We start from the raw sequence: 57,671 nt of genomic DNA on the forward strand, positions 1-57,671 counted from the left end.
CAGTGGGCGCGCCAACCACCACCTGGCACAGCGGCCACGACCCGGTCGGCTCGCTCCAGGTGAGAGAAGTCCGGGTAGTCCGTGACCGGGCGCAGCGCACCACGCTGGGGGTCGACGACGAGAGCCGTACCGGTGGTCTCGTCCCAGGTCTCCACAGCCACTGTGCGCCCGATCGCCAACTCCGTGCCGTTGAAGATGGCGAGCCAGCCCGTCAGGTTGAAGTAGCGCATAGGAAACATCGTCTCCCACACTCAACGTCGCCGTCTGGCCGGCCGCTCGTAGAAGGCACCTCGGCGACACCCGCTTTAGGAGTTCGATCGCGAGGCTTACATGGAGTCCTGGCGCTCCTACTGGTCCAGCGTTCGCGGTCGCTCAAGGCTGCCTGCGTACGCCGCCGTTGATGTCAGCTGGTGATGTCAGGTTGGTGGCTATACGGGCTCGCGCCGGGTATGCGCGGAGAGGGGCCGGACAGCTGGGACACTCACAGCGCCTTCAGCTACTTCGGGTCTGCCCAAAGCGGCCGTGATCGGAAAGCAATGAGACGGCCACCGAAGCCGGATTCGCTAGCATTCCGGGTATCGAGGGGGAGTCATGGCAGTGGGACACAGGGGATCACGGCGCATTGTCGTCGACAGCACGATCTACCGTTGGCGCCTGCGACGCAGGCCCACTTACAGCCAGGCTCTGTGCTGGTCTCCGTGCACCTACGCCGTGGAGCATGCGGGTCACCCCGGGACTACCCTCGTAGTCACCACGAATCAGCCCCACGCGAGCAACTGGTTCGGGCGGGAAGCCGAACCTGTACGGCCGGCCGACGTTGCCAGAGCGATCCAACTTGGACTCGGTCAAGGCTGGACCCCCACAGCCCCGGGCTCCCCGTTCCACCTTGACTTGTCCGCTGGCTACACGTCCTCCCTATGACAAGGTCAACGAGACCTGAGCTTGGGAATCACGGATCGCCTGAGAGCGATTGAGGCTCTGACCTGGGGAAACGGCCCCATCTAGAGTGAGCTGAGTAGTGTCTGAGTGGCTCGTGGTGACCGCTGTTGACCGGTCATTCTGGTGCCAATCTGGTGCGCTACGGCTCGTCCTCGACGGGCCTGGGAGGGGGCGGTCGTGGACGTCGTGTAACTGATGGAGTGGTTGGCCGAGCGAGGATGCTCGGTGATCTTCAAGGCTGATGGTGAGAGCGCGGACAGGGGCACCGTTGGATGGTGATCGTCTCCGGCGGCACTCTGGGGGCGGAGGGGTTCTTCAGGACTGACCTGTCGTCCGCCGAGGCGTGCGTTGAGGCCACACTCGAGCACTTGGCGAGCCGGCAGATTTCACCCTTCACCTGAGCTTGGGAAGGCGGAGCGCTGCTTTGTAAGAAGCTGTTATCTTTCCGATCAGGGGGACATCGGTTCGAGGATCAGCTGGCTGGACTGCCGTGCAGCCTGCTGAGGTCGTCAGAGCCGATGCGGCGTAGTTCAGGGTGGGCGACGTCGTCGTTGCCGATGACGATGCCTGCTCGCGTGGCCGGGTCGGTCTCGGCCAGGTACTGCCGACATGCTGCGTGGTAGCGGTTTTCGAAGGCATCCTCAGCCTGTTCAAGTCCACCGAAGAGCGCGGCGTCCCGCGTAGTGCCGCGCCGGCGGGCGACGAGGAAGCTGGTGTCAGCGAATACGACCTCGTCCCACAGGTGGGCCAGTTCGCTGCGCTGGAGGAAGCTGCCGTCCACAATCAGCACAGCGTCGGTCGGCGCGGTGACTGGGGGTTCGTCGATCTGCTGGTCGCTGGCCAGGTCAATGATGCGACCGCGGTAGCGGCGGTCGCCGCCCGGGCCCAGCGGTGCGAGTACCGTCCGTGCGAACGCGGGAAAGTCGTAGGCGTCCTGGTAGTAGCCGACTGCTGAGTCGCGGCCCTGCCGGTGGCGGTGGGCGCGCGGGTGGTGGAACCCGTCCATGGACAGGTGAATCGCGGGTCGGCCGCGACCGGCGACCGCAGATGCCAGCGCACGAGCCAGGGTCGTCTTCCCTGCGGCGGTGATACCGTCCACCGCGACCCGCAGCGGATGCCCGGGGTCCCGGGCCGCAAGGTGGTCAGCGATCCGGCCAATGACCTGGTCGCGGGTGGGCTGGCCCGAGTGACTGTCAGGCTGGGTCGCACTGGTCTTGATCAGTTCTGCCACCCTGCGGATCCTACAATCTGCTGGCGTCAGTAAGCGCCTGTATCTCTATCGATCAAGAGTGCGACTGTGATCGAAATGTCGGGCCGGGTGATCTTCGCTGGCGGGCGCACGAAGGCAGGGCCTCCGGTGCAGTACGAGGGTTGCTGACGCCCAAGTACCCGCCCAGGAGGCCCTGTTGTCGCAGTTCTACGCTGTGTCGCCGGCCGAGTTCAACTCGAGGCCGTCGGTGTGCGACTGTCTCGCGCATCGGTTCGGGAATGCGGCCGATCATCCGGACCGGGTTCGGGCGTACGGCACGGACATGGCGGACGCCGAGTGGGGCGAGGTCCGGGACGCGTTGCCAGTCCCGGCCTGGCTGGAGGGCCGGGGCGGGCAGCCCGAGGCGTACTCTCTGACCTTGCCGCGGAGACGGTCGTGGAGTTCGGCGATGAGCCCGCGCTCGCGCCAGCGGCGCAGAAAGGCGTAGACCCGGTCCCAGGGCGGGAAGTCGGCCGGCATCGCCCGCCACTTGATGCCGTTGTCGACGACGTAGAACGGAATCATCGACTCTCAGTCGGTGAAGGGGGCGGCGACTGTTGCGGCTGCGTCACGCGGCTACGACGGCGGAATGAAGATCAACGGTCGGAAGCGGCACGTCGTCACCGATTGCCTCGGCCTGCTCCTGGTGGTGATGGTGACCGCGGCCAGTGTCACCGACCGGGACGCGGCCCGACTGCTCCTGCCCCGCCTGCGGACACGGTTCACGAAGATCAGCCTGGTGTGGGCCGACGGCGGATACACCGGCGAGCTCGTCTCCTGGGCGAAGAGGAAACTCCAGCTCGCGTTGCAGATCGTCAAGCGCACCGACGACATGGAGGGGTTCGTGGTGTTGCCAAGACGGTGGATGGTGGAGCGCACTCTGGAATGGCTGCTCAACTCCCGTCGGCTCGCCCGGGACTACGAGAGCCGCTGCGACACCGCCGAAGCGATGGTCCACTGGTCGATGATCAGGCTGATGACGCGGCAGCTGGCCCGTCCGCGAGCCTGAACTTCCCCGACTGCGTGCGCTGCAGCCAGCCCCGCTCCGCCAGCCGACGGGCCCGCGAGCGCACCACCCCTCGATCTTCGAAGGCGTCAGCTCGATCCCCATCGCCTGCGCGATCTCCTTGCAGGCCATGGGTTCATGGCCTGCACTCCTCGCCTCGGCAAGCACCGCCAGGATCCGCTGATGCTCCACCGCCAGCGCACGAACGTCGAAACCCGCCCGCCACCGCGGCACGATCGATCCCGGCCGGGCCGCCACCACTGGCTTCGCCGACCTCCCTTCCGCCGCCACGGCCGGGTCGGACACCCCCGGCTCAGCGACGGAGACCACAAGCGCAGCCAACTCCGAGCCTTCCGCTGGATATTGCCCGGCCAGCACCCCACTGACCCGCCGCTGCGAGATCACCAGTTCCTGCCAGTCGGTCTCCGCCTCATGCAGCTCGGCAAGCAGACGGTCGGTCTGCTCGCGCAATACCTCCACCCGCTGCCGGGCGGCACGCTCCTCGTCCTCCAACAGCCCCATCACCGACGGCATCGACAGCACCCTTCCAAGCCGGGACAACACGACACGCCATCCCTGCCACAGGATCCCGGACACCATGCCTGACCAGCGGAAACCTACCGATCACGTACGGAAAGACAACAGCTTCTAAGGGCGGCGCCAATCACAGGACGTTCTTGGCTGGTCAGCAGCCGTACAACAGCGCCCAGCCTGTCAGTGGGTCTCTGCACCGCCTCGCACCCCGATTGACCGTGACTGACCGCTCGATCTGGCACGGATCTGGCACGCGCGGCGCCACGCAGGGACGCGCGATACGGCCGACCGCCGCCTGGTTGCCCCCTCGATTCGAACTACGGGCGGGACGGTCGCTGCGGTCTCCAGGGCACGTCAACCGGTCGTCTGGGGCCGGTGGTGGTCGGCCGGGGATGCGCTGGCTGCTGTACTTCGCTGCCGTACAGCACAACCTCACTGTGCCGGGTCCTCCCACGGGTCGTAGCGCTTGAAAGTCGTCTGTTCCGGCAGCCCGAGCCGTTTCGCCGCCCGGCGTCGCTCCCGGACTTCTGCAGTCGACCGCGGCCGGTAGCCGGGACCGCCACAACCGCAGGAGTGGAAGGTGAGGCCAGCACGCAGCGTGACCCCAAGCGCTTCCCAAGCCCCCTTGTCTCTACGGCGAGGGATGGCAAGGTCGAACCCAGCATTGATCATCGGGGCTCGGCAGCGTGGGCACGGATGCGCTCGCTGCGGTAGCGGGTTCTGTTTGAACGACGACCGGCACGCCAGACACACGAAATGCGGCTTGTAGGGGATCGCGTATCGGCACATGCTGACAAGGTAGAGAAGGTGCCGCGACAGAACCACCGCTTTAGAAGTCATCTCATTTGGTGAGTCTGCGGTAGCAGATGAGGGTGCAGGCGATGCTTGTGAAGGCGAGGAAGTGGTCAGCTTTGCGCTCGTAGCGTCGGTGGAGACGGCGGCAGCCGGCGAGCCAGGCCATGGTGCGTTCGACGGTCCAGCGGTGGCGGCCCAGTCGCTGTGAGGACTCGACTCCTTTCCTCGCGATGCGGTGCTGGATGCCGCGCTGGCGTAACCATCGTCGCAGTTGGGGGTAGTCGTAGCCCTTGTCGGCGTGGAGCTTTGCGGGCTTGCGGCGCCGCGGTCCGCGGCGGGAGCGGATCGGCGGTATCCCTTGCACGAGAGGGATCAGAGCCTGGCTGTCATGCAGGTTCGCCGCCGAGATTGCGACGGACAGGGGCAGACCGGTCCGCTCGGTGATCAAGTGGATCTTCGACCCGAACTTGCCCCGGTCAACAGGATTCGGACCTGTCAGATCCCCCTTTTCAGGGCCCGCATGTTCACCGAGTCGATCGCGCAGCGCGACCAGTCCAACTCGCCGCGGGCGCCGAGTTCGTCGAGGACCAGGCGGTGGAGCTTGGCCCACACCCTGGCCTTCGTCCACTCGGCGAAACGCCGATGAGCCGTCGCCCCCGACGGCCCGAACGAAGCAGTGGGCAACTGCTGCCACGTGCAGCCTGACGTGGCCACGAACACGATCGCGGCCAGCACCTCACGATCACCATGCCGACGCCGACCACCACCCTGAGGCCGCGACGGCGCCTCCGGCACCACCCGCTGAAACAACACCCACAACTCATCCGGCACCAGCCGCTCAACGATCCCCACCATGACCGACAGCCTACCGACACCACCAAATGAGATGACTTCTTAGGAGCGTGGTGAGGCGAGTTGGGGTCTGACCTGCGGAATGCCGACTTCGGCGTCTGCTGGCCTCGGCCACCGCCAGCAGCCGCAGTTCCCCGTGAGTCCCCGCCCGATCTGGCGCGGTTGTGGCACGGGGAACCTCTGCTTTCGTAGCTCTAACGAGAACGGTCGGCGGTGGCGCCCCGCCGGCACGGCCTTGGGGCCCGTCGATGTCGGTCAGCCCGCCCCATACTTCGACCGGTGGGCTGCTGAGGTTCGGCGTGGACCAGCGCGTTCGTGCCGGTTGGTGTCACGCGCTGATGTCAGGAATCGGGCTGCCCTTGACGTGCGTCCGTATCCCCGTTTGTAGTCCTTCGAGCTCTTACGGGCCTGCCGAGGACCTGAAGCACCGCGCCGAGCACGACGAGAATCAGGGCTACGGTGGCGAGGTCCGCGGCCACTTCATAGGACCATCCGACCAACCTTGGTACTCCGTTCAAGGCCAGGCCGCCGCCCATCGCGATGGCACCCCAACCAGCCTTCCGGGGATGCCGGTACTGCGCTGCTCTCCAACCGCTCAAGGTCAACGTTCCCCCGGCTGCAATCAAGCATCCGCAGGCCAACATGATCCACGCTGTCATGGCACCCCTCCGCCGGGAGGTTACCGCGCGGTCGGCGGAGTCTTGATGCCCCCACCCTGACCGCCTCCTCAACCCACCACTTACCCCAGCTCCCATCCCGTCCGCCTTCGGCCCACACACCGTGGAGCGGGCGTGGTTCAGGGCGTCAAGGTGGAGCGCGCCACTGTACGAACGACCTTGACGCCCTGGGCCGCGACTGCTCGGCTCTGCCTGGGTCGAAGGTGGTCGGGATGGGAGCCCACGACGCTCACCACGCTCCGGCCGGCACTAGGGTCCGTCTTCATAGGTCATTCGAGTGGTGGATCATGGTGTGGTGCTACGCCGACATGAACTCACAGACCAGGAATGGGAGTTACTGGCTCCCCTCATACCCCGGGCCGTGACCGGAAGACCTCGGGTTGACGACCGTCGGGTCATCAACGGCATGGTCTACAAGATCCGCACCGGCATCACCTGGCGTGACCTGCCCGAACGCTACGGCCCGTGGAAAACGGTCTACACCCGCTTCCGCCGATACGCCCTGGAGGGCGTCTTCACCCACGCTCTTCAGCAAGTCCAGGCCCAGGCCGATGCGGCCGGTGACATCGATTGGCTGGTCCAGATCGACTCCACTGTCGTCCGCGCACACCAGCACGCCGCCGCCACCGGCCGAAAAGGGGGCACCATCGGCAGGACGAACCGGACGATCACGCCCTCGGTCGATCCCGAGGAGGCCTGACCACCAAAATCCACCTTGCCTGCGACGGCCGCGGCAGACCCCTGGCCATCTTCCTCACGCCTGGCCAACGCCACGACGGCATCTGTGCGCAACCCCTGCTGGAACGCATCCGAGTTCCCCGCGCCGGCCTGGGCCGTCCACGCTGCAGACCTGACCACGTCATCGCCGACAAGGCATACAGCTCTCGCGGATTCCGCGCCTACCTGCGACGACGCGGCATCGGCCACATCATCCCGGAGAAAACCGACCAGAAACGGCACCGGCACAACAGGGGCCGCCGCGGCGGCCGGCCGCCCGGCTTCGACCGTGACATCTACCGCCGACGCAACACCGTCGAGCGCTGCTTCAACACCCTCAAACACTCCCGCGGGATTGCGACCAGGTACGACAAGACCGCCGCCTCCTACGAAGCAGCGGTCAGCCTGGCGTCGTTCCTGCTCTGGGCAAGATCCGTTTGAAGACGGACCCTAATGGCGACGCCACACCTTCAACCCAATGCGAGATTCCGTCCCGTTCGAACCGCAAATGATCTCCGTTTGGATCGCCAACGACCCAGGAGCCGTTCGCGCGCTCCAAAGGCCCGAGTCGATCAGTCATCTGTTGGTCCCCTGCAAACTGTCACACGCACGTCGCCATCAGCAGGCCGGTCACGAAGATCCCCCTCGAAGTGGTCCGCCGGTCGACGTGCGAGGGACTCCCCGGTGGCCTCCATCGTCCACGGTGCCCTGACTGCCAATGTCGCCGCCGTCGACAGGGCCGACAGGTGAGCCGAACGAGTCGGTCACACAGCCACTGAGGGCAGCCACCGCACGCCCGGCGACACAGATCGTTGTTGACCAACGATGATCCTCCGTTCCGGGGTCGGTGGCGCGGGCTGAGCCCGGTGATCTGGGTCATTGCAACAGCCCGATGTCTGGCCACTGTATGAACCCCGCGAGGGCCCAGAAGTTCGAGAGCTGCCCTGGCCCGCAATCATGGAGTCCATCGAGCAAGTGACGACCCAGACTGCTCGACATCCGCTTTAGGAGCGAGGTTGGTGATCACAGGCGCAACCTGCGGACTCCCTGTCTCGGCCTGAGTCGGCCGAACGCACTCTGGGGACCCCGGTTCCCCGTGAGTCCCCGTCCGTTCTGGCACGAGAGTGGCACAACAGAGTGCGGCGCCAGGGATGCCTTACATGGCCCAGAACCCGATCGGCCTATTCGGCTGTGCTGCTGATTGCCCACCGTGCGAGCGTGGGCTGGGGGCCTCTGTGAAGGAGGGCGGCTGATTCGCCTGGACGGTGCACTCAGCGCCATCACCTGCTGTGGGACGTCGGCTGATGCCCCTCCAGGCAGCTCACGTACCCAGCGCGCAGGAGGAGAGCCATGAACCGGCGTGTCGTCTACACGCGTGGCGGGTCGCCCGCCGACGTCCTGACCGTCATCGAGGAACCGGAGCCGGCAGCGCCCGAGCGAGGCCAGGTCCTCATCCGCACCACGGCCTTCCCGGTACACCCTGGTGATCTCCACCCCATCGAGACCTACCCGGGGGAGGTTGTGGAACCGGTGACGCCGGGCATTGAGGCCACCGGCGTGGTGGAGGCGATCGGCCCGGGCACGCGCGTGGCGCCCGGTGTCGAGGTCGGCGGCCGGGCGACGGTCTTCCCCCAGCCGGGGTCCTGGTGCCAGTGGTTCGTTGCGGATGCCGAGGCGGTCGTCGCCGTTCCAGAAGGGTTGCCGGACGAGGTCGCTGCACAGATGCTGGCGAACCCGCTCACCGCGGTGATGCTGCGCCGTGAGGCACAGGAGCATGTTGCTTTCGGCTACGACGGCTTTCTGGTGCAGACTGCCGCGGGTTCGTCGGTCGGGCGGCTGGTCACAGGCGTAGCCCGGTTCCACAACTTCGCGCTCATCAACGTCGTCCGCAGCGAGCGCGGCGCCGCCGAGCTGCGCAAGCGGTTCCCGGATGTGCCGGTGGTGGCGACGGAACATTCGGGCTGGGCCGACGAGGTCCGCAAGGCGACCGGAGGCCGTCCGGTGAGTGTGGCCCTCGACCCGATCGGGGGGAAGACGGCGGGGAGCCTTGTGGACCTCCTGGCGCCGGGCGGCAAGCTGGTCAGCTACGGAATGATCGCCGAGGAGCCGATCTCGGTGCATGCGTCAACGCTGGTGAGTAAGTCCCTGACGCTGCGGGGCAAGAACATCATCAGCGGGTGGCCTTCGGAGGCATCCCCCGAGAAGCGGGCATCCGACATCGCCACCGCAAAGCAGATCGCGCTGGCGCTCACGGACCAGTTCGACGTGGCCGCCACGTACGGCCTCGGCGAGCTGGCGGACGCCGTGGCGCACGCGGTACAGCCTGGCAAGGTCGGCACCATCCTCGTCCGCCCCTGGTAGCGGCAGCGGAGACCGGTGGAGTCTCCATGAATGAGTCAAGGGGACGGACGCCGACCATCAGTGAGGACGGCGCCCGCGCTGGCCACAGACTTTGCGGTCCTACGTCATCCTTATCAGGTCAGTCGCGGGCCACCGTAGATGCTGGCTACACCCCTCTACAGAGGGAGCGAACTGCCGCCGATGTATGGCTCGATCCGTTGAGGTCCGGGGCTGTTGATGTCAGCTACCGATGTCACTTCGTTAGAGCTGGCCACGCCACCAGGGTGTGTCGAGCGAGTCAGCACGGATGACCTCGGCCCTGTTGAGGATCTTGATGTCGAGGTCTCGTACCAGCCTGCGGAGTTCCCTGGCCGACTTCGTCGGCAACGCGTGCAGCACTTCTTCCAAGTGGTCCCGGAAGAAGGTCGGGGCACAACCGCACTCGGGAATACCGCAACGAGTCGCCGTGAATGGGTTCGCAATATTTCTCAAGGGGCCATGTGCCAGCGCTGCCCAGTGCCAGAAAGCCTCAGCAGTCGCCTCTGTCCAGTACCTCGTGCGATCGAGTCTGCGGATCTGTGCCTGGCACCCGCCAGGCAGGCGGTCGATGTTGGGGTAGCGAGGCCGACGTCTGAAAGTACGTACGGGAACATCGTTCCACACGTCAGAGGGGCGCCTACGCGGCATTGCCCTTTCGGTGGTGAGTCATGGCGGCAACCTACCCGGTTCCCTGTCAGGCATCCAGTGCATGCGCCGCTTAGCGGGACTAACGAGATCCCGTCGCCTTTGAGATTGACAGGCTTCGTGACCTAGTGAAGAGCAGGATGAACGCCGCACTTGCGCGCTCCTCAACCCACCACTCACCCCAGCTCCCATCCCGTCCGCCTTCAGCCCACACACCGTGGAGCGGGCGTGGTTCAGGGCGTCAAGGTGGAGCGCACCACTGTACGAACGACCTTGACGCCCTGGGCCGCGACTGCTCGGCTCTGCCTGGGGCGAAGGTGGTCGGGATGGAAGCCCACGACGCTCACCACGATCCGGCCGGCACTCGCGAACGGCGCCCCTCCCATCCCGGAGTCTGAGCGCCCCCGCCGGAGGCATGACTTGTGCCTTCCGTTTCCCTTCGTCCAGGCTTTCTCGCTCTAGTTGCGCGACCGGCGTAGCCGGGGCCCAGAGCGGGGCGGAGACAGGAGCGCAGGGCCCCGGCGGTGAGCCGGGGAGCGCGCGACGAGCGGAGCGAGGAGCCTTGAACCCGTAGAGAAAGTTTCTACTCACGCCCAGCGCGACGCCCTGTCGGGTCTCGGTTGATGTTTGACGGTTCGGCGTCAGGTGATGCTTGACGTCTGACCTAGACATCGTGGCTTACTGGCTGCCATGACGGACCGTTTCCCTGAGATCACCTCCGTGGAGGAGTTCATCCGGCTGCGGCAGAGTGAGAACCCGGCGGAGTACAACCGCTCGGCGTGGGCAACGCTGCCGCTGCCCGTCTGGTGGGACTTGGTGCGCAACCATCCCGACATGCGTTTTTGGGCTGCGCATAACAGGACGGTGCCGCCGGAGATCCTGGCCGAGCTGATCAAGGATTCGGACTGGCGGGTCCGGGACCGGGTGGCGAGCAAGCGCAACTGCCCGTCTGGGTTGTTGGAACGGTTGGTCGACGATCCGCATGACTCTGTGCGGAGGCTCGTTGCAGGCCATCCACGCTCGCCGCGCTCGGCAGTTGCGCGTTTGGTTGACGACCCGTGGCCGGTCGTTGCGCAGGAAGCCCGTGTTCGGCTGGCCGAGTGGCCGTCCGCGGGGGCGTCCGAGCCTTCCTGACTCGACGATCACACGATCTTCCGGCGGTTGTGTTCGCCGGACTTGCGGACCACCATTTCCTTCCTGGTAACGCGCGGGACGGTGGTGATCAGTTCCTGGCCGTGGAAGACCCGGATCGTTTCCTCGTCCAGATGGGCGGTGACGACCTGGTGGGCATAGCCGCGGCCGAGCTGGATGCGCTGTCCGGCGACCATGAAGCCGCCGACGCTGCTGACCGTCCGCTCAGCGATCTGCTTGGCGGGCGGAGGCAGCTGGGGTGGCGGCCCGGCCGGACGAGCGCCTTGCAGACGTCCGCAGGCTGAGGGCGGCAGGGGGCTGGGCAGGGTGGCCTTAATAGCGGCCTGGAAGCTGGTGCCGCGACCAATCACCTACGAGTGGTGATGCTCGTCGTGATCACAGTGCTGCTCGCGACCACAGTGCTCGTCGTGATCACAGTGCTCAGCGCGTTTGATGGTGGTGGGGTCGGTGGCGGTGTGGGTGGCGGTGTCGCCGCCGCCGGTCGCGGTGGCGGTGTTGGTGACCTGGCGGCGTGCGTCGCAGTCGCGGGAGACCTTGGCCTTGAGGGTGATGGGCGGGTAGCTGCTTCCGGCGGCCAGGACGTCACTACGTGTGCAGGTCAGAGTGGACAGGGACAGGGTGCAATTCCATCCCGTGCCGGCGATGCTGCGGGCGGTGAGTCCTGCCGGGAGAGTGTCGTTGACGGTGACCGTGCTGCCATCAGTTGGTCCGGTCCCGTTGTTGTCGACCGTGATGGTGTAGGTGCCCTGCTGGCCCTGGGTGAAGTTCCCGGTGTGGGTTTTGGTGATGGCCAGGGTGGGTGTGAGCAGCGTGTAGGAGATGGTCACCTGGCCGTTGTTGTTCGGTGTCCCGATCGTCGAGGCCGTGTAGGTCGTCCCGGTGCCTGACGGGGTGGCGAAGCTGCTGCCTCCCCCACCTCCACCACCAGCTGCGGCCGCGAAGAACGGGGGTGCGGTGGTGCCGCTGGCGCCGCCTCCGCCGGCGAAGTACCCGCCCCCGCCGCCCCCACCGGCACCGATAAAAGTGGTACAGCCGCCGTCGTTGCTGCCCCCGGTACCACCGGTTCCGACCGTGGCACCGGAGAACCCGCCTCCCGTCCCGCCGTTCGTTGCTGTACAGCCTGTCACGCTGCCGGCGGCCCCGCTGGCACCCCCAGTACTGGTGCTGGTGCTGCCACCGCCCCCGCCCTGTCCCGGCGAACCGTCTCCAGCGGATCCTCCCGGGGAGCCGCTGGAGGCATCCGGCGTCCCGCCGTTGCCGCCTGACCCTCCCAGGCCCCCGTCGCCGGAGGCGCCTGTGCTGCCTCCGCCACCGGCGACCACGAGCAAGGATGTGCCCGTGCTGACGCTGGACGCCCCACCGCCACCGGCCCCCCCGTTGCCACCGTTCACGGAGTTCCCGCCCGGCGCGCCGCCGTTGTACCCACCGGCACCACCGGTACTGCCGTTGCAGCCTTGGCCGCCGGTGCCTCCGACGTTGATGGTGTAGGTCGTGGGTGCGGTGGTTTGCGGGAGGGTGGTAACGACACGTGCCCCGGTCCCAGCCGTCAGCGGTGTGCAAGGAGCGCTGGCGCCGCCAGCGCCGTCGGCGGTGATGGTGACCACCGCATTTGCTGGGACGGTGAGGGTCTGCGGGGTCCCGGTGAAGCCGAAGGTGGACGAGGGGTCAGTCCCTGGTGCCCGTACCGGGATGGTGGCCGGCTTGGCCCTCACCTGTGCGGTCGCGGGGGTCAGTGCGGTGCCGGACAATGCCACGCACAGTCCTGCCACCACCCCTGCCCGTCGCCACTGCTGACGAGTGCCGACGCCTGTGCGGGCTTGGCCTCGTCTCCTCCCCGCTCCGGCGGGGGGTTGTTTTGGGGCGTGATGTCTGATCAACGGTGTCTCCTGACGTCCGGGCTTGAGGAGAGGCCCGCCGTACGGCAGCGCGGCGGGGCACAGCCAGTTTGTTCACCAATGTATGTGTATATGTGCACTAGATGATCAAATGGGAGATTTGGCGCCCGCTACGTGTCGGCGAGGCGCCGCCCGGCCCGGTACTGGGCCCGGGAGCCTGAAATCCGCGGCTTTGCGTAATCGGAAAGTCTCCGCTGGACGACTGCCAAGTCCGCCGCTATCCCGGCTGGCATCGCCACGTGACGCTGTCCATGGCCGCCCATGCGTGCCTGACTGTCCTGCGGGCCCGCGAACTCGATACGGAGAAAGCAGAAACGGATCCTCCCAGCTCATCCACCTCAGCCTCGCCGAGATCAGACGCCTGATCACTCGCCTCACCCACCGGCAGCCCCCGCCTGTCGACCGCATCCTGCACTGGTCGACTTGGCGACGCCGACGACAACACCAAGCCCGCGTCAGTCGCCACAAACGACGAGGACACAGCCCATAACACCTGCCCACCAGTCAGAACAAACGCCGTTGCGGTACTAGCGTTTCGGGCGCTGCCTCAGCCTCTGACGGTGACGGGCTCGGCGCCCTCGGCAGCAGCCGGCACCACCGCGACCGTACGGCGCGGGCGCCGTCGGGACCAGCGGGTCGACTCGGAGAATTGAGTTGACCCGCCGAGCATGGAGCTGGCCTGCGGGTCCGCCAGTCACTGGCACCACAACCGGCCGTCCGTTTGCTCGCCGTGAACTCGCAGCGCCCCAGGCTCTGCACACCGAAACGACTCAGTAGGGCGCTGGAGCGGGAGTCCTGGATCCGCAGCTGCCGTGCGTGCGCCTCTGCCGGAGTCGACCTCATGGCCTGGAGGTCCGTTTCGGCCACGGGCCGGTCCGCATGTGCCAGCACTGGCAAGCCGAGCTTCCGGCGACTACCGCCTGTCACGGGTGGTCGTTGTCGCAGGTCAGTCAGTTGGCTTGGACAGGGAGTCGGCGACACGAGGACCTCGAGAGCATAATCGCGTGTTCGATTTCTGTTCGAGTATGGTGGAGATCTAGCCAGGGTGGTTAGGACGTAATTGGGGGTATGTGACCGGAGGTCCCGATGGGTGGTGGTGTGCATCTGCATGTCGCCAGCGGCTACTCCGCCCGCTACGGCGCTTCCCACCCGCACGACCTGGTCGCCCGTGCCGCCGAGCGCGGCATCACCACGCTCGCGCTGACCGATCGCGACACCGTCACGGGCATCGTCCGCTTCGCGAAAGCCGCCATGGCGGCGGGCGTACGGCCGGTTTTCGGCGTCGACGTCGCGGTCGCGCCGCGCAGCCCGGCCGGCAGCGCCGCCAGGGTGCGGACACCGGTGCGCGGTGGCGCGCATGTGGCCGAGGCGCCGCTGAGAGTCACGCTCCTCGCCCAGGACCCGTCCGGGTGGGGTTATCTGTGCCGGATCGTGTCGGCCGTCCACGCGAACGCCGCCGGCGGCCCGCCGGTCGTGTCCTGGCCAGTACTCCAGCAGCACGCAGACCGGGGCCTCACGATCCTGCTCGGGCCCGCGGCGGAGCCGATCCGGGCGTTGTCGGCCGGGCGGCCGGACATTGCCGAGCAACTCCTGGTGCCGTGGCGGGAGCTTGCGGGGGCGAGCCTGCGTCTGGAGGTCCTTCACTGGGGGCTGGAAGGCCTCGGACCTGGCTCGTTGCGGCTCGCCGCCCACACCCTCGGGCTGGCCGACCGGCTTTCCATCCCCACGGTGCTGACGAACGCGGTGCGCTACGCGGACCCCGCTCAGCACCGGATCGCGGACGTCCTGGACGCAGCCCGGCTGCTGCGCCCGATCAACCGCCGGCGATTGGACTGTGGTGAGCGGTGGTTGAACGGCCCGGCCGAGCTGGCGGCTGCGGCGGAGCAGATCTGTGAGGCCGCCGGTGCCGGCCCGGGCCGCGCGGCGAAGTTGCTCGCCGAGACCGCACGGACCGCTGAACAGTGTGTGATCGATCCGGTCGCCGATCTCGGGCTCGGTACCCCGCATTTTCCCGAGCCGACCGTGGTCGGCGCTGAGCCCGGTGCGGGTGGGCCGATGCGGCTGCTGAGGCAGCGGTGCGAGGCCGGGATGGTTGCCCGCGGTCTGGACCGTGACCGGCGGGCGGTCGAGCAGCTCGACTATGAGCTCGGCATCATCGGCCGGCTCGGTTTCGAGGCCTACTTCCTCGCGGTTGCTCAAGTGGTTGCCGACGTACGTGATATGGGGATCCGGGTCGCCGCCCGCGGTTCCGGCGCCGGTTCCATGGTCAATCACTCCTTGTTCGTGGCTACAGCGAACCCTTTGGAGCACCGGTTGTTGTTCGAGCGGTTCCTGTCGGAGCGTCGGGCCTCGTTGCCGGATATCGACGTCGATGTGGAGTCCGCTCGTCGTCTGGAGGTGTACGACCGGATCTTCGAGCGGTTCGGCTCGGAGCGGGTCGCGGTGACGGGGATGCCGGAGACCTGGCGGGCGCGTCACGCGCTTCGTGACACCGGTCTTGCCCTTGGTCTGCCGCCGCGGACGGTCGACCGGATCGCGAAGTCCTTCCCGCACATCCGGGCCTGCGACATCCGCGGAGCGCTCAAGGAGCTCCCCGAGCTGCGGCAGCTCGCCGCCGAGGCTGATTCGTACGGTCCGTTGTGGGAGCTCGCCGAAGGGCTCGACGCGCTGCCGCGTGGGATCGCGATGCACCCGTGCGGTGTGATCCTGTCGAACGCGACCTTGCTGGACCGGCTGCCGGTGCAGCCGACGCCGGGCGGGCAGTACCCGATGGTCCAGGCCGACAAGGAGGACGTCGAGGACCTCGGCCTGCTCAAGCTCGATGTTCTCGGGGTGCGGATGCAGTCGGCGATGGCGCACGCCGTCACCGAGATTCGCCGCACGACCGGGCGGCAGATCGACCTCGACAACCCTGACCACGTGCCGCTGGACGACCAGTTCGCCTTCGCTTTGATCCAGGACTCGGACACCGTGGGGATGTTCCAGCTCGAGTCGCCCGGTCAGCAGGACCTGGTCGGTAGGCTCCAGCCCCGCGACCCGCAGGACGTCATCGCCGACATCTCCCTGTTCCGGCCGGGCCCAGTGCAGGGCGGGATGCCCGCGCTCTACGTCGCCGCCCGGCACGGCGCCGCCCCCGTCTATCCGCACCCCGATCTCGAACCCGTGCTGAGCGATACGTACGGGGTGACGATCTGGCACGAGCAGATCATCGACATCCTGGCCGTGATGACCGGTTGCGACCGTGCCCTGGCCGAGGTCGCCCGCCGCGCTCTCGCCGACGAGAAGCGCCTACCCAAGCTCGAAGTGTGGTTCCGGGAGGAGGCCGGCGCCCGCGGCTACAGTACGAAGGTCCTAGACGAGGTGTGGGAGATCGTCGCCTCGTTCGGCGCATACGGCTTCTGCCGCGCCCACGCCGTCGCCTTCGCCGTCCCCGCCCTCCAGTCGGCCTGGCTCAAAGCCCACCATCCGGCCGCGCTGTATGCGGGGCTGCTGGAGCACGACCCCGGCATGTGGCCGCTGCGTGTGATCGTCGCCGACGCCCGCCGCCACAACGTGCCCGTGCTGCCCGTCGACGTGAACAAATCCGCGCCCGCCCACCAGGTCGAGCAGACCGACACAGGCTTCGGCGTACGGCTCTCGCTGTCCTCTGTGAAGGGCATCAGCGAGGAGCAGGTTGCCCGGATTGCTGCCGGTCAGCCCTACAACTCCCTGCAGGACTTCTGGCAGCGGGCCCACCCGGCGCTGCCGATCACCGAACGCCTGATCCAGATCGGCGCGCTCAACCAGCTCAAGGGCGACCAGACGCGGCGCGATCTGCTGCTCCAGGCCGCCGAGCTCCACCGGCACACTCGTACCCGTCCCAGTGCCGGACAGCTCCCGATCGATGACGCCCTCATCACCGCCGGGCCGTCCGGGCTGCGGGAGATGAGCAGCCGCGAGACTCTCGACGCCGAACTCAGCGTGCTGAAGATCGACGTCTCCCAGCACCTCATGGAGCACCACCACCGGTTGCTGCGGGAGATCGGTGCCACCGATGCCAAGCACCTCAAGGCGATGCACCCCGGGCAGCAGGTCCTGGTCGCCGGGGTTCGCGCTTCCACTCAGACGCCGCCCATCCCGTCCGGCAAGCGCGTCATCTTCGTCACCCTCGAAGACGGCTTCGGACTGGTCGACATCGCGTTTTTCGAGGACTCCCACGAGGCGTGCGCGCACACCATCTTCCACAACGGACTGCTGCTTGTCCGCGGCACCGTCGAGGCCCGAGGCCCTCGCCGGACGGTTGTCGGGCACATGGTCTGGGACCTCGAAGAGCTCGCCGCGGCCCGACGTGATCACGGACCCGAGGCCGTCCTCGACATCCTCGGCCGCCGCGAACCCGCCCCCACTCCCGCACAGCCGGCCGACACACCGGCCCGGACGCTCACGAACGGGACTGCCGGGGCCAAGCTCCACCCGTACGCCGACCTCCAGCCCGCCGGCACCCGCTCCGCCGATCTCACTCGGCTCGGCCACACCAGCCCCGGCAGCGCCGGATGACCACCAGCCCGCGCACCGTGATGCGCATCTACTTCCACCTCCCACAGCCGGACGAGGAGCTGTACGAGAGACTCCTGGCCCTCCTGGAAGGCATCACCCCGCGGGTCCAGGCCCACCATGCGGACTGGTCCGCAGACGTTGATCTCACCGGCGCCCTGCGGTACTGGGAGCGCGATGCCGAAGGGCTCGCTGCGGTGGTTCGGCTGCGCGCGCTCGCGCTGTATGGGGTCCAGTCGAGCGCGGGTATCGGGTCGTCGAGGATGGTCGCGGCTATGGCGGCCGCTCTGTCCCCGCCCGGCTCTGTCACCGTCGTCGGCAACTCCCCGTACGACATCGCCGCGTTCCTGCGACCCCAGCGCGCGGCAGCCCTCCCGGGAGTTGGGCCCTCGACGGCGAGATCCCTGTCCCGGTACGGGATCTACAGCATCGGCGACATCGCGGACACCCCGCTCACCACCCTCCAACGGCTCCTCGGTACCGCCGCCGGCCGACAGGCCCACGACCGTTCCCACGGCCGAGACGACCGCCTCGTCGTCCCACAGGCAGTACCTCGTTCTGCCTCCGCCGAGCACCGCTTCGACGTCGACGAGCTCAACCCCGATCAGCACCACCGGGCAGTCCTGGGCCTCGTAGACGAACTCGGCGCCCGGATGAGGACCGAGAACAGCGTCTGCTGCGCCGTCACGCTGGCCGTCCGCTATGCCGACCGCACACACACCACCCGCACCCGAACCCTGACCGAGCCCACCGCCCACTCCCGCGCGCTCGCGGACATCGGCATCGCCCTCCTCGCATCCCTCGGCCTGCAACGGGCCCGCGTCCGGGCCATCTCCGTACGAGCCGAGCGACTACAGCCCGCCGAGACCGCCACCCAGCAGCTCACCCTCGATCCCACCGACGAACGGACACGCGACCTCGAAGCCGCCATCGACCGCGCTCGATCCCGGTTCGGATACCGCGCAGCTGGACCCGCTAGCACCCACGGACGGGCCAACTGACGCCGTGTCCCCTTCGGCAGAGTCATCTTTATCTCGCGAGCCGGAACCGTACTCACGCAGCCCGGGGACTCCACCAGAGTAATTGTCAAGACCTGTGGATGGCCGCTCGACGGTTGTCCCGATGCCGGAGGACGTGACCACCGCGACCTGACAGGCTGTGACTCAATTTGGCTGCTGCAGCGGTTGCCCTGCGGTGATGGAAATTGGATCGTCTGCGGCTCGTGGTCAGCCATAGGGTGCGGCGATGGACTGGAACGCCTGGCATGACACAAGTACGACGTAGAGGACTCCTGGATGGCACGGAGGCTGCGGACCGTTCAATCGCAGACGCGGGCTGCCCTGGACGATGCCCCGGCCGGCCCGCTGAAGGTGATCAGCCTGTGCGCCGGGGACGGTCGCGACCTCCTCCACGTCCTGTCCGATCATCCGCGCCGCCACGAGGTGCGGGTGCGGCTTGTCGAGTTGGACGCCCGTAACACCGCCGCGGCTTTGGAGACGGCCCGCCTGGCAAAGCTGGACCAGGTCGAGGTGGTGACGGGCGACGCCTCCCTCATCGACCAGTACCGGGGCATGAGCCCCGCGGACCTCGTTCTGGTCTGCGGTGTCTTCGGAAACATCACCGACAGCGACATCGAGCACACCATCGGCGCATGCCAGGCCCGTCGTTGCCATCCCCCGGCGGGTGCAACAGGCGGCACTCGGGGTGAGCGGGGCTTCTTCCGCTCACCCCTTTCGTTGCTCACCTCGCCGATCGCTTAATCAGTCCAACTGCATACACACCTGGGGCTTGATGCCGGACTTCGCGACCCAGCCCGTGGTGCCAGGCTTCAGGCCGGAATTGGAGCGGTCTTGCAGGCTCACCCGATATCAGGTCCCCCTTACCCTGTCGGCGCTGATCGAGTCCGCCGGGTAGAGCACCCCCAGTGTCGTGTGGTTCGTGCTCGGGCCGCTTCGCAGCCGCAGGGCCCCCTTCGGTTGGTAGCCACACGAGTTGAAGTCCCAGGCCACGACGACCGTTGAGGCCGCGACCGGCAGGGCATGGGCCGCAGGCATCAGTGTGCACAGTGGCGCGGATGCGGCCAGGGCGTACGAGAGCAGTTTTCGCATGCTCGGCTCAACCGGCCGTCGCCACGGTCTTGTCACGGGCCGCCCAAGCTGATCACCCGCACGTGCGATCGTCGCGATTCCACGGATGATTCGATCCCTCGACGAGGGCAACGGAAAGCGCGCGTAGCCAGTGCCTTTGACTTCGGTCTGCCGGGGGGCGTTGGCGTAGGTTGCCGGCCAGACCCTCCTGACACCGGTCTCTGCTGTTCGTCGTCGTGAACCTCCGAGAAGTGCCAGCCTCCGTTGTTCGTCCGACCTGCTGACGAAGCGCTGTTCGTCGTCGCGCACGGAGCCATACGGTTGGGCCCGCGTGGACTGACTGTCTCGATTCCGTGCTTCCTCACATCCCGGGTGTGTGATCCATGCGACCATCTGGCCACGTTGACTCCGGGGGGGGCATGGTGTCGATTCAGGTTCAGACCCGTCGCAAGCGGCTTCTGCTTGCGAGTACCGCGGGGATTGTGGCCGTGGGCGGGATGTCCGGGGACCTGATTTTCGGTGTCCTGAAGGACAAGTGGGCGCTGGGCAGCTTCGTGGGCGTTGCTGCTGTAGTGGGCGGCCTGTCGGCGTTCATGTACCGCCACTCAGCGGACGATTTGGCCGTGTCGGCCAGGGCGGGGCTGGAACTGCGTCATCAACTCCCACAGGAGCCCGTGCTGGTGGGGCGGGACATCCTGAGCAGCAGTCTCGTCGAGCGACTCCGGGACGTGCCGACCCCCACCAGCGGCGCGCTGCCGGGGGCCCCGGCAGCCGGGCAGGCCACCGTGATCGTTGTGCACGGAGCGGCTGGCACGGGGAAGACGGCTCTCGCTCTGCACGCGGCGCACCGTGTCAAGGAGCATTACCCGGACGGGCAGCTCTACGTCGACCTGCGGGGTGACGCCGACATACCGCGCGAAAGCGGTGAGGTCCTGGGGGAGTTCCTCCGGAGCCTGGGGGCGGCCCAGGGCGATGTCCCTCGCGGGGCGGACGACCGGGCCGCCCTCTTCCGCAGCCTCACGAACAACCTGCGCCTGCTAGTCGTGCTCGACAATGCGCACAGCACCGAACAGATTCAGCCGCTTCTGCCCGTGGGGACCGGCTGCTCGGTGCTTGTGACGAGCAGAAGAGCCTTGTCGGCGGGAAACATCACCAGGCGTCACCGGCTGGAGGTACGGCTCCCCGACGAGGACCAGGCGCTGGAGGTCCTCAGTGTGTACGCGGGCCGGGAGCGCGTCGCTGCTGATCCCGCCGCGGCCTTGGAGATCGTGCAGTTCTGCGGCCGGCTTCCGCTGGCGCTACGCATCGTGGGCGGAAAGATCGGGATGCGTGAGGACCTGACACTCCAGCGGATGCGGGCGCGGCTCGAGGACGAGCGCGCGCGGCTGCACGAGTTGGTCTATGAGAATCTGAGCCTCCAGGCTTGTCTATCCCTCACATACCGGGATCTGCCGGAGGCGGCCCGGCGGGCGGTCGGGCTGATGTCCTCCCTGCCCGTTGGAAAGCTGACGGACTGGCATGTCGGGTGGTGCCTGCCGACCGCGGCCATGGCCGGAGGCGTCTCCGACGAACTCGTCGCTGTGGGCCTGATGGAGGCGCACGGGAGTGGCGCCTTGGATCCCGGCTACCGCTTTCACGACCTGGTGCGCGTCTTCGCGAGAGAGCAGTACGAAGGTCTACCACCGGAGGAGCGCCGTGGCGCCGAGGAGCGCCTGGTACGGGCCTACCGGGATGCCATCGTGTACCTGGCCACGGGGCGTGCCCCGGAACTGGGAACGGAGGCGTCGCGAGAGCGCCGGGGAAACCTGGACCGCGAGTCGGCGGGGCCCTGGGTGGCCGGGGAGGTCGAGCGTATCCAGTGGGCAATCGCCCGCGCCCGACGCCTGGGCATGGAGCCCGAGGGCGCCGAGATCGCCGAGGGCCTGTCGTACTTCCTCGACGACGTGAACCTGTCGTCGGAGTCCGCCCAGTGGCTCTTCGACGAGGGGGACGAGCAGCGGGCTCGGGTGGTCCGGAGCCTGCGGCGCGGACGCGCCGTGGCCGCCCTGGGAAACGGGACACCGGACACGGCCATGGAACTGTTCCTGCCGGGCGGATCTCCCGATCCCGCCATTGCGCTGACGGCACGGGACCGGATGGTTGTGGCGCGTGCCTACGCGGCCAAGAGCGACTATTCGGCGGCGCTGGAGCAGATGACCACAGCCGTGCAGGAGCTGCGCGCGGAGAACGACTTGTGGCATCTGCTGTCCTCGCTGGAGAAGCTGGGCGAGTTCCAGAGGTGGCGCGGTCAGCCCGAGAAGGCGGAGGAGAGTCAGCGGGAGGCGCTGCGGCTTGCCGAGGAGTTCGGGGACAGGAGGGCACAGGCGCGACTTCGGCGCACCCTGGCTGAGACGCTCGGGTACTTGCGCAGGCCCGAGGAGGCTGCGCCGCTCCTGGAGCAAGCCGTCCACGACTTCAGGTTCCTGAACGACAGGGTCTGGGAAGGCGCGAGCCTCTACGCGTTGGGCAAGATTTACCGGCTGCTCGGCCGCCGCCAGGACGCCCTGGAGGCCTATGACAAGGCCGAGGACATCTTCGGTCCTATGGGCGAGCGGCTATGGATCGGCCGAATCGACAACGCGCGGATCCGCGTGTACGCCGGCATGGAACGGTTCGACGAAGCCTGGGCTTCGGCCCGGGCGGCCCTCGCCCTGTTCCGGCAGCTCGGGCACGATATGTGGTTCAGCCACACCCAGCGAGACGTCGGCTGGCTGCACCTGCGACAGGGCCGCCCGGGCGAGGCGCTGTCTCCCCTCACCGAGGCGATCGACGTGACTGTGCGGGCTGGCGACGCGTATGCAGAGGCCATGGCCAGACACCTGCGGGGCGTTGCCCACCGCGAATTGGGACAGCTGGACAAGGCGCGCAGCGACCTGGAGGCGACGCTGGCCATCTACGGGGGCGGGGCGTACGAGTGGAACGAGGCGGTGGTCCTGCACGACCTGATCCGTGCACTGCGCGCCGATGGAGCATCCGATGAGGCCGACGGCATGGAGTCCTCGGCAATCTCGACCAACCCGGTTTTTGTCCGGATGCCTGGGCGGGACGGCGCTCGGGCGATCCCGGATGAGGACTGACCGGCCGAGACGATGTCGAGCGGGCACCTCGCATGCGCCGAACCGGGCCTACCGCGCTGAAATGCTGCGTTTCGCCGAGTGGCGCGAGGCTGGATGATGCCCGCCGCCCCGCCGAGTGTGACCGACGTAGATCGACCTCACCGTACCGCCGGATGGTCTACAAGAGGTTTGGGGCAGGGGAATGTGGGCTGGTTGAGTGGATGAGTCGTCCGGTCCTCGGAACCCTCACCCCGGCCGTGGCCGGGCGGCTCGCCCCCACACTCGGGAGGGGGCGGCCTCAAGCTGGGTTCGACACCGCCCTCGCAGCACGCCGCCCTCTGTGACTGAGACGGGGGGCGTCGTGCGCGCTACAACCGGCCGGATGACACCGTGGACGCCACCGAGACCGACCACTGGACGCAGTGCCGCTTTTCGGCAAGTTCAGGGAGGACCCTGCCGAGCCATAAAGATGCAGGTCAAGGCGGGGTGTATGCGTAGACGCATACACAGGTGCATACTGGTGGCATGGCTGACACGAGCGTAAGAATCACCACGGACACGAGGGACCGCCTCGCGGCTCTCGCCAAGGCCCGCGGCATGAGCCTCGCCGCCTACCTCGACGACCTCTCCCATCAAGAGGAGCACCAGGCGCTGCTCGGCCGAGCGACCGCCTCGTTCGACGCCGCGCTCGGCCGTCCGGGCTTCATCGACGCCTTCGACAAGGCGTTCGGCGGCCTCCCCGAGGCGCCCGCCGGTAGCCAGGCGGCCTGATCTTGGAACTGCACATCGACGTCCGGTGGCTCCTCGACCGGCAAGAGCGCGTGCTCGGCAAACACCTGCAGGTCCGCGACTACTCAGGGCTCGTCGCGGCCGTCGCCCGGCATCGCGTCAACACGCCCCACCTGGACATGGCCGACCCCGATGCCTACTGGCGAGCCGCAGCCCTGCTCGACACGATCGTGCTGCAGCGCCCACTGCCCGCCCGGAACGAGCTATACGGGTACGCGGTCGCCGTGGCGTACATCGAGGCCTCCGGCGAGACCGTCGACGCAAGTCAAGCCCAGTGGATTCAACTGATCGAGGACATCAAGGCCCTCCGGCTGGACACCTTCGACATCGCCGATCGCCTGCGGTCCTGGCCAGCGCGCCGAGCCGAGCCGTAAGCGGTCTCGTTACCCGGCCGCGGCAACGGAGCGTGCAGGTGCCAACTGCTCGGTCAGTGCCTAGTTCTGTAGCGCCAGATCGGCCTCGCTTCGGACGTCAAGCCGGGCACGCACCCAGAGTTCCGTGCCCGGAAAGGCGCTGCGCGTCTGGCGGATGTAGGTTCCGCGCGTCCGTGCGCACTGGGCCTGCTGGGCGCCGATGGGTTCGGCGGCTGCACCATTGACCGGGGAGTGCGCGACCGCCTGCCCGAAGGGGACTCCGCTGCCCTCGATCACGGCGATGAACAAGGAGTGGTCGCGGGCCCGATGCAAATGCGGCCGCCGGTAGGGGGATTCCAGCCGCCGCTCTATACTCCCTGTGCTCTACCAGTGGGACGGGCATGGAGACACGGGGGAAGCATGGCGGAAGCTGCGCAGACGTCACTGGCGATGGACGTCCTGGCCGTGGTCGGACCCGCGCTGGTGCTGCGAGCAGCAACGCTACCTCTGCTGACGCGTACTCAGCGGGCCGTGCGGGAACAGGCATCGGCGGACCCGTCCGCGCCGCCGCGGGCTGTCCCGGGAGCGGTCGCGGGAGAGCTGGCCCTGGGAGTGGCCGGTGGCATCGGCCTGTGGATCCTGATGAACCTGGACTTCCTCCCCCGGAACTACTTCCTGCTGCACCCGGTCGCCCTGGACGAGGGGACCTTCCTGTCGGAGTACTACGGCCTCTCCCTGGCGATGTCGTGGACCCTGTACTTCGTCATCGTCGTCCTGGCAGCGGTGGTCTGGCCGCTCATGTGGTTCCGGACGCAGCGCACCCTGCTCACCGCCGGTGTGCCCGCGAGGCCGTGGATCTCGTCACCCGAGGGGCGGTTCCGGCTGGGTGGCCTGGTGGCCCTCCGGGTCGCACTGGGACTGTTCCTGCCGGCGGGTCTGGTGCTGGCGGCCGTCGCGTGCCAGGTCGTCGCGTACGTGGCGAGCCGGAAGTACCAGACCGGGGCCGGGGTTCCAGTGGCTGGCGCTCCGGCCCGCGCAGGGCAGGCCGTCGCCGACACGCCGACGGTGGGGCCCGGGTCCGCGACTGCCGCCCTGCACGTCGGGCCGCTCGCCCAGCCTCCGCAGCCAGCTCGGCCCCCCTCGTACGTGCCGACGCGGCCCGACGTGGTCGCCGGCACCCTGCCGCCCATCGCCCACCAGCAACTCCGCCCGGGCGAGCCGCGGACGATCGGTGGCTACCAGCTGCTCGGCCGCATCGGCGCCGGCGGAATGGGCACGGTCTACCTCGCCCGGCGGGAGGGGGCAGCGACACAGGTCGCGCTGAAGACCATCCACCCCGAACTCCTCGACAACGCCGATCTGTTACGTCGATTCCAGCGCGAGACCGAGGTGCTGTCCTTGGTCTCCGGCGCCTACACGGCCCGCGTCCTCGACGCTGGCGTTGACGCCAGACGACCGTACCTGGTCATGGAGTTGCTGGACGGACGGCCCCTCGACGCACACATGGGGGAGCAGGGGCCGATCCGCACCCCCGACGCGCTGCGGTCGTTGGCGCTCGCACTGGCCGTGGCACTATCCGGAGTCCACCGGCTCGGCCTGGTCCACCGCGACCTCAAGCCCGCCAACATCATGCTAACCACGGCCGGCCCGCGCCTGCTCGACTTCGGCATCGCGGATCTGGTCGACGGCACCAGGCTCACCCGCACCGGCGCCGGACCGGGAACCCTGACGTACATGGCGCCGGAACAGTTCGGTGAGGAGCGCGTCGGTCCGGCCGCCGACGTGTGGGCGTGGGCCTGCTGCGTGGTCTGCGCTGCACACGGCACCAGCCCGTTCGCGGCGACCAGTCCGGGCGCGGTGATCCGCCGGATCGTAGACACCGGCCCCGAGCCGGCCGCGATGGCGGCGGTGCACGCCCTCACCCCGGAGCTCGCGGCCGCCGTTGAACGGGCACTGATCAACGACCCGGCGGGCCGCCCGGCGGACGGCGCGGCCCTAGTGGACCTGCTCACGTCCCAGGGGAGCCCTCATCACGAGTCGGCACAGATGGACGCCGTCCGCGAGGAGATCACCCGAGGCTGGCGCACCCTGCACCTCTGACCGCCGGGCTGCGGGCCCAACGGGCCTGCCTGCCGGCGCCTGCTCAGCTGCCGACCGCGCCCAGGGTGCCCGGGCGGCGGCCGACGAGCCGACCAGGGCCACGGAGATCGCCTCGTTGGCGGGCAGGTTGCACCACCACGTTCTCCCCGTCAGTCTCCGCCAGATCGAGCACTCGGCACGCCAGGCGCAGCTTCCCCGCCTCGGAATGCATCAGGTGTTCCAAACCCGAGGCGGGCCCTCAGTACGCCCGCGGCCGCGAGATGGTCCGCGAACACCACCCGGCAGTGATCGTTAACTCACCGGCCAGTCCCCACGTGGGGCGTCACACCAGCCATAGTTCCAGGCGAAGCGCGACAAGCGCAGGTGGCCCGCCAGGCTTCCAAGCCGCCGGCCCCGCAGATCATCCGGACGAGCGGTCCCGAATCGACCAAGGCGAGCGTCTAGGCGCTGCGCGGGTCCGCACACTTCGCCAAGACCAATGGCGGCTACACCGTGCACCTGGCCGAAGCCTTCGACCGCTGCCCCGCCAAGGCGCAGAGCTTGATGTTGCCGCTCATCACGCGAAATGCACGCTGCACCACGTCACCCGCAGGCTGGCCGGACCTAAGGCTATTGCCCTCGTGACGCGGCGCCCTGCATGGTGAGACCCAGCGGCTGTGTAGGCTTGGGAGACCATGTGGAAGAGTCACAGTGGATTCAGCGGCGGGTCTCGACCAGCAACAAGACACTGCGATTACCTCGAGCGTTGCTCTCCTTCGCCCTCGTCGATCTGGCCTGGGAAATCGTCAAGGCCAATCTGAGTAGCCATGTCCGCGGAGACTGGCCGTGGCGACTTACGGTGCTTGACGCGTCCACATGCGCAGCCGTGGTCGCTCTGCTGACGGGCATCATTGTGACCCGATCCCAACTGTCCCAGACCATGCAGCCCGTATTGAGTTGGTCCGGGTTCACGGGACGCAGCCACGAACTGACGGACTCACTACGAACGGTCTCCCTCGCCAATGCTGGCGGGGGACGATCCGTGGTGCGCTCCGTCGCCTACCGGATCCGGGCATCCGGGCCGTACGTGGGCAGTGCTGCCATCCCCTCCGGCTGGATGTCCTGGCGCAACGCCATCGACTCGCTTGCAGCACTTGGGCTCGACTGGGACCAAGACTTCTTCCTCCTTCACCTCGGTTCCGGCGCAGCTATCCCGATGACGAACGCTGGCCGAGAAGGTATGGAATTGCTCGCTCTGGGTTCGAAGGCTCTTGAGCGTCTGGCCGTGCTCGACATCAAAATCCAGGTCACCGACGTCCTGGGCGACGTCTATGAACGAGATCTGCAGTGCATTCGCCCACTGCCGCGGACGCGCCACAGCGCCAGCACGTGACACCACCTCAGGCCGGCGATCGACCGCACCCCGGCATGCGCGCATCACGGAACCTGAGCCAGAACCAGTTCTCGTGAACATTCCGACACGCCCTGGGGCAAAGTGACTCCCCAATTGGTGTCGTGGCCCGTGCTCAGGGAGCGTGGGAAGGCGCAGCCCTCACGGGCGCGGGCACGGTGACGGTGGCGTAACTGAAGAGGGCGCGGGCAGAGCTGCAGGTCTGACCCGCCCTCGCCGCACGGAAGAACTGAGAGACGTCTGCATGATGAACTTCTCCACCTGGCCCGCACTGCTCGTTGTGGACGTTGAGGGCAACGGCACCCATCCGCCGGACCTGGTGGAAGTCGCCGCGCTGCCTGTTCGTGACGGGAATCTGGACACCAGCACAGCCGGGGCGTGGCTGATCTGCCCGCCCCGCCCTGTCACGCCCTATGCGGCCCGCGTGCACGGCCTGACCAACGAGGTTCTGGCGAAAGCCCCGGCATGGCGGGAGATTGCCGATCAGGTCCACGGCGTCCTGGGCTCAGCGTGGATCTGCGCCCACAACGCGCACGTCGACTACCGCGCGCTGACCGCGCACTTGCCGAAGTGGGCGCCGGCCGGGGTCATTGACACCCTCCGCCTCGCCAAGGCCACGTACACGAACATGCCGTCATACGGACTCGACGCCCTGATCGAGCATATTCAGCCGGACCTCTCAGCAGCCCCCGCGTACAGGCATCGTGCCACCTACGACGCATACGCCACAGCACAGCTCCTCGTCGCGATGGCGAGCCGCTACGAGACCTGGGATCAGCTCGTTGCCGCGGCCGTTCCGCCCGGCATGCCCGGCGCACCAGAAGAGGCACCCACGCTCTGGTGACAGGCGAACAGCGGAGGGCGCCGGCTCATGCAGATTGTTGGGTTCGGCCGCCTGGGCGGCAGCGCGACTCAGGACGAGCGGTCGTCAACCCAACGGCAGGGCGGCCAACCTGCTGGAGTGTCCGCTGCGCAGAAGTCTCAGATCCTGAGCAAGTTCTGCAACCAGCAGGCTGGCTGTCCGTACAACGTGTCAGAGGCTGCCCTCCTGGAGTGCACGAACTCCTTCTATGTGACGGAGCAAGGTCAGGTCCTGCCAAAGTAGACCTCACGCGAGTGGATGCCTCCGAGACGAGATCCACAAAGGACCCCCTATGCCCGGGCCCGCTACGGGGCGGCGGCGGCCTTGCGCTTGTCGTCCTCGATGTCGAGACGGCGCATGAGGAAGCTGGCGAAGACCAGCATCTCTTCGGCCTCGTCGCGGTCGTCCTTGTCGTCCGGCCCGTGCATCCGAGGGTTACGTAGCGCGCCCGTTGCGCCCTTGAAGAGGAACTGCATGCCGTTCTGCTCGCTCTCCAGCGAGCCGCCCGTGGACCGGGTCACGGTGAGTTTCGGGGGGTCTGGTTTGGCGCCGAAGGCAATGCCCATGAGCCTTTCGCCGACTTCACCGGTGCCGGCCAGCGTCTGCACGCGGTGCTCGATCGCCTGGAACGCGCTCCTCACCGCGTCTCGGTAGAACCCCTTCTCGAACCGTTCGGCAGCGACCTCCTCGATCAGCGGATGCAGAACACAGGTGACCGACATGGGGCTGGGCGGGCTGACGACGGGGTGGCGGGCTCCGGGGAAGACCGGGCTGGCTCCGGGGAAGGGGGGTGGCTCTGTGGGCCGCTTGAGGAAGGGCCGCCTGTCTACCGCAACCCTCGTCGGTCCGAGCTCCTTCTCGCGGACGCCCCAGTACTCGTCCATCTGGCGCACAGCGGCGTACGGCCGAATGGTCCGGTCGAAGCTCAGCGACCAGTCCAGCAACTCTGCGTTGATGCTGCCACCGCGGAAGCAGGGTTCCCGCACCGCGAGGGCGGCCGCGAAGTACTCGGCCTTCATGCCCGGCAGGTACTTCGGATCGTGCCCTTGGAGGAGTGTCTGGCTTCCACGCGTCAGCCGCGGCTGCACACCGGGGTCCGCAGGCCGCCAGGTCGGCTCCATTCTGGCCGCTGTCCGCACCATGCTGAGGAATAGCCCGAGGGCCATTGAGGAGTTGATGCAGTTCGCGGCTCCGGCGACCGTCAGCGACAGCTCCTGCGAGCCCTGCGGCAACGGCGAGAGGTCGGGTGCAAGTCCGAGCAGCAAGGCGGGGCACAGCTGCTGTACGACCTCCTCGAACTGCAGGCCCTGCGCATACAGCTTGCGATCGACTTCGTCGAAAGTCGGCCACCGATGGTGTTCACTGAGGTATGCCCAGACCGCGTCGAGGAGGACGTGGCCTTCGTCTCCCGTGGGGCGCGGCATTCCCTTCGGCGCCATAGTCCGAACGATCACGTGCTGTCCCCCAGCGTCCGACCCTGAACGATGCCCGCAGGCTACTACTGCGCGGTGGGCTACGGAGTCGGCGCCTCAACGCAGCCGGTCATCCACATGTATGGATCCATGGCGTGCTGCTCGGCGGTGGTCTTGCGGTCCCACCGTCCGTGGCACAGCTCCTTGCTGGGCGTCTCCCCTAGGTTCAGGATCGCCAGCTGCGCCTTGCGGCCATCCAGCAGCGAGGTGTCCTCGTGGGTCTGCGCGGAGGTTTTGATCTGCTCCGAGATCTGGTCATGCGTAGGTGCTGCCGGCGTGGGCTACAGCACGACGGCGGCGGCAACAGCATCCGCCAACACCAAGCTTGCGGCGGTGACTTGGACGAACGCGATCTTGATAACGGTCGTGGCGGCGACGTTACCGTGGGTCTCGCATTGGCAGAACGACGTTGAGTACAGCCCCGCCTGCCCTGGGCCGTACTGGTTCTTGGCCATGCGCTCGTCGCAGATCTTGAGGCCGGCTGTCTCGGCTCAGCCGGAGGCTGTTCCCGCAGCCTGACCTGCCACAGCCTGCCCCCGCCCGGGCCCGCTCTCCCTCATCGCCGCCCAACGAGCCCGACACATCCACGAACCATTTCCCGGAAGGCAGAGCTACCGCCAGGTCGCCACGGCCACCCGCATCTTCCTCCACGACCTCGCCACCGGATGGGACGGCAGCAGAATCCTCGTGATCGCCCAATCAGCCAACCGATGGGCACTGGAACATCTGCTCACCGGGACACCGCAGGAACAACTGCTCCAAGCACCGCCCACCTGGCGGCCCGGCTGGCACTAACACGCTGTCTGCCGACTTGCCCGCCTCAATCCGGTGCATCTATGTCAAGCATGCGCAGAGCAGAAGGCCCGGGCCCACTGGTCCCGCGCAGCGCCTGCCGGTCCAGCACCCTCGGCCGCCCCGCCACCAACTTCGGCCCAGATTCCGGCAACAACGGCTCGATCAGCGACCACAGTTCGTCCGAAACGATCCAAGGGGCGACTCCCTCTTGCCCACGAACAGACCAACGTGCACCCAAGCCGACAGTCACACCATCAGAGACTTCTCCTAGGACGTGTTTGAGATGTGGTCACAGCGCCTGCCGTATGAGGGTGAGTTGGACGGTCGACTCGTAGCGGACGGCGAGCTTGTCGTACCTGGTCGCAACGCCTCTCGCCTGCTTCAGAAGGCCGATCCGGCACTCGACTTTGTGCCTGCGCTTGTACATTTCGCGGTCGAAGCCGGGCGGACGGCCTCCGGCGGAACCGCGGCGGAGTCGGTGTCCGGCCTGGTCTCGCTTCTCCGGGATGGTGTGCGCGATCCCGCGTTTGCGCAGGTAGGAGCGAATCTGACGGGAGGAGTACGCCCGGTCGGCAAGCACATGTCCGGGCCGGGTGCGGGGGCGTCCACCGCTGATCCGGGGGACACGAATTCGGTCCATCACCTGCTCGAAGGCGGGCGCGTCGCCTCGTTGGCCGGCGGTGATGACGGCAGCGAGGACGTGGAAGGAGGCGTCGACGGCGAGGTGAATCTTGGTGGTCAGTCCGCCGCGCGAGCGTCCCAGGCCGTGGTCGTCCGGCTCGGCCGCGAGGCCGTTCGGACGCGTCCGGCCCGGATCGTCAGCCCCCTTTTGCGGGCCCCGGCGGCGTGCTGGTGAGCCCGGCAGACGGTGGAGTCGACCGAGACCTCCCACTCGATGATCCCATCCGCATCTGCCTTGACCTGCAACTTCTTCAGGACGCGGGCCCATGTTTCGTCGATCTGCCACCGTCGGAACACCGCATACGCGGTCTCCCAGGGGCCGTATCGCTCGGGCAGATCCCTCCAAGGCGAGCCGGTCCGGGCCCGCCACCAGATCCCGTCGAACACCTGCCGCCGATCCCTCGGAGGTCGACCCATCTTCGGTATCGGCGGCAACACCGCTTCCAGCCGCTCCCACTGCGCATCCGTCAGATCGCCACGAGACATCTGAAGATCATTTCACGACCTTGATCAACATCTCAAACACGTCCTAGGACCTCTTACTCTCCAACGTGCTCGGGGCCGTATCAGAGATCGCCCTGAAGGTACGAGCGGGCTGCGGCCATCACGTCCTTGAAGCGATCTTCGGCGATAGCCTGCAGGGGCGAGTCATCCTCAAGCTGCGGATTCATGCCAATCATCCAGGCCCGGGCGGTGTGGCAGTTCTCGGCGCCTTCGATGATCCTGAAAATCTGGTAGGCGGTGCGCAGGCGAACCTCAGAATCGAAGCGCGGAGCGTTCTGGGCTTTGCACCACTTCCCAACTTGCTTGGCGTCCTCAATGCCGGCGACGTACGCGGTGACGCGCTGGCTGAAGTTGTCCTGCAGGAAGCGCGCAATGTCTGCGATGGCCTGCTGCGCAGTGTCGCGGTGGGCGCGGGCTTCGGCGGCGGTCTCTCGCTGAGTCTGCATGGTCTCCTCGTTTCCTCGTCGCTCGCAGTGAGTGCGTTAGCGGAGGAGGTTTGCGCTGGATGCGCGAAGGCTGGACGGGGGCGCGTACCGCTGCCGTTCGTCAGCCATATGCATGGGAGGCGCGCGACCCATCAGCAGTGGGCGTCATCGCGACCGCGTAGTACACCACTGCAGCCTGGAGGAGGTGACCGGAGTGCTTGGGCGTGCCTGGCGCTCTGTCTCTGCGGCTGGGCGCAGCGTCTGGTAAGCAGATGGTGGCGTCACTCAACATGGCTTCTCCCTGGTGGTGTTGAGGAAATGGTACCCGTTTACACCCTGCTTACTCCACAGTTTTCCCACCTTAAAAGATACTCAAATCCCGCCTCCCGTTGTCCCGTGACGCTGTGAGCTGCATGTTTCTGAGGGAACTCTGCTGGCACTCGGTGACAGGTACGTGACGTACGAATCGCACAGACACCAGATCGAGGGACATTTCGCACGGCTAAACGGCCTATCAGGTTTCACCACACGGTCAGGCCGTACTCCCGAGCGACCTCTTGCAGCTCGACGGCCTCCGCGAGGATGGGGCGTCGTTCGGCTTCGACGAGCTCGGTGCCGCTGAGGATGGCCCAGCATCGGCGGCCACCGTAGCCTGATCGGTAAGCAATGCCCTGGGCCAGTTGGTGTCCTTCGTCGTTGCGCTGGGCAACGGTCCACGCGGCGATTTGACGAGCTATTCGGCGGTCTCGTCCGTGAATGTGCTCGTCGTTCAACGGCCCCTTGACCCCCCACTCGCTGAACTCGTTCTCCAGCTCCTTCGCCAACACCTCACGAGTGGCTTCTGCGTCTACGTCGAGGAACCGGGCGTCGGACGACAACTTCAACCGGACGAGGATGTGCTCTTCACGCCAGCTGGAGGCGAGGTGCCCCATCTTCATGCGGCCGTGCTGGCTGGGTCCATCGTCGTCCAGGAGTTGCCGAATCATGGGCTGGACCCGGAAGTAGGCAAGTGCTTCGGCGTAACAACCGGTTGGTTCAGAGGCGCAGTAGAGCATGCCGTAGGTGAAGAGGCTGAAGCGGCCGGCGGAGGAACCTGCGATGGTCTCGGGTTCGACCTGGTTGTACTTCAGCGGTGCGCTTGACTTGCCCAGCCGCCAAACCCCGCGTTCGGGGGCAGTGACGAGTGCGACAGGGGGGACGGACATGGTCATCCCTGCCACCTCCTTCGAGCGGGAGCAGTCCCTTGCAGCGGGGTGCGTGCATCTGAGACTTTCAGTGCGATGCGAGGCACGAGGCCGGAGACTTGGGCTAAGACAGCGATCACGGGTCCTCGATGGTGAATGTGGGTGCCTGTGGGTCAGCAGTTCTTCGCGCCAGCACGGCGGGCGTGATGGCGTTGCGCAGTGTGGGCTGATCATTGTCGCGTAGCTGCGGTCTGCTTGTCGGTTTTTCGTAGACACTTGGCGGGCGCGCGCACGGAGCGCGGGAGCATGCGGACGGCGCACGCGGTCTCACAAGCGGTCGTGGTGGACGCGAAAGATCATTGTTCCTGCTTCCCCCGTTGCAAGGAGGACAGTGGAAGGTTCACTGCTGTGCTGATGCGGGGCCACGCGTAGCGCGTTGACGGGATACCCGATGACGATCTGCAAGAGTTGCCTGTTTGCGGAGGCGTCCCACAGATGAATGCTGGTGCTTCCGGCTGCGGCGAAGACGACTCGCCGACCATGGATTCGGAAGGCTGTCACGGCGTTGAGATCACCGTCGCGCGGATTGAACTCGTGCACAGGTTTGGCTACTGACTCCAAGTCCCAGAGTTTGAGCGTGCCGACCTGACCAGCCGTCACCAGTTGCCGACCTGTTCTGTCGTCAGATGGCTCAAAGGCAACGTCGTTGACGATGTTCTGATCGCATCGGATCGTGGGGCCGTGCTGGGTGAGGCTTGTGGTGTCCCAGATCCGGAGGTTGCCATCGCTGCCCCCTGATGCGAGTAACGCGCCACTTGCGGTGCGGGTCGAGGCGAGGCAACGGACGCTGAACTTATGGTCCGTGAAGACAGCTACAGGTTCGTGCGTGTGCAGGTCCCACAGGCGCACCGAACCGTCTGCGCTGCCGCTGGCCAGGAGGCTGGACCGACCTGAACCGGGTACCGCTTCGAGGGCCAGTGCTGGCGAGTAATGACCTTTCAGTCTCACTTCTGTCGACGAGTGACGTTCGGCGTTCGGGTCAAGAATCACGATGCTGTTGTCGCTCAGGGCTGCGGCTACGAGCATTCGCTGGTGCACGCGTACCCAGGCCAGTGCGGTGACCGTTTCATGGTCGATGACAGGTCGTTTCTCTCCGGTGTCGATGTCCCATGTGAGGGTGCGGGTCCCCTCGCTGATGGCGAGGAGGTGCGCGGGACCTGAAGACAGGGCGCTTGCAGTGATGGGGTTCCAGGCGGGGCGTCCGTGCTGAAAAGTGTTTCCGGTCAGAGGCCAGTTTCGGACAGTGCGGTCGGCGCCGGCTGTGATGAGGCGGGCACCCGAGCGACCGGACAGGGACGTGAGGGCGTTGATCGGAGCGGAGTGTGCCTGCAGAGATTCACCGATGGGCTCCAGGGGGTGGGTCTGCCACAGACACACGGTGCCGTCAGCTCCCGCGGAGGCGAGGGCTTGCCGATCGTCGACGGTGACCATGGCCAAGGCCGTGATGGGTCCGTTCATCGCCTTGTCGGCTCTGGCCATTCGGGGATGTCTCGTGCTGGCGGCGTCATGAAGGAAGAGGTTGCCGTTTGTGTCGCCGCCGGCGTAGTGCCCGGGTGCGGGCAGGGCGACGAGAGCGCGAATGGTTGCGGGATGGCGGGAGTGCGTGAGTGCCGCACGGCCGTCGAAGCAGCTGACGGTGTCGTGCTGGGCGTAGAGCAGGAGTCCGGACCCGTCTGGCAGAGTCGTGCCGCGGAGGAGGGCTGCTGCTCGTTCCAGCCTGGGAAGAGGGATGTCGACCTCTTGGAACGCCGCGGTGTTGAAGGCGGCGATGTAGCCATCGCTGAAGGCGGCTAGAAGCACCGGCGCACGGTTTTGGGGTTTGTAAAGGGTCAGCGAGCTGACCCAGGTGCCGGGGCGCTGGTGAATCTGTCCGATGGTTCGGCCGCGGGGTGCGTCCAGGATGGTGACGGTGCCATCGGTGCTTCCTGTTGCGAGAAGGCCTTCGTGCAGGGGCAGCAAGTGGTCGACTGCGCCTTCGTGTACGGCGATCGGTGGAACGGCCGTGGAACCGTCGTGCCTGAGGACGCGGACGACACCATGGTCGTCTCCTGTGACCAGCAGAGTCCGGCTTTTTGAGCGGCGCCCTGGGGCCACCGTGGTGAGGGACGTAACGGCAGCGTCGTTGAGAGCCCATACGTTGTCCGGGCTCGCGCAGTCACTCCAGAGTGGGGAGACAGGCGAGCCTGCGAACGGCGTGGGCTTGGAGTGCGAGTGCATACGAGGTTTGTGGCGTGAGGTGGCGGCGTGGTGGGCCAGGTGCAGACTTGTCAGCCGGGACATGGGGCTGAGGTTGTGTGAATAGGGCTCCAGCTTTGCCCAGGCCTGGAGCCATTGCTGTCGTGCTGAAGGGCTGTCTCCTACGGCGAGCAGGCGGCCGAGCGCGGAGCTGGACTCCCATGGCAGGAGGGCAGGGGGTACGTGTGCGTCGTCCAGCACGCGACCCTGAGCCGCGTGCTGGGCAAGGTGGCGGCGCAGGTAGGGATGGGGGGGAATGTGGGGGTCGTCGGGTACCAGTTCGGCCAGTGCGGCGGCGAGCTGGCGGTGGATCTCGGCGTGCCGGTCGCCGCTCGGTCGCTGACTCATGCGGTGTCACCCAGATCGAGCTGGTTGGGGTCGAGGTCGCGGAGGGCCTCGGCGAGCGCTTCGTGGGCAGGCCTGTAGACCCGCCGGTTGTCTTCGTGATCGTGCGCAAGATAGCCGTTCAATCGGCTCTTGAGCAGCTTTTGTATCATTTCGTCCCAGTCGTCGCGTGAGCGTCTCAGTAAGACTCTCGCCATCTGCGGCCAGATGTTCGACCAGGGGATTCCAGCTCCCTCGGCGAACGCGGATGCGCGCAAGAGCGCCAGCGCCACATCGGCGGGAAGGCCGTCCGCTGCGACGAGCATGAGATCGCGCTTAAGAAGCCCGGTGGTCCCCCGCTGCAGCATCTTCTGCCACTCGGGTTGTCGTGCGACGGCGGCAGGATCGTCTGCCCTGCGCAACTGCTCGCCGGCGAGGCGGGCGTCGATGAAGGATGGCCACACTTCGGGCGCCACGAGTTCAGCTGCTTCCTGAGCCGTATCGCGGTGTCCGCCATCACAGATGAGCGCATGCAGGTACAGCTCAATGTCCTTCTTGCTGCCCTCGTCGTCCGTACGCTGCTCTTCCGCAGCCGGAAATACAGCTTGCAGTGCCTCGACTAGTCCCTGTTCCTCATCCGGTAACGCAGTTCTCGACGCGCTGAGGGGCCGACTGGAGCGCACCCCGATGAGCAGGCGCAGGCCGGCCGGAGAGGTTGGGGGTGGCGGGTCGGTGTCTTGACGCGGGTTCGGAACATGAGCGAGCTGCGGTGCACAGAATTCACTGAGCGGGGCCAGGACGTCCTCGATAATGCGATGACGCTCGTCTGCCTCATCAAGGCCGTCAATGAGGATCGTCACTGGCTCGCTACGGGCGCGCAGCGTCTGGACAATCTGCTGCGTCCATTCGACGACAGGATCCCGAATCGATCCGGGATGCTCGGGTGCCACGCCCAGGGCCTGGAGAATGTCGCCGGCCAGATCTGCTGCGCCACGGTGGCGCGCGAGGACTGCCGCGGTGATTGAGCCAGGAGCTGGCACCGTCTCGGCATCGACCAGGTCCATGGCCGTCTTGAAGATGGGCTCGTCACGAAAGGTTGGGCTGCTCAGCACAACGGCACGAGCAAGGAGGGCGGACTTGCCGCTGCCGGCGCTCCCCGTGATCAGCAGGACCCCCCGTGCACGCGCTCCGCTCAGGAATTCTGCGACCCTGCGATTGAGGTCTTCGCGCCCGCGGAAGTACCACCCAGAATCGTCGTCCTGTGTTCGTCCGGTTGCACGGTCAAGCCAATAGTCGTCAGTAGGAGTGCTGGCCTGCCGCCGGCCCACCCCGACCAGCTCGCGTACGTGACGGTATCCGGGGTTAGGGATACAAGGCGTGGGGGTGAGGTGGCCACTGCCATCGATCAGGCGGTGCAAACGGTGCTGCTTTATGGCCTCCGGCGTGCCTAACCCGCGTTCGAACTCCTCCATGAGATCAGCGACGCTGAGATGGGGGGTCGTGATCCCCGCGGTTGTCCGCAAGCGGTGAAAGGCGCCACGTAGCAGTGTGGGAAATCTCCTTACCTGCACAGGCTTGTCATGCCCGCAAGTGACCAGCACGTCGAGGCTGCACCTGGCCTTCCGGTCAGCCCGGATATCCTCATACAGGTTGGCAACCTCGCTGTGAATCTTTCCGGCGTAGCAAGTATTGACAATGACGAGGACGTTCTCGGCGTGCGAGTCGAGGGCAGCGGTGATGAGCTCCGTGGTGCGCATCGAGGTGTTGAGATGACGCCCTTTGACAGAGTCTGGCAGTTTGAGAAAGTGCGTCCGCGAGCCGGAAACACCATGCCCCGTGATGAACAGGACCAGTGCCTGGCCTTCCATCTCCCGCACGCGGTGTCGACGCAGGAAGTCTTCGATGTCGTCGCGGGTCTTCAACTCTGGCGGAGGGACCTGGCGGAAGGCGGTCCCTGGGTCGTGGGCGGACCACCACTCCGCGACGACCTGCAGCTGCTCGTCGATGCCGGCAGTGAACTCGTCATCGTCGTCCTCGTAGTCACGCACCGCCACGGTGAGCAGAGTCCGTTGTGCCGCAACAGCTACCTCAGGGTCCTGTGTTTGCGTGAACTCCCCCGCCGCTTTCTGCATCTCTCTAGTGTTCCAGTCATGACCGAGCCACCGCAGAAGAATCTGCCGGGCCACAGCCCAGGCAGTTGGCCCCACACTCCACCCGGGCTGACCCCGACCATCACGCACGACGCGGTCGTCATCGTCCCCGGAATCATGGGGAGCGAGCTGTACGACACCACTACCGGCGACGTGCTTTGGGGCTTAGCCAACCCCAAGTGGCTCGCCAAAGCCTGGCTGACAAAGCCCGGCCTCTCTCCCTTGCACCTCACAGCCGAGGAACAGGCCGGCGAGTTCGGCCGTATCAAGGCGCGGCGGCTCCTACAAACACCCGCTTGGAGCCCATTCCTGCGGGGCATCGAGCCGTACCACAAACTGACCCGAGCCATCGAGAACCCCGTCGCGGATCCCGCTGCGGTCATGCCGTTCCCGTACGACTGGCGCCTGCCTGTCGAGGTCAACGCCCGCCTGCTAGCAGGCGCCGCTCGTGAACATCTGGAGCAGTGGCGCAGACATCCCGCCCACACAGCGGCTCGCCGTCAGGCAGTGGATGAGCGCCAGGCCCGCCTTGTGTTCATCGCCCACTCGATGGGCGGTCTGGTCACGTACGCAGCACTTACGCTCGGATTCGATAATGATCTCGCGGCAGACACTCGCGGGGCCATGACGCTCGGCACCCCGTTCCACGGATCCGTCGTCGCAGCGAGCATTCTCAACTCCATCCAAGGCGCCCCACTGCCCCTGCCACACAACCGGCTCGCTGCTCTCGCCGCAACGATGCCAGGTGTCCACGACCTGCTCCCCCGCTTCGTCTGCCTCGAGGAAGGCCTCAATGTCCGTCGCCTCACACCGACGGATGTCGCCGCCTTGGGCGGTGACAAGGATCTTGCCAGGAACTCGCAGATGTTCTTTGACAACCTCTACTCGCAACCGTTCCCGCACCATCGCCCAGTCGTAGGAATTCGTCAGGACACAGTGCAGTCCATGCGGCTGGAAGATGGCACGGTCATTGCCTCCGAGTACTGCTTCCGCAGCAACACGGACGGCGAGGCGATGCGCGACCTAAATGGGACCCCGCGTCGTTTTCAAGTCTGGGGCGACGGAACAGTGCACCGGGAGTCCGCATCCTTGACACGTCGTACCCTGCCAATTGCCTCGCAACACGGTGCGCTCGCCAGCGGCAAAGCGGCACTGCAAGCCGTCGCAGACTTCCTCTTGGAAGATGATCATCTCGGTCCCGACCAGGCCAACGAGGGCCTTGGCCTGAAGGTCCCGGACTACGTAGTACCCAACTCCGAATGGGCCATCCGCGTAGCGGGCACCGATGATCCCTCCGGTGTCGACTGCACCGTGGCCTCGGTTGACGGTGACTTTCAACGGGAAGCTCGCTTGTACGCGAGCGACGGCGACGCACTCGGAGCAAGCATGAAGGTTCCCAGGATCGGCCTGTACCGGGTCACGGTGGAGGCGGATTACGTCACGTCCCCCTTGACACAGCTCGTATTCGCCGGCGCCGACGGTGTGATGCCACTCAACGAATGACCCAGGTTGATCGATTCTCTGTCAGCGTTGGGTAAGGCCTCCCGCTTCCGGGTGAAGCACCTGCCGTGCCAGGCGTCATTGCATCCGGTGATCCGATCGCAGCCAGCCACGCTCAGCGACGCGACCCGGCGCGCGAACTCCCCACCCTCCGAGTTGCGCCGCCGCGGCACGCACGCAGAGAGTGCTGCGCTCCAGTCCAACGAGAGGCTCACCCTAGGAACGCCGGTACTGCGGGAGCCGATCGAGGACTTGCCCCGCTGCAGTGCAGCCCGGAAGTCATTGGCGCAGTCGCGTCCGGCGGCCTGGCGGGTTCCCGGCTAGCGACCGGCCTTGGAATCGGGGAACGACGCGTGCCCCGAGGTAGCCGCGTTGCCTGATGGAGTGTCCGCCGAGCGGGCCGAGCAGGCACGGGAATTGCGCCCAGAGCAGCCCGAGCAGTGACAGATGCTGACGCATCTGCCCGAGGGGTCCTCTCCACGAGAGCGGAGAGGAACCGCCTGGGGGGGCGTGTGTTACGGCCCTGCGTCCTGTCCGCGCTACTGAACTTGATTGAGTGATGTCGGAGCCGTTTGCCTGACAGCGGCACCACGGCTTCGGTAGCCGTTAGGGCGCCCGCAAGAGCTTCTCGTGGCAGGACTATCGCGACCTCCTGGTGCGGGCACACATCCAGCTCGACGGACCGATCGTGGTGGTCTGGGACAATCTCAACACCCATCTGGCCGCGGGGCTGAAGCGGTACGAGGCCGAACACGACTGGCTCACCACCGTCCGGCTTCCGCCGTATGCACCCGGCCTGAATCCCGTCGAGGCTGTCTGGTCACTCGTGCGCAGAGCAATGGCCAACACCGCTTTCACCACACCCGACGACCTCGACCGCAAGCTCCGCAGCGAGTTACGCAGGATCCAACTCCGGCCCCGTCTCATCGACGGCTGTCTCACCGCCACAAGACTGTCCATCAACCCGCCGACCCCACCTTGAAAACCTCCTTACGTTGTTGGTGGGTTGATTCCGGTCACTCGTAGGATCGGGAGGCCCAGGGGCACTGGGTGTGGCTGTCAACCTCATGCCGCAGGAGTGGCTTCTACTGATTGGCCGCCCGGTGCCCCGCGACGACTCGGCCACTGATTGGGATGCGCGCGACAAGATCGCTTGGTAAGGACACGCTGGCGAGGTCGTCTGCTGGGACAAGTACTGGACGACTTCGGAGGTGGCCATGCCCGAACTGTGGGCCGGTACGGATGCGGGTAAAGCCGAGCATCACTGCGTGGTGATCGACTCCGACGGTCAGCGGAAGCTGTCGCGGCGGGTGGCCAACGACGAGACCGCGCTGCTGAATCTGATTGGCGATGTCCTCGCTCTGAGCGAAGACGAGCCGGTGACCTGGGCGATTGATCTCAACGCTGGTGGTGCCGCGCTGATGATCGCGTTGCTGACCAGCAACGGGCAACAGGTCCTCTATATCCCCGGTCGCACCGTCCATCACGCCTCCGGCTCCTACCGGGGCGATGGGAAGACCGACGCGAAAGACGCCTTCGTCATCGCCGACCAGGCTCGGATGCGCCGCGACCTCCAACCGATGCGCCACGGCGACGACATCGCCCTTGACCTGCGGATTCTCACTTCGCGGCGGCTGGACCTGGCTGCGGACCGGACCCGGGGCATCAACCGGCTGCGGGCCCAGATGCTGGAGTACTTCCCCGCTCTGGAGCGGGCCTTCGACTACAGCACTTCAAAGGCTTCCCTGGTGCTGCTGACCGGCTACCAGAGCCCAGCCGCCCTCCGGCGGATCGGCAAGAACCGCCTCGCCGAGTGGCTGAAGAACCGCAAGGTCCGCAACTACAAGCTCGTCGCGGCCACCGCCGTCGAAGCCGCTGAGGCCCAGCACACTGCCGTCGCCGGGGAGAAGCTGGCCGCCACCATGGTTGCCAAGCTCGCGAGGGAAGTGATGGCCCTCGATGAGGAGATCGCCGAAACCGACGTCCTGATCGAGGGCCGGTTTCGTGAGCACCCGTATGCCGAGGTCATCCTGAGCATGCCCGGCATAGGGCCCGTTCTAGCCGCGGAGTTCATCGCCCACACCGGCGGAGACATGAGTGTCTTCGGCAGCCCTGACCGCCTCGCCGGCGTCGCCGGCCTGGCCCCGGTTCCCAGGGACTCTGGACGGGTCAGCGGCAATATGCGCCGCCCACGGCGCTACTGCCGGCGCCTGCTGCGGGTCTTCTACATGTCCGCGCAGGTCGCTGCCCGCTGTTGCCCTACCTCGAAGGCGTTCTACGACCGCAAGAGAGCCGAAGGCAAGAACCACAGGCAAGCAGTCATCGCCCTCGCGCGGCGTCGATTGAACGTTCTCTGGGCCCTCATACGCGACGGCCGAGTCTTCGAGATCACCGCTCCGCCCAACCCTGCCGTCCTCGGATGAATCGCTCACAGCGCGTCACCGGACGAGATTGACAACTTCATTGGGAATCAGTAGCACTAGTTTGGAAGACCACGTATGCGGATCGCGGCTGACCTGCCGAGTCCCTGACCTGCTCTGGAGCGCGGCTTTCGCCGCTGTTCCCCGCGAGTCACCGGAAGGTCCCGCCGGGCCGGGCACGGAACGGGCCGCCGCGGATCTGTCTGGGCTACTTGACCAGCCGGAAGGCGGGGTGTCCAACCCAGGCCCGCAGGAAATCCGCCGTTCCCAGCGCCATCCAGTCGTCATCCACGATCCCCAACACCCCTGGAAGGCCAGCGACGACCGACGCCGGTTCGTCCATCAGCTCGGCTTTAGCCACACCCCCGAAGATGTCCATGACAGCGGCGGTCAGCAGGGCCGTGGCCACGTGGTCGATCTTGCGATTGCAGCAGGCGCTGACATTGACGGCATGGGTCGGCCTGAAATCGAGGACGGCCTCCACCTCCGGCTCGTCCGCGTGCTCAGCCTCGAAAATGCTCTCATCGCCGACACCCGGCCCCATCAAGTAGACCAGGAAGGGCCGACGCCAGTCCTCGCGCTGCGGATTGAATCCCACCAGGGCCGTGAGCTCCTCGTCCGCGGAGTGGCTGCCGAGGAGTGGAAGCGGAAACGGCTTTCGCCAGTCCCCCTCTCGCCTGTCCTCGACGCCCAGTCGCTCTGCGGGCACGTTGACGTCGAAGAACCCGGGCCGCTTCTCACCGAAGTGGGAGGAGAGCCCCACCATCAACGCGCGGAACTCCCGCAGCGCAGCCGGGGAGAGCGGCTCCGCCAACTCGATCACCAACGTCGGACCAGACATGCTGGGAGCCTAGTTTGATCGGCTCCGCGACCTCTCAAATTGTTCCCACACCGAGCCCAGCCGGTCCGAGCACCGACGCCGGCAACCTGGCGGTCCTATGCGGTCAGAGCACTAGGGGCGCCGATGAGCTATCGGAACTGCTCTGTGTCTCAGCGTCGCGAGCATCTTGTTAGGGCATAGGTCCCATTAGCGCGGTTCAAAAGGATCACCACGCGATCGAGGAGCTTGCTCACATTTTGGATGCCTGGCTGTAGCTCTCGCTGATGGACGAAGAAGGTGAGGTCGAGGACAACTTGGGCGAAGCAGTAAGCAAGAGCGCCGGGGCCAGCGACCTGCTCGCCGGCGCTGCAGAGCATTTCCAGCGCTTCGGGCGTGATGTCATGGGCGCTCAGCAGCGTTGCGTAGTCGAAGGCGCGGGTGCCGCTGCCCAACGCTTCGATGTCGATGACGCCGCTGACGTGGTTTCCGTGGAAGAGGATGTTGCCGGGGCGGAAGTCTCCGTGGACCAGATCACCCGTGGGCAGAACGACAGGCCCGTGGGCAGCGAGTAGTCGCTCGCAGGCGTTGACCAGCTTCTGCCCCGTTGGGCCTGTCTCGGCTGCCCCCTGAAACAGTTCGTCACGATGGTCGGTCATCTGCCCCGTCACGAACTGAGACCAGCACCGCTGCGGGTCGGGGTCGAGGCCCGCGTGCGTCTCCAGGACGCCGATCAGCAACTGGGCCTCGCGTGCGGTCACTTGGTTCCGGCTGCGTCCGGGCACGAGTTCCTGAATCTGGTAGCCGAAACCGTCGGTAGTAACACCGACGACAAGCCATGCTGGGGTTGGGTATCCGATCGAGTGGACCTTCGCGACGCCTCTGGCAGCGCGCTCGATCTGCGAGGCCCAGCCGCGGTCAGGGCTCCATTTCAGCACCGCCTGTTGTCCTGTGCCGTCGGTCAGCAGCCAGGCTCCCGACTGGAATCCGTCATCAAATCGTTGATCCAGCTGGAAGTCAGTGCCATGGGCTTGGTTGGCCTCCTTCAGGACAGTGAATGCAGTTCCTGTGTCGGCTCGGTCAGGCATGTGGCTCGGGGCCATAGTGAGATCTCCTAGGCATGTCCATGAGCCGCGGTCGGCTGCCGACGGCGGCGGAGTGCACCTTCGACCGCCGGTCAGGCCAGCGGCATGGGAGATCAAGCCACGTGCGGCACGTTATTGCGCCCGAATCGTGAGGCGCAACTCCATTTCCGACCCGCCGGTAGGGCGGACAGCCAGAGGGCGCTCTTCGGCCGTCAGCTGCAGGTGCCGATGACGGTGGTCCTGACGCGGGGGACAGTGGCCAGCTTGGCGGGCGAAGGCGGCTCGGGGGACGGCTGCGGGCTGCGCAGGTGCGTGATCTCGTCGTGCTGGGCGGCGAGCCGGGACAGTACGAGTTTCTTGAACTCGGTCAGCTCCTCGATGATCGCGATTCGCTCGGTGACGCGGTCCTTCGGCGTGAAGGTGCAGCACGCCGTGCTTGAGGTCCTCGTGGCGGAGCTCGTGGGCGCCCTTTCCCAGGTGGCCCACGACACTGCGAAGAAAGTCGATCCCGTTGGTCACCGGGGTGGAACGGATAGTCTGCTGCACCAGTTCCCCTACAGCGAGCAGCTCATCTCCCGTAGTCCGGAGGGCTGGGCGTCGGTTGTTCCCGACTGGAGGCCGGCTCCCGCGCCGGAGCTGGGCGGCGAACTGGTGCCGCCTATCCAGGCCGCGGTGAACTTCTCCTTCACCCCGATCGAGCTGGACCACGCCGACCCGTTCGGCGTCACCGTCGTGCTGATGGAAGAGGGCGGCTACAGCGTGCGGCTGACCGAAGCATGCGCCCGCTGAGCCCGTGGCACGCACCTTTGACGACGACGCGGACTCTGTTGCTCCATTCGTCTGGGCTCGGGGACCGCTGATGCGCGAGGGCGACTTGCCCGGTTCTTGACGTTCTGGTGGTGAGGCTACGCGCACGGGGAGTGCTGACGAACCAGATGCTCAGGAATACGGAGTTGCGGGCGGCGGCCCAACTGACCGAGGCGCTTGGGACCAGTTGCCGCGTTGCAGGCCGTTAGCCTGTCGGTATGTCAGAGCGTGTCATGCCCGGTCGCACGGACGGCCTGATCACCCTGGTTGCCGCGGACGCTCTGTGGGTCGATTTGACGGCCGCCAGTGCTGTGCCGACGGCTTCTGGGGCATTCACCTGCTCGCCTGCCCGTGCCCGGGTGGGGTACGTCCTGCTCGGCAGCCATGTGGTGGCGACGGTGAGGGCCAGCGGCGATCAGTGGAGTGTTCCGGAGGTTGAGGTGCGCCGAGCGGCCGCGGAACTGAACGCGGTGGGGATGGATCGGCAGGACCTGGTCCGCATCGGTCCGTTTCGTAGGGCACCGAGGCAGGAATGCAACAAGGAAACGCCGCTGCGTTGGCGCCAGCGCATCACAGGGGAACTGCAGGATCTGGGCGGCCCCGAGCGGGCAGCACGACGTGAAGTCGGCCGGCCGTACCATCTGGCAGGGATCGACTGGCGACAGATACTCGTGGAGCAGACCCGCGACGGGACGCAGCGCACGTGGTGGCTGCCGCGCGCTGTCGTCAGGCTGCTGGACGCGGCCGAGCACGCCGAAACGCAGTGGGTGCAAGCCACGCGGACCCACCAGGCAAGCGCAACCGTCACCCAGCCGCCCTCCCACCCCCGGCAGGCCCGAGACACCGGCCGTCGGCAGACGACGAGCCCCGACGGCCCCACCACCTCACTGCGCCCGTACAACAAAGAGCTGGAAGGCCAGCTGTACTCGGTGCTCAGCAGGAAGCCCGCTACCTCCCGCAAGGTGGCCGGGTGGGCGTGCGCCGTCTGCCGCACCGCGCCCGCCACCGTGCTCGACCACTGCCACGAACACGGCTACGTCCGCGCCCCCGTCTGCCATTCCTGCAACACACAAGAACGCCCCGACCACCTGTACAGCAACGACATCCGCGTAGCGAACCGCTACACACGCCTCTTCCACACCGACACCCACGACTGGCTCCGCCACTGGCACCGCTGCCCCGGCTGCCGCGCACGCACCACCCTGCCCCTGCCGCACCTCGCCGCATGGACCGCCCACATAGCCTGCCGATCGCTGCGCCCCACCCACCGCGCCCCCCGCGGGCGCAAGCCCTGCGGTGTCCTGCACGTGTCCTGGACGGGCAGTCAGAACGCGCCCCGTTCCTGCCTGCTCACGGTCGCCGTCGACTTCTGCCCCTCCGGCGAGCACCGTGTCCTAACAAGAGTCCCCTACCGCGAAGCCGCCGAGCGGTTTCGCACCTGGTTGGCCGAGACGGCCCCTGCCGTGGCCGCCGCGGCCGGTCCTGACCGCCTGGACGACCTCCCCGCCCAGTTCCGGCCAGTCATCGCGGACACCAGCGGCAAGGACCTAGAACTGTTTTGAGCGGGCACCGGGAGACCTGACACCCCACCGTCACCTCGCACCTGCTGGCCCCCGACACGGGCACCCCGCACGCCCCAGCAAGATGCGCAGGGCAGAGTCGACGCGCCCCGCCGCTCCCGGACGCGGACGACCTGGCCCACACCCGCAGGCGGGACGCTGAGGAACAGATCTACGTGGTGACCACCAACCTCGTCATCGACGCCCAGGAGAACCGCGCCCGGCACCAGCGGCTGGACCGCATCTGGCGAGCCGGTGAGCGGTCAGCTAGCTGCGCACCAGCATGGCCTCCACCGGCGAGTTCGCCGCCCACCGGGCGGAAAACGGCCACGCCGAACACAGCCAAGTCCCCGACGCGGTGGTAGTCGCAGACCGCAGCCTCCTCCATCCCCGAGCTGGTCCCGGGCAACTGACGGCAGAGACCGTCTGCGTGCTCAGAAAGGCTTGGTTACCGACGGCGGTCGCTGCCGCGAAGACGACGGAAGAAGATATCTTTCCTCAACTGGTGGGCTCCCACAGTCAGTGCACATTCCTGGTCAGGTCTGGCGTGGCACACGGGGCACGAGACGTTGTGCAGCCGGAAGCCGGGCACCATGCTCGCAGCTCTTCCAACGCCTGACGGCCGTCACCGAAACGCTCCTCCGGCTCGCGGGCCTGCTCCCGAATCTGCCGCAGGGCTACGGCCGCGACCTTGGGATCGGCTCGCCTCACGATGTCCCATGCGGCTCTGTGGGCGGTCACCGCCTGTGATACCCCGCGGGCCGTGTCCTGGTCTGCGGTGCAGCCGCGTCCGGATCGGCGGCCGGGATGGCCGCCGCGGCAGGACCGTGGCTGGTGGTGGGGGAGGCAGCTGTCCCAGACCATGCAGCCCGTATGGCCGAGAAGGTATGGAATTGCTCGCTCTGGGTTCGAAGGTTCTTGAGCGTCTGGCCGTGCTCGACATCAAAATCCAGGTCACCGACGTCCTGGGCGACGTCTATGAACGAGATCTGCAGTGCATTCGCCCACTGCCGCGGACGCGCCACAGCGCCAGCACGTGACACCACCTCAGGCCGGCGATCGACCGCACCCCGTCATGCGCGCATCACGGAACCGAGTCAGTTGGTCCTACGTTGTTGGTGGGTTGGACGGGCCGTCGTAAGGTCCAGAGGCCCAGAGACACCGGGTATGGCTTTCAGTTGGTTGCCCTCGATGGTTCCCGTCACCTGGCCGCCGGGTGTCTCACGACGACTCGGCCGCTGATTAGGAGCTGCGGGCACCTGCGGGTGTACCGCTGAGTAGGACCACGCTGGCGAGGTCGTTCGGGAAAACAGCGCACACCGACGGAACCGGAGGAACCCGTGCCCCAGATATGGGCAGGCGTGGACATCGGCAAGACCCATCACCACTGCGTGGTCCTGAATGCCGAGGGCACGCGGCTGCTGTCGCGCCGCGTGTTGAACGACGAGCCGGAACTGCTGGCCCTGCTCGCCGACGTGCTGGCCATCGACGAGGACGCCGTGTGGGCGGTCGATGTCGCCGACGGTATGGCCACCTTGCTGATCAGTGTGCTGCTCAACCACGGACAGCAGCTGCTCTACATCCCCGGCCTCGCGGTCAACCGGGCATCCGCCGGCTACCGGGGCACCGGCAAAACCGACGCCAAGGACGCCACCGTCATTGCCGACCAGGCCCGGATGCGCCGGGACCTGACCGTCCTGCGCCCGGACGACGAGCACGCCATCGAGCTGCGGGTCCTCACCAACCGCCGGGCCGACATCAATGCCGACCGCACCCGCCGCATCAACCGCCTGCGCGGGCAACTCACCGGCATCTTCCCGGCGTTGGAGCGAGTCCTGGACCTGGGGAACGTCGGCCCGCTGGTCCTGCTGACCGGTTACCAGACCCCGGGCGCCCTGCGCCGCACCGGCCGCAAGCGGCTGGAGACCTGGCTGCGCAACCGCTCCGTCCGCGGGGCCGAAGTCCTCGCCGAAACCGCCGTCGAGGCGGCCGAGCGCCAGCACACCGCCGTCCCCGGGGAGAAGATCACCGCTCAGGTGATCCACACCCTGGCGAAGGAGGTGATGAGTCTCAACGAGCAGATCACCGAGATCGACAAGCTCATTGCGACCCGGTTTCGCGAGCACGAACTCGCCGAAGTGATCTCCAGCATGCCTGGCATCGGCCCGCTGCTGGGCGCCGAGTTCCTCGCCGCCACCGCCGGCGACATGAGCCGCTACGGCACGGCCGACCGCCTGGCCAGCCTTGCCGGAGTCGCCCCAGTGCCCCGCGACTCGGGCAACGTCATCGGCAACCTGCACCGCCCCCGGCGCTACCACCGCGGCCTGCAACGCGTCTTCTACACCTCCGCGCTCATCAGCATCCGCAGCTGCGACGCGTCCCGCCGCTACTACGAACGCAAGCGCGCCGAGGGCAAGCGGCACACCCAGGCCGTCCTCGCACTGGCCCGGCGACGGGTCAACGTGCTGTGGGCCTTGATTCGTGACGGACGGTGCTTCCAAAGCGAACTCCCTGTCACAGTCGCGGCTTGACAACGTCATTAGGAGGTGATCACTCGGCTCGTGATTGTCGAGCAGAAGTAACGGCGCTGCGCGTGAGGACGGCTACGAAAGCGGGTGGCGTGAGCACGATCAGCGCCAGCTGTACGTCATGTCAGTGATCGCAGGGAGCATCGCGGGGCCCGGTGCGGGAATGGGGCCTGCGAGTTGGCTGAGCGCTTCCCCGACGGCGGGGTACAGGTGGTAGGAAGCTGCCTCTGCCGGGGGCACCCACACCACGCTGGTGCTGTCCTCGGCGTCCTGCTCGGTGGTCGCGATGGCGTCCCGAACACCGACAGGGATGGGCAGGACGTAGATGAGGTGGCGCCGGCGGAAGAGCTGATCGCTGCCAGGCCGCGAGGTCGCCTGGTCCTGGACCCAGCGCAGTTGGGGCCAGTCGGGGATACCAGCGAGGTCTAGGTCGAGTTCTTCCTTGAGCTCGCGGGCGAGCGCGGCCGACCGTTCCTCGTCCGGATGCAGTAGCCCGCCGGGGAGGGAGTACAGGTCTCCGCCAGAGCGTCGACGGTGGATCAGGCAGATCTTGTCGCCCCCAAGAATGACGGCGCAGGCGCGGACTGCGATGGCGTGGGTGGGCTTGGTCATCTTGGTCACGAGATCAGTCCCGGCTGGGTGAGGCCTTGAGCGCGGACTGCGACGGTGTTGGCGGCCAGCCATCCAACTGTGTTACCGCAGTCGACGACGCTGGCGGCACGGCTCACGCAGTGCCCCCTTCGAACGGGTGGGTCCGGGCTCCGGCTGGGATTTGCCGTGGCGGCCCGGCTGGATAGGCGTGCGATCTTACGCATATCGCGCACGGACTCTGTTGGGAACGCCGAACCGACATCGTCCGCACCAGTCGAGAGTTCAGTGTTCAAATGGTTACGCAGAGCTGCCACCATGTGCTAGTTGTGGGATCTTGCTGATCCAGCTGGGGGAGGGGGATCGGGTGGCGGATTCCGGAATACGACGGGCGTCACGGACACAGGACGCAGTGCGGCTGCTTTTCCTGCTAGACCGCTGTGGTGCGCCGTGTGGTAAGCAACAGGCCGCAGGAGATCCCCGGGGCGTGGTCATGGTGATCCGAGGGCAGAAGCGCCTGCAGGCGTTGGACTTTTGGCTGCGGAATCCGGACTACCTCGCCGATGAGTTGCTCAACCAGGTCCAGGTCGGCACGGCCGATGATCCAGCGTGGGCGCTAGAACGGGCCGGCGTCCTGCTGGAAGGGGACGAGCCGGAGATCTCCCGGTATCCCATGGTGCGCTGGCGGTTCGGAGCCTGGGAGGCTCTGGACGACGCCCTGGGGCTGTTGTACTCACACGGTCTGATCGACATCGTGGCGGTGGGCGAACCACCTGCGAAGGTGGATCGATGGGACTACTACCTGCTGGCCCCTGGTCGGGCCTTAGCAGCGGAGCTGCGGACCGCCGCCCCGGACTTGGCCTGGTACGACGAGCGGGCCGCAGTCGTGCTGGCAGTAGCGGGGCAGAGTAGCGGCAGCTACCTGAAGGAACTGCAGTACAAACAAGCCGAGTACGAGCGCACGGTGTGGAAGGCCAGCATCAGCGGCATCACCGAACGGGTGCGCCAGCGGCTTACGCAGATCACGGGGCAGAGGGTGGGAGCAGGCGGATGAGCGACTTCGTGGAGACGGTAGCCCACCGGGCCAGTGTCGACGTGGAGCAGGCGGGGGAGATCCTGGCGCGGCACGGAGTACGGGAGAGCGGCATCCTGCCACGCCCCCATCAGCTGCTCGTCAAGCGCCTGGCCTTCGCCGGTGAAAAGAGCGGGAAGTCGGCCGGGTCGGTGGACTTCTCCTGGGACCTTGGGCCCGGCCTTTGGGGCGTGACGGCGGACAACCTTCGGGGCAAGAGCAGCATCCTAGAGATCACCTGGTGGTGCCTGCGTGGATCGGACGCCCTGCAGGCCGACGTGCGCAACTGGCTCCATCACGTACATCTGGATGCCGAGGTCGATGGCGAGCCGTTCACTGTGCGCGTCGACACCACCGGCAGCCAGCTCTCCGGCTCCCTCACTGTCGGCGCCCAGAGGCACGTCACGCCTTTCGCCGGCGAGGCCGAGTTCGCCTCGGTGATGGACGCGTTCATGATGGACCGGCTCGGTCTGGAGTTCCTGCGCGGCTGGCGCAAAGACACCGCTGGAGACGAGGAGGGAGCCGAGAGCCCGGATGGTCAGGTAGTGGCCACGTCTTGGCCTGCCTTCAGCCACGCTCTGCTGTGTCGCAACCGGGAGAGCGACGCTCTACTGGGGCAGAGCGCTGGTGGCGGCACCATGGTGAGCCTGTTGCAGATGTTCGTCGGTCTGCCCTGGACAGCAACGCGACGCGACGCCAAAGCGGCCCTGGGCCTGGTGCAGCAATCCTTGAGAGGGCAGCGCCGCCGCGCCCAGCAGGACCTCCAAGCCCGAGGCGCGTCCCTGCAGGAACTCCAAGACCAACTGGCCCGCGCCCGCCAGTCAGCCGCGCAGGCGGATGATGGCCCAAGCGTGGAGCTGGCGGCCGGAGCCGTGGAGCAGGCCGGTGCCCGTCTAGCCGAACTGACCGCCCGGTACACCGTTGCGGTACAGCAGATGCATCAGGGTCAACAAGCCGAACAAGAACTCCATGAAACGCTCGTCCTCGACCAGGCCCGGCTGCGGGACCTGCGCGAGACTGCGGTTGCCCAGCGCTTTTTCGGCGCCTTGAAGCCCACCTGCTGCCCGCGTTGTTCCACCGCGCTGGACCAGTTGCCCCACGCCGCCTTGGACGAGGCGCACTGTCGCATCTGTGGTTCAGCTCCCACGGAGGTGCCCGCTGACCCATCCGCAGCCGACGAACTCGCCGCCTCCATCCAGACTCTCAAGACCGCCCACAGCACGGCCAAGAAGGCGGCCGGACAGGCCATCCGAGCCGTGGCCGTCTGTGAAGCCGACCTTGCCCAGGCCCGCACCGCGCTGGCCGCTGCTCAGGCAGCCATGCCTCACCAGTCCGGCCTGCGCGCCCATCTGGAGGTCGCCCGTCTCGAAGGTGCCTTTGCCGAGCGCCAGGCAGCCGAGCGCCGCGCCGAGCAGCCCCACGAGAGGTCATCGGACGAGACAGTGCTGGAGATGGCCACGAAAGAGGCAGACAAACGCGCAAAGAAGGCCTCAGACCAGCTCCTGGACACCCTGAGCACGGAGATCTGCCAGCTGGCGATCCGGCTGGGCATGAAAGAACTCCAGTCCATCAAACTGCAGGCCAACGGCCCTCTTCAGATTACCAAAGGGAACAGCAAGACGACCTTCACCCCCCTGACTCCCGGCGAGAAAGTCCGCTTGCGTATCGCCACCCTTCTCGCCCTGTTGCGCGTCGGCAAGGAAACCGGCGTCGGCCGCCATCCGGGGCTGCTATTGCTCGACTCCGCTGGCGCGCAGGAGACCATCGACGTCGATCTCGCTGAGGTCCTCAGCCAGCTCAAGGACATCTGCGACGAAACCCCAGACCTTCAAGTCATCACCGCTACTGCCAAACGCGATCTGGCCACCGCCGTCATACCCGCCGACCGTCTCAAAATTTCAGGCCCAGGCGAACCCGTGTGGTGATGAGCCCGTTAGGGTAACCGACTTGTCCGTGCCGCCCGCCCGTCTTCTCGAGAAAGGCCACCACCGTGACCCCACTCGAGACACGCCTCGCCCAAGACGGCGACCCACCCGCCCTCACCGACCTCGGCGGCGAGGACAGTTTCTGGCTGCACGCTAATCAACTGGCCGCATCCCCGCTGTGGTTCCGCGCTACCGAAACTCTCCTGGCCGAGTGGGACACTCTGCACCATCCCGACCGGGCCGCCACCTTCATCACCCGTGCCCTGACGACAACCACCAGCCCCGCGGCCGCCGACGACATACTCGACCAGCTCGTCGAGCACCCTGGCTATCTCCAACAAGCAGCTAGCCAGCTCAACGCCGTGGCCCTCGATCGCAGCCGCCGTCACACGACGCCCCGTGATGCCGAACTGGCAGGCGTCTTCCTCGAAGCTGCCCTTCGCCTAGCCCTCCCCGGGACCACCAAGCGCTACGGACTCCTCGACCGTCTCATCGACGCCGACGCCAGAACGGCCCCCGCCGCCTACGCCCGCCGCACCGTCCGGGCTCTGGGCACCGCCTACGAACACTGGCGAGAGGGCGACCTGCTCGCCGCACTGCAGCACTTCACCAACACCGCGGTCCAAAGCGACGCCGTCTATGAGCTCGCCATGTGTCACCTCGCCGACGCAGCCAACGCCCCCGACCGCGCCGCCCTCCTGCAGGCATTCACCACCGCTCGCAGCCTCCTCCAACAGGCCATCGATGCCGACGAAGATCGTCCAGACGCCGCCGCCTACCTCGCCGCCCTCGACGCCGTCCTCGCCTTCGACACCGGCAACACCACCACCCTGACCTCCGCCACTTGCCAACTGCGCCGCTCATTGACCGAGCACACCGTGTGGCTCACCGGCACCCGCACCCACTGGCGAGCCGGCCGCTATGACACCGAGGCCGCCTGGTACACCCTCAGCCTCGACCTCGACCACGCCAACGCCCACCTTGATCAGCCCCTGACCAGCTGGCCCCAACAGACCATCCAGCACATCCTTAACGTATACACCGCTCACCGCAGCGTCCGGCTCCAGCCCCTGCACGCTGCCCCGGGCCTGCAAGTCCTGGTCGCCCCGCGCATCGAAAACGCCTTCGTCAACCGCCGAGGACTCCTGCTGCACCTGCGCGCCCTGGTCGCCGATGCACCCGACGACTGGGACGCCCACGCCGCCCACCAACTTCTCCAGGCCATTGACGACCGTCTGCAAAGCGGCGCCCCCCAGGCGCAGTCAGAAGGCCCGGGAAAAGCCGCGGCGGCCTCCTACCCGGAATTGGCCGCCGAGATCGGTAGCCGGGTCCTCGCAAGCCTGCCCACGCAAATGCTCGACAGCCTCCAAGCCAGCCTCTCGGATAGGGAGGCCATCCCGGTCAGCAGCCTGCCGATCGCTCAGCAGGACATCTACAACAATGTCGTCGCCGTGCTAGACGGCTGTGGCGACTTCCGGCATCCCGTCGTCCGGCAGCACTTCATCCGCCTGATCATCCAGACCATCCGCTTTCTGCACAGCAGGACCACCCGCGCTCGGGCCCACCACACACCGCGCTTCGCATACCTCTTCGCCCCCGAAGCCGGCGAGACGCTCCCCTTGGAGAACACGGTCCAGGAGGACCTCCAGGACTATCTGGACGGCAACCTGGAGGACGTTGATATCGAAGTCACCGACCGCAGCGGAGGCCGCGCCGACATCGAAGTCCGCTTCCCCGGCTTCAGCACCATCATCGAATGCAAGCGGACAACCGGAAGGACCACACGCAAAGGACTACGGCGCTACCTCGGTCAGACAGTCGCCTACCAGGCTGGAGGTATCACCCTGGGCATGCTGGTCGTCCTCGACCTGAGGCCGAAGAAGACCTGGATCCCCAACATCCGCGACGACATGTGGGCTGACCACATTCCTTCGCCGATCCCGGAGCAACGAGACAGGTGGGCCGTCGTCGTTCGCGTACCCGGGAACAGGACCTCCCCATACGAGATGACTGCACCAAGCACGCTCCAGTAGCACCTACGGATCCTGAGCAAGCCCGTACTGTGCGAGCTGGTTAGCTCCCCTCCCCGAAAGGGGCGGTGGGCGGAACCGCCGGGTCACGTTGCGCGGCTGACAGAGCGTGGATCGGACGGCGGGTTCGGCACGGAGGGAGCGAGTGGAAGCCGGGCGCCCACGGCTACGTCTCGTAGACGTGGTGCAGGACGACGGTGCGGCGTACGCCTGCCTCCAGCATGGCCTGGGCCCGGTGCTGGCCGTTGATGTAGCCGGCTTCGCTGGCGGGCTGGATCGCGTCCGCGGTGTTGAACAGGGTGGCCAGTGCCTCGGTCTGCCACCGGGTGGCTCCTGCCGCGGCTGCGTGGGCGGTGGCGAACTCCTCCATGTCGTCGGGGGCCACGGACTGCGCCCGGGCCCGCTCGAGGACCTGAAGCGCCATCGCGTTGACCGTGTGCCAGTCGCCGCCGTGGTACCAGCAGCAGGTGCGGACGCTGCGGCGCGGCAGCACCTGACGCACCCAGCGCCGCCACCAGGGCACGCCAGTCGGCATGCACACCGGCTCGCGGAATGGACGCGGCCGGGCGAGAAGGGCCACCGCGAACTCCTCGAACACCATCTGCGGTTCCGGCTCCTTGGGGCGCGGCACGTAGCCGGCGCCGCGGTCCGTCGCGACCGGAGCGCCAACCAGGTCCTGCAGCTGCTCGTGGGTGATCACCGACCAGCGCGGGCCCCGCGGCCGGTAGCGATCGGCCTCGGCGAACACCACGCGCCGGAAGCGGGCCTCCTGGGGTGACTGCTCCGGCGAGAGCTGCCGCTCCACCCACACCGGTGGCTGATTCTCGGCGGGGCAGTGCTGCTCCCACACCGCGCCCGCGAAGCTCTCCACCCCGTTCATGAGCCCCATGCCCTCCGCGCCGGCGATCTGGGTCGCCACCGCGACCGGGCGCGCCCCGGGAGCGGTGAACAGCTGCAGCCGGAACGTCCCCGGCAACCTGAGCGCGGTGAACATGTGGTCGTCCACGCTGAGCCGGCGCGGAGCCGAGAGCGCGCGAAGCTCGTCCTGGCCGCGGGGTGCCGGTTCGGGGGCCGGGCCGGCAGGGAGGTCATCGGTCATCCCCCGATCATTCCCGACCAAGCAGCGGGCGCTGTCGCCGGCGTCGCTGCAGTCCGGCCCGCCTGGTGCAGGCAGACGCTGCGGCGCCCGCTCGTCGACGTCCGCGCCCCCGACACTGCGCTACGCCGCGCGCCTACCGAGAAGCCGCATGAACGACGCTGACCTGCTGCGGGCCCTCGGCGTAGACCCGTCTGAGCTGGACCCCGCCGCACCGTGGACGCCGCGCCAGCTCGCAAGCGTCAATCGGCTCGAGGGCAGCCTTCCGTGTGCGCGCTGTGGCAAGCCCGCGAGAGCAACCGGCGTCGTGGACGCGCCCGGACACGGCCGGCGGTGACTGGACCGGTGCATGCCCTGCCTCCTCGCCACCACCCCTCGCGGGGGCCCACGCGCGCCGCTGGCGGACACGCTGGCCGTGCTGCGGGAGGCAGCCCGCGAGGCAGGGGTCGTCCTGATATTCGTGACCGACGGGCCAATCGGTAAACACGGAAGCCGCGATGGTGCACGCATCATGCTCTCCGACGAGGACCGCTGATGCCGCCCGCGCTGTAGACCGCGCCCGGTCAGTCCGATTGGGCAGTCTCACGGCCCTGCCCCTATCCTTGATCGATCTCGGGCACGCCCGCCTCGGTGAGCATCGCGAAGAAGGTCGCGATGGGGCCGTTGCGCTCGGACCGGTCCGTGGTGAAGACCAGCCGTTGAGCAGCCCTGGACAAACCCACGAAGAAGGTTGATGTTCCTTCGCGCGGGTCACTTCCGAGCGCCCACCACTGTCTGCCGTGAATACCGAGGAAGAACACGGTGTGGTATTCGAGGCCCTTGCTGCGGTGGGTGGTGAGCAAGACGACGGCATCGGCGGACTCGAACTCGTCGAGCACCACACCCCAGTCGGCCGCCCCGCCAAGCACCGTCTCCAAGCGCGCCTCGAATGCGCCGGTGATGACATCGAACTCCTCACCGGGTGCCGTGGCCTCCACATAGCGGCGCAGGGCCGCGCTGTCCACGAGATCGAGCACCTTTCGGATGACGTCGGCCGCGGACGTGGTCGACGGAGAGTGGGCCTGAAGCCAGGCACGAAGCCGGGTGGTCAGGTCGCTCAAGTCCTCGCCGACACGCTGCTGGGCCGCCTCGTCGTCGGTTGCGTCGTGCACACGTTCCAGAGTCGCCGATACCTCCCGCCACACCGCGGCAAGGCCACGAGGCTGGTGCGCCAGTCGGAGCAGCCCCACGAACAGGCGAGTCGTCTCACTCTTCAGCAGATCTTGAAGGGACATCTTGCCGACCCGCGCGTCGTCGTTGCGGACTCGGATGCCGTGCGCGGCGAGGCGAGCCCGGAACAGCGGCTCGAAGTCTTTGACTCTCTGTCGTGCGATGAGCGCGAAGTCTGCCGGTGTGCGGTCCGAGTCGGCAATGTCCCGGGCGATCCATTCGGCGATGAACCTCGCCTCCTTATCTCCGCCGGAGAACGTCCACAGCACGGCCGGCTCATGCCCGTCCTCGGCAGTTGCTTTCGAGGTGGCCCGCACTGTGGTCGGATCGAGTTTGCTGGCGATCACGTGCTGTAGTTCGACCAGGGCGTCGCTGGAGCGGAAGTTCCACACCAGCCAGTAGGTGGTGGCGTTGAACGTGCTGGTGAAGCGCTGGACGGCCTCGGGCACAGCGCCGGCCCAGCCCATGATCCGTTGCTTGCCGTCCCCGACCGTGGTCACCGCGGTCTCCTCGCCGAACACTGAGGTAAGGAAGGAGAACTGCGCGCTGGTCGTGTCCTGGAATTCGTCGACGAACACTATGGGGTAGGTCATCCGTAGGGCGCGTCGGAGCTTCGGCACCGCACGGACCAGCAACTCTGCGAGCCGGTTGAGCATGACGAAGTCGACTTCCGCCTTTCCCGGCCGCAGGTAGCGGGCGCGCCACCACTCGCGTACGGCGTAGGAGACGGCGTCGACGGCGCCGTCCGTCGGCACGCTCTCGGGCAGGTTCCATCCCCCGACGATGTCGGATACGAAGCGTCCGGGCTGGAACCCGAGCTGCCCGGCCAGCGTCTGTGGTGCTGAGAAGGCGACGGTGTCGAGGAGGGTCCTCACTTCGGAGTCCGGCGCCATGCGGATCTCGTATCCGTGGCTCATTCGCCAGTCCGGCGGAAGGGCTGGCGCGAACCGATCCACCAGTCCCTTGGTGAACGCGTCGAAGGTCATCGACGCGAAGCGGCTGGCGTGGTCCGGAACGCGGGCGGCGACCCGGCGGCCGAGGTTGGCGGCAGCGTCACGCTTGAAGGAGATCGCCAGAATGTGCTGCGGCCACGGGCACAGCCCGGTCTGCAGGAGATAGGCGGCGCGCTGAGCGAGGAACTCCGTCTTGCCCGCGC

43 protein-coding genes and 5 pseudogenes (2 of these 48 running past the window's edge) are annotated in these 57,671 nt (G+C 67.0%); 26 read left to right on the forward strand and 22 right to left on the reverse strand.

Going from position 1 to position 57,671, the window contains the following annotated elements; translation table 11 throughout:
- On the reverse strand, nt 1-230 hold the 5' portion of the coding sequence (locus tag OHB49_RS44155) for a hypothetical protein (protein ID WP_329167243.1). The gene continues 157 nt to the left of window position 1, outside the view; 230 of the gene's 387 nt are visible here — the first part of the coding sequence; the start codon lies at nt 228-230; the stop codon falls past the left edge of the window.
- Nucleotides 231-591: 361 nt separating this feature from the next.
- Between OHB49_RS44155 and OHB49_RS44160 the strand changes: the two genes are divergently transcribed.
- Nucleotides 592-921 carry a hypothetical protein gene (locus tag OHB49_RS44160; RefSeq protein ID WP_329167244.1) on the forward strand — a complete coding sequence of 110 codons (330 nt, stop codon included), beginning with the start codon at nt 592-594 and terminating at the stop codon, nt 919-921.
- A gap of 490 nt (nt 922-1,411) precedes the next feature.
- Here OHB49_RS44160 and OHB49_RS44165 read toward each other — a convergent pair whose 3' ends face one another.
- A complete protein-coding gene (locus OHB49_RS44165; RefSeq protein ID WP_329167246.1) occupies nt 1,412-2,170 on the reverse strand; it encodes a hypothetical protein in 759 nt (252 codons plus the stop codon).
- 267 nt (nt 2,171-2,437) lie between these two features.
- Nucleotides 2,438-2,713, reverse strand: a complete 276-nt coding sequence (locus OHB49_RS44170) for a transposase (protein ID WP_329167248.1) — start codon at nt 2,711-2,713, stop codon at nt 2,438-2,440.
- A 13-nt stretch (nt 2,714-2,726) separates the two neighbouring features.
- Here OHB49_RS44170 and OHB49_RS44175 point away from each other — a divergent pair, with 13 nt between their 5' ends.
- A complete protein-coding gene (locus tag OHB49_RS44175) occupies nt 2,727-3,197 on the forward strand; it encodes a transposase (protein ID WP_329167249.1) in 471 nt (156 codons plus the stop codon).
- Nucleotides 3,198-4,569: 1,372 nt separating this feature from the next.
- On the opposite strand, the gene OHB49_RS44180 is transcribed toward OHB49_RS44175, so the two are convergent.
- Nucleotides 4,570-5,378, reverse strand: a protein-coding gene (locus OHB49_RS44180; RefSeq protein WP_329167251.1) for an IS5 family transposase whose coding sequence is annotated in 2 segments (ribosomal slippage) — nt 4,570-5,030 and nt 5,030-5,378 — 810 coding nt in all. Because the reading frame shifts where the segments join, the coding sequence is not laid out codon by codon here.
- A 966-nt stretch (nt 5,379-6,344) separates the two neighbouring features.
- Between OHB49_RS44180 and OHB49_RS44185 the strand changes: the two genes are divergently transcribed.
- Nucleotides 6,345-7,210, forward strand: a protein-coding gene (locus tag OHB49_RS44185; RefSeq protein WP_443079728.1) for an IS5 family transposase whose coding sequence is annotated in 2 segments (ribosomal slippage) — nt 6,345-6,717 and nt 6,717-7,210 — 867 coding nt in all. Because the reading frame shifts where the segments join, the coding sequence is not laid out codon by codon here.
- Between the two features lie 909 nt (nt 7,211-8,119).
- Nucleotides 8,120-9,130: a zinc-binding dehydrogenase gene (locus OHB49_RS44190; RefSeq protein ID WP_329167253.1), complete on the forward strand. Its 1,011-nt coding sequence runs from the start codon at nt 8,120-8,122 to the stop codon at nt 9,128-9,130.
- A 240-nt stretch (nt 9,131-9,370) separates the two neighbouring features.
- Here the strand turns inward: OHB49_RS44190 and OHB49_RS44195 are convergent, their stop codons facing one another.
- A complete protein-coding gene (locus tag OHB49_RS44195) occupies nt 9,371-9,496 on the reverse strand; it encodes a hypothetical protein (protein ID WP_329167254.1) in 126 nt (41 codons plus the stop codon).
- 987 nt (nt 9,497-10,483) lie between these two features.
- On the opposite strand from OHB49_RS44195, the gene OHB49_RS44200 reads away from it, so the two are divergent.
- On the forward strand, nt 10,484-10,927 hold the full coding sequence (locus OHB49_RS44200; protein WP_329167256.1) for a HEAT repeat domain-containing protein: 444 nt from the start codon (nt 10,484-10,486) through the stop codon (nt 10,925-10,927).
- An 8-nt stretch (nt 10,928-10,935) separates the two neighbouring features.
- Here the strand turns inward: OHB49_RS44200 and OHB49_RS44205 are convergent.
- Nucleotides 10,936-11,271, reverse strand: a pseudogene (locus OHB49_RS44205) (IS481 family transposase); the annotation flags it as partial.
- Nucleotides 11,272-11,295: 24 nt separating this feature from the next.
- On the reverse strand, nt 11,296-12,072 hold the full coding sequence (locus tag OHB49_RS44210) for a hypothetical protein (protein ID WP_329167258.1): 777 nt from the start codon (nt 12,070-12,072) through the stop codon (nt 11,296-11,298).
- A 962-nt stretch (nt 12,073-13,034) separates the two neighbouring features.
- Between OHB49_RS44210 and OHB49_RS44215 the strand changes: the two are divergent.
- From OHB49_RS44215 to OHB49_RS44230, 4 genes and pseudogenes are all read left to right on the forward strand, one after another.
- Nucleotides 13,035-13,205: pseudogene (locus OHB49_RS44215) on the forward strand (IS701 family transposase); the annotation flags it as partial.
- A gap of 721 nt (nt 13,206-13,926) precedes the next feature.
- The gene (locus OHB49_RS44220) at nt 13,927-17,376 is read left to right on the forward strand and encodes a DNA polymerase III subunit alpha (RefSeq protein ID WP_329167260.1); all 3,450 of its coding nucleotides are present in this window, start codon (nt 13,927-13,929) and stop codon (nt 17,374-17,376) included.
- On the forward strand, nt 17,373-18,374 hold the full coding sequence (locus tag OHB49_RS44225) for a DNA polymerase Y family protein (RefSeq protein WP_329167262.1): 1,002 nt from the start codon (nt 17,373-17,375) through the stop codon (nt 18,372-18,374). The genes OHB49_RS44220 and OHB49_RS44225 overlap by 4 nt, the downstream gene beginning before the upstream one ends.
- A 294-nt stretch (nt 18,375-18,668) precedes the next feature.
- Nucleotides 18,669-19,133 carry a class I SAM-dependent methyltransferase gene (locus tag OHB49_RS44230; RefSeq protein ID WP_329167264.1) on the forward strand — a complete coding sequence of 155 codons (465 nt, stop codon included), beginning with the start codon at nt 18,669-18,671 and terminating at the stop codon, nt 19,131-19,133.
- A 108-nt stretch (nt 19,134-19,241) separates the two neighbouring features.
- On the opposite strand, the gene OHB49_RS44235 is transcribed toward OHB49_RS44230, so the two are convergent.
- Nucleotides 19,242-19,481, reverse strand: coding sequence for a hypothetical protein (locus OHB49_RS44235; RefSeq protein WP_329167266.1), 240 nt, complete (start codon nt 19,479-19,481; stop codon nt 19,242-19,244).
- Nucleotides 19,482-19,957: 476 nt separating this feature from the next.
- Between OHB49_RS44235 and OHB49_RS44240 the strand changes: the two genes are divergently transcribed.
- From OHB49_RS44240 to OHB49_RS44270, 7 genes and pseudogenes are all read left to right on the forward strand, one after another.
- The gene (locus OHB49_RS44240; protein ID WP_329167267.1) at nt 19,958-22,576 is read left to right on the forward strand and encodes a tetratricopeptide repeat protein; all 2,619 of its coding nucleotides are present in this window, start codon (nt 19,958-19,960) and stop codon (nt 22,574-22,576) included.
- Nucleotides 22,577-23,080: 504 nt separating this feature from the next.
- Nucleotides 23,081-23,326 (forward strand): antitoxin MazE7, encoded by a 246-nt coding sequence (locus OHB49_RS44245; protein WP_329167269.1) that lies wholly within the window; start codon nt 23,081-23,083, stop codon nt 23,324-23,326.
- 2 nt (nt 23,327-23,328) lie between these two features.
- Nucleotides 23,329-23,718 carry a toxin Doc gene (locus tag OHB49_RS44250; RefSeq protein WP_329167271.1) on the forward strand — a complete coding sequence of 130 codons (390 nt, stop codon included), beginning with the start codon at nt 23,329-23,331 and terminating at the stop codon, nt 23,716-23,718.
- 198 nt (nt 23,719-23,916) lie between these two features.
- Nucleotides 23,917-24,046, forward strand: a pseudogene (locus OHB49_RS44255) (succinate dehydrogenase/fumarate reductase iron-sulfur subunit); the annotation flags it as partial.
- Nucleotides 24,047-24,117: 71 nt separating this feature from the next.
- A complete protein-coding gene (locus OHB49_RS44260) occupies nt 24,118-25,797 on the forward strand; it encodes a serine/threonine-protein kinase (RefSeq protein ID WP_329167273.1) in 1,680 nt (559 codons plus the stop codon).
- Between the two features lie 676 nt (nt 25,798-26,473).
- Nucleotides 26,474-27,169: a hypothetical protein gene (locus OHB49_RS44265; RefSeq protein WP_329167274.1), complete on the forward strand. Its 696-nt coding sequence runs from the start codon at nt 26,474-26,476 to the stop codon at nt 27,167-27,169.
- Between the two features lie 262 nt (nt 27,170-27,431).
- Nucleotides 27,432-28,031: a 3'-5' exonuclease gene (locus OHB49_RS44270; protein ID WP_329167275.1), complete on the forward strand. Its 600-nt coding sequence runs from the start codon at nt 27,432-27,434 to the stop codon at nt 28,029-28,031.
- Nucleotides 28,032-28,354: 323 nt separating this feature from the next.
- On the opposite strand, the gene OHB49_RS44275 is transcribed toward OHB49_RS44270, so the two are convergent.
- The 8 genes and pseudogenes from OHB49_RS44275 to OHB49_RS44305 all read right to left on the reverse strand — a co-directional run bounded on the left by OHB49_RS44275 (nt 28,355) and on the right by OHB49_RS44305 (nt 37,915).
- On the reverse strand, nt 28,355-29,488 hold the full coding sequence (locus OHB49_RS44275; RefSeq protein ID WP_329167276.1) for a TIGR02391 family protein: 1,134 nt from the start codon (nt 29,486-29,488) through the stop codon (nt 28,355-28,357).
- A 314-nt stretch (nt 29,489-29,802) separates the two neighbouring features.
- Nucleotides 29,803-29,976: a hypothetical protein gene (locus OHB49_RS44280; RefSeq protein ID WP_329167277.1), complete on the reverse strand. Its 174-nt coding sequence runs from the start codon at nt 29,974-29,976 to the stop codon at nt 29,803-29,805.
- 422 nt (nt 29,977-30,398) lie between these two features.
- Nucleotides 30,399-30,506, reverse strand: a pseudogene (locus OHB49_RS46105) (IS5/IS1182 family transposase); the annotation flags it as partial.
- A 99-nt stretch (nt 30,507-30,605) separates the two neighbouring features.
- Nucleotides 30,606-31,483, reverse strand: a protein-coding gene (locus OHB49_RS44285; protein WP_267009715.1) for an IS5 family transposase whose coding sequence is annotated in 2 segments (ribosomal slippage) — nt 30,606-31,090 and nt 31,090-31,483 — 879 coding nt in all. Because the reading frame shifts where the segments join, the coding sequence is not laid out codon by codon here.
- Nucleotides 31,484-31,563: 80 nt separating this feature from the next.
- The gene (locus OHB49_RS44290) at nt 31,564-31,947 is read right to left on the reverse strand and encodes an XRE family transcriptional regulator (protein ID WP_329167279.1); all 384 of its coding nucleotides are present in this window, start codon (nt 31,945-31,947) and stop codon (nt 31,564-31,566) included.
- 500 nt (nt 31,948-32,447) lie between these two features.
- Nucleotides 32,448-33,131: an RES domain-containing protein gene (locus OHB49_RS44295; protein ID WP_329167467.1), complete on the reverse strand. Its 684-nt coding sequence runs from the start codon at nt 33,129-33,131 to the stop codon at nt 32,448-32,450.
- A 306-nt stretch (nt 33,132-33,437) separates the two neighbouring features.
- Nucleotides 33,438-35,753 (reverse strand): WD40 repeat domain-containing protein, encoded by a 2,316-nt coding sequence (locus OHB49_RS44300; RefSeq protein ID WP_329167280.1) that lies wholly within the window; start codon nt 35,751-35,753, stop codon nt 33,438-33,440.
- Complete coding sequence (locus OHB49_RS44305) at nt 35,750-37,915, reverse strand: ATP-binding protein (RefSeq protein WP_329167281.1); 2,166 nt, start codon at nt 37,913-37,915, stop codon at nt 35,750-35,752. Before OHB49_RS44305 ends, OHB49_RS44300 begins: the two co-directional genes overlap by 4 nt.
- Between OHB49_RS44305 and OHB49_RS44310 the strand changes: the two genes are divergently transcribed.
- From OHB49_RS44310 to OHB49_RS44320, 3 genes and pseudogenes are all read left to right on the forward strand, one after another.
- Nucleotides 37,880-39,382: a lipase/acyltransferase domain-containing protein gene (locus OHB49_RS44310; RefSeq protein ID WP_329167283.1), complete on the forward strand. Its 1,503-nt coding sequence runs from the start codon at nt 37,880-37,882 to the stop codon at nt 39,380-39,382. The genes OHB49_RS44305 and OHB49_RS44310 overlap by 36 nt on opposite strands.
- Before the next feature lie 607 nt (nt 39,383-39,989).
- Nucleotides 39,990-40,361: pseudogene (locus tag OHB49_RS44315) on the forward strand (transposase); the annotation flags it as partial.
- A 235-nt stretch (nt 40,362-40,596) separates the two neighbouring features.
- On the forward strand, nt 40,597-41,802 hold the full coding sequence (locus OHB49_RS44320; RefSeq protein ID WP_443079730.1) for an IS110 family transposase: 1,206 nt from the start codon (nt 40,597-40,599) through the stop codon (nt 41,800-41,802).
- A gap of 205 nt (nt 41,803-42,007) precedes the next feature.
- Here OHB49_RS44320 and OHB49_RS44325 read toward each other — a convergent pair whose 3' ends face one another.
- The 3 genes from OHB49_RS44325 to OHB49_RS44335 all read right to left on the reverse strand — a co-directional run bounded on the left by OHB49_RS44325 (nt 42,008) and on the right by OHB49_RS44335 (nt 44,192).
- The gene (locus OHB49_RS44325; RefSeq protein WP_329167288.1) at nt 42,008-42,640 is read right to left on the reverse strand and encodes a DUF6368 family protein; all 633 of its coding nucleotides are present in this window, start codon (nt 42,638-42,640) and stop codon (nt 42,008-42,010) included.
- A 149-nt stretch (nt 42,641-42,789) separates the two neighbouring features.
- The gene (locus OHB49_RS44330) at nt 42,790-43,719 is read right to left on the reverse strand and encodes a phosphotransferase family protein (RefSeq protein WP_329167290.1); all 930 of its coding nucleotides are present in this window, start codon (nt 43,717-43,719) and stop codon (nt 42,790-42,792) included.
- Nucleotides 43,720-43,913: 194 nt separating this feature from the next.
- The gene (locus tag OHB49_RS44335; protein WP_329167292.1) at nt 43,914-44,192 is read right to left on the reverse strand and encodes a hypothetical protein; all 279 of its coding nucleotides are present in this window, start codon (nt 44,190-44,192) and stop codon (nt 43,914-43,916) included.
- Here OHB49_RS44335 and OHB49_RS44340 point away from each other — a divergent pair.
- The 4 genes from OHB49_RS44340 to OHB49_RS44355 all read left to right on the forward strand — a co-directional run bounded on the left by OHB49_RS44340 (nt 44,179) and on the right by OHB49_RS44355 (nt 48,598).
- The gene (locus OHB49_RS44340) at nt 44,179-44,490 is read left to right on the forward strand and encodes a hypothetical protein (protein WP_329167294.1); all 312 of its coding nucleotides are present in this window, start codon (nt 44,179-44,181) and stop codon (nt 44,488-44,490) included. The genes OHB49_RS44335 and OHB49_RS44340 overlap by 14 nt on opposite strands.
- Before the next feature lie 236 nt (nt 44,491-44,726).
- Complete coding sequence (locus tag OHB49_RS44345; RefSeq protein WP_329167295.1) at nt 44,727-46,070, forward strand: endonuclease domain-containing protein; 1,344 nt, start codon at nt 44,727-44,729, stop codon at nt 46,068-46,070.
- Between the two features lie 884 nt (nt 46,071-46,954).
- Nucleotides 46,955-47,107, forward strand: coding sequence for a hypothetical protein (locus OHB49_RS44350; RefSeq protein ID WP_329167296.1), 153 nt, complete (start codon nt 46,955-46,957; stop codon nt 47,105-47,107).
- 300 nt (nt 47,108-47,407) lie between these two features.
- Nucleotides 47,408-48,598, forward strand: coding sequence for an IS110 family transposase (locus OHB49_RS44355; protein ID WP_329156964.1), 1,191 nt, complete (start codon nt 47,408-47,410; stop codon nt 48,596-48,598).
- 99 nt (nt 48,599-48,697) lie between these two features.
- Here OHB49_RS44355 and OHB49_RS44360 read toward each other — a convergent pair whose 3' ends face one another.
- The gene (locus tag OHB49_RS44360) at nt 48,698-49,207 is read right to left on the reverse strand and encodes an NUDIX hydrolase (protein WP_329167297.1); all 510 of its coding nucleotides are present in this window, start codon (nt 49,205-49,207) and stop codon (nt 48,698-48,700) included.
- Between the two features lie 463 nt (nt 49,208-49,670).
- Between OHB49_RS44360 and OHB49_RS44365 the strand changes: the two genes are divergently transcribed.
- The 3 genes from OHB49_RS44365 to OHB49_RS44375 all read left to right on the forward strand — a co-directional run bounded on the left by OHB49_RS44365 (nt 49,671) and on the right by OHB49_RS44375 (nt 54,213).
- Complete coding sequence (locus OHB49_RS44365) at nt 49,671-50,237, forward strand: hypothetical protein (RefSeq protein WP_329167298.1); 567 nt, start codon at nt 49,671-49,673, stop codon at nt 50,235-50,237.
- A complete protein-coding gene (locus OHB49_RS44370; RefSeq protein WP_329167299.1) occupies nt 50,234-52,180 on the forward strand; it encodes a hypothetical protein in 1,947 nt (648 codons plus the stop codon). Before OHB49_RS44365 ends, OHB49_RS44370 begins: the two co-directional genes overlap by 4 nt.
- A gap of 65 nt (nt 52,181-52,245) precedes the next feature.
- Nucleotides 52,246-54,213: a hypothetical protein gene (locus OHB49_RS44375; RefSeq protein ID WP_329167300.1), complete on the forward strand. Its 1,968-nt coding sequence runs from the start codon at nt 52,246-52,248 to the stop codon at nt 54,211-54,213.
- A 163-nt stretch (nt 54,214-54,376) separates the two neighbouring features.
- Here OHB49_RS44375 and OHB49_RS44380 read toward each other — a convergent pair whose 3' ends face one another.
- Together OHB49_RS44380 and OHB49_RS44385 are read right to left on the reverse strand one after the other, a co-directional pair.
- Nucleotides 54,377-55,309 carry a hypothetical protein gene (locus tag OHB49_RS44380; protein WP_329167301.1) on the reverse strand — a complete coding sequence of 311 codons (933 nt, stop codon included), beginning with the start codon at nt 55,307-55,309 and terminating at the stop codon, nt 54,377-54,379.
- 593 nt (nt 55,310-55,902) lie between these two features.
- Nucleotides 55,903-57,671, reverse strand: the 3' portion of a protein-coding gene (locus tag OHB49_RS44385; protein WP_329167302.1) for an ATP-dependent helicase. The gene runs 163 nt beyond the window's last position; 1,769 of the gene's 1,932 nt are visible here — the last part of the coding sequence; the start codon falls outside the window, past its right edge; it ends in the stop codon at nt 55,903-55,905.

This window comes from Streptomyces sp. NBC_01717 (assembly GCF_036248255.1).
In the GTDB taxonomy this organism is placed as follows: Bacteria; Actinomycetota; Actinomycetes; order Streptomycetales; family Streptomycetaceae; genus Streptomyces.

What these genes read in the sequence shown, in the direction of transcription:
- OHB49_RS44320 (WP_443079730.1), top strand. Translation starts at nt 40,597, where the DNA reads ATGCCCGAACTGTGGGCCGGTACGGATGCGGGTAAAGCCGAGCATCAC.
- OHB49_RS44350 (WP_329167296.1), top strand. Translation starts at nt 46,955, where the DNA reads ATGGAATTGCTCGCTCTGGGTTCGAAGGTTCTTGAGCGTCTGGCCGTG.
- OHB49_RS44190 (WP_329167253.1), top strand. Translation starts at nt 8,120, where the DNA reads ATGAACCGGCGTGTCGTCTACACGCGTGGCGGGTCGCCCGCCGACGTC.
- OHB49_RS44230 (WP_329167264.1), top strand. Translation starts at nt 18,669, where the DNA reads ATGGCACGGAGGCTGCGGACCGTTCAATCGCAGACGCGGGCTGCCCTG.
- OHB49_RS44280 (WP_329167277.1), bottom strand. Translation starts at nt 29,976, where the DNA reads ATGGCCAAGAACCAGTACGGCCCAGGGCAGGCGGGGCTGTACTCAACG.
- OHB49_RS44225 (WP_329167262.1), top strand. Translation starts at nt 17,373, where the DNA reads ATGACCACCAGCCCGCGCACCGTGATGCGCATCTACTTCCACCTCCCA.
- OHB49_RS44160 (WP_329167244.1), top strand. Translation starts at nt 592, where the DNA reads ATGGCAGTGGGACACAGGGGATCACGGCGCATTGTCGTCGACAGCACG.
- OHB49_RS44170 (WP_329167248.1), bottom strand. Translation starts at nt 2,713, where the DNA reads ATGATTCCGTTCTACGTCGTCGACAACGGCATCAAGTGGCGGGCGATG.
- OHB49_RS44290 (WP_329167279.1), bottom strand. Translation starts at nt 31,947, where the DNA reads ATGCAGACTCAGCGAGAGACCGCCGCCGAAGCCCGCGCCCACCGCGAC.
- OHB49_RS44240 (WP_329167267.1), top strand. Translation starts at nt 19,958, where the DNA reads ATGTCCGGGGACCTGATTTTCGGTGTCCTGAAGGACAAGTGGGCGCTG.
- OHB49_RS44260 (WP_329167273.1), top strand. Translation starts at nt 24,118, where the DNA reads ATGGCGGAAGCTGCGCAGACGTCACTGGCGATGGACGTCCTGGCCGTG.
- OHB49_RS44330 (WP_329167290.1), bottom strand. Translation starts at nt 43,719, where the DNA reads ATGGCCCCGAGCCACATGCCTGACCGAGCCGACACAGGAACTGCATTC.
- OHB49_RS44325 (WP_329167288.1), bottom strand. Translation starts at nt 42,640, where the DNA reads ATGTCTGGTCCGACGTTGGTGATCGAGTTGGCGGAGCCGCTCTCCCCG.
- OHB49_RS44220 (WP_329167260.1), top strand. Translation starts at nt 13,927, where the DNA reads ATGGGTGGTGGTGTGCATCTGCATGTCGCCAGCGGCTACTCCGCCCGC.
- OHB49_RS44200 (WP_329167256.1), top strand. Translation starts at nt 10,484, where the DNA reads ATGACGGACCGTTTCCCTGAGATCACCTCCGTGGAGGAGTTCATCCGG.
- OHB49_RS44300 (WP_329167280.1), bottom strand. Translation starts at nt 35,753, where the DNA reads ATGAGTCAGCGACCGAGCGGCGACCGGCACGCCGAGATCCACCGCCAG.
- OHB49_RS44310 (WP_329167283.1), top strand. Translation starts at nt 37,880, where the DNA reads ATGACCGAGCCACCGCAGAAGAATCTGCCGGGCCACAGCCCAGGCAGT.
- OHB49_RS44275 (WP_329167276.1), bottom strand. Translation starts at nt 29,488, where the DNA reads ATGGCGCCGAAGGGAATGCCGCGCCCCACGGGAGACGAAGGCCACGTC.
- OHB49_RS44235 (WP_329167266.1), bottom strand. Translation starts at nt 19,481, where the DNA reads ATGCGAAAACTGCTCTCGTACGCCCTGGCCGCATCCGCGCCACTGTGC.
- OHB49_RS44345 (WP_329167295.1), top strand. Translation starts at nt 44,727, where the DNA reads ATGTCAGAGCGTGTCATGCCCGGTCGCACGGACGGCCTGATCACCCTG.
- OHB49_RS44295 (WP_329167467.1), bottom strand. Translation starts at nt 33,131, where the DNA reads ATGTCCGTCCCCCCTGTCGCACTCGTCACTGCCCCCGAACGCGGGGTT.
- OHB49_RS44370 (WP_329167299.1), top strand. Translation starts at nt 50,234, where the DNA reads ATGAGCGACTTCGTGGAGACGGTAGCCCACCGGGCCAGTGTCGACGTG.
- OHB49_RS44270 (WP_329167275.1), top strand. Translation starts at nt 27,432, where the DNA reads ATGATGAACTTCTCCACCTGGCCCGCACTGCTCGTTGTGGACGTTGAG.
- OHB49_RS44360 (WP_329167297.1), bottom strand. Translation starts at nt 49,207, where the DNA reads ATGACCAAGCCCACCCACGCCATCGCAGTCCGCGCCTGCGCCGTCATT.
- OHB49_RS44380 (WP_329167301.1), bottom strand. Translation starts at nt 55,309, where the DNA reads ATGACCGATGACCTCCCTGCCGGCCCGGCCCCCGAACCGGCACCCCGC.
- OHB49_RS44245 (WP_329167269.1), top strand. Translation starts at nt 23,081, where the DNA reads ATGGCTGACACGAGCGTAAGAATCACCACGGACACGAGGGACCGCCTC.